This window comes from Allobosea sp. 05T433 (assembly GCF_056396065.1).
In genome coordinates this window covers 226,522-280,269 of record NZ_JBFTKS010000003.1, presented here as the reverse complement: position 1 = coordinate 280,269, position 53,748 = coordinate 226,522, and the positions used below count along the sequence as shown (strand labels likewise).

Here is a 53,748-nt window from a genome sequence, read left to right as displayed (position 1 = left end):
TCAAGGCAATCTCCCTCGCAGGTCAGGGATCAGAATCCGGTCGGCCGGGCCATCTTTGGTTCTATTGGGACAGGGATTTTCTGGTCAGGATAGAAAGAGGGCAGGTGGATCGCGTCATTTCAATGCAAACTCAATGAAATGGCGAGCAGCCTGGAGTGAGGATGTCCCGATCGAGGCAACAACACAAGATCTGCTTACTTCGTATTGTGACCTCTGACCAAGCCGGTGCTATGCGACAGATCGCGGGGGGACACAGACCGGGATCTGTCTGCGAGGGCGGGTATCGCTCCATGGGCGCGCGAGGTGGTGTCGGGCGTAGCGGCTGATCGCAGGTCACTCCGTTCGCGATTTCCAATCGCATTCGGAATACCGTGCCCGCATTCACGCGCTTTGCTGGGGCGCTGCCAGGGCGCATAGCGTAAACGGACCCGTGTTCGTCTCTGTTTCGGATTGCTTCAATGCCTCAGGACATCGCCAAAGTCGCTCTCGTCACCGGCGCCGCGCGCGGCATCGGGTTGGCGACCACGAAACGCTTTCTGGCCGAGGGCTGGCAGGTCGCCTTGCTGGATATCGATGGGGCGACGCTGACATTGGCGATGGCGGAACTCAATGCACCGGACACGACGCTGGCGCTGACCTGCGACGTTGCCGAGGCTGCCGCGGTCGAAGCCGCCTTCAAGGCGCTGATGCAGCGCTTTGGCCGGCTCGATGCTCTCGTGAACAATGCAGGCACCGCCGTGTTCAAGCCGATCCTCGAGACGACGCTCGCGGAATGGCAGCGTGTGCTCGCGGTCAACCTCACCGGACCCTTTCTTTGTACGCAGGTTGCGGCGCCGCTGATGGCCGATACGGGCGGCGGCGCGATCGTCAACATCACCTCGATCTCCGGCCTGCGCGCCTCGACCTTGCGCGTCGCCTACGGCACCAGCAAGGCGGCTCTCGCCCATCTCACCAAGCAGCAGGCGGCCGAACTCGCCAGCCTCGGAATCAGGGTCAATGCAGTCGCGCCGGGCCCGGTCGACACCGCAATGGCCAAGGCGGTGCATAGCCCGGAAATCCGGGCCGACTACCATGACGTCATCCCGCTCAACCGCTACGGGCGGGAAGACGAACTCGCCGAGGCGATCTTCTTCCTGTGCTGCGAGAAGGCCAGCTACATCACCGGACAGACGCTTGCGGTGGATGGCGGCTTTGATGCGGTCGGGATCGGTCTGACGACCTTGCGTGGCGAAAGGCGCAATCGCTGATGTCGTGACGGGGCGCGCCGAGGGCATGCTTGGGGACGCTCAGGAACACGGGGCCAGCGGGTGAGGGGGCGGGAAATATTCCCTCGTAGGCGGAGAGTTTCCCGCGCTTTCAATGAACGGACCGAGTCTTTGCGCTCCGGGCTCGATCCGTCGGTTCGCTCCTCAGCATCTAACCTCGCGCTGCAAATGGCTCCATCAGGATGTAGGTGCCATCTGCCCGTTGATGCTTGTCGATCAGGGGGACGAGCCGCACGAAATGCTCGGTGCGGCAATGTGCATCGAGGGCAGCGCGATCCGGCCACTCCTCGATGAAGATGAAGTGCCCAGGGTCCTTCTGATCGATGAAGAGATCATAGGAAATGCAACGCTCTTCAAGCCGGGTCTTTTCGACTAGCTCTTCATAGAGAGGCATGACGAGCCCGATGGCCTCGGTCTTGATGAAATCCTGGGCAATTACCTTCAGCACGAGCATTCCTCTTCGATTTTAGGCCCCGCGGAGCGGCTGCTGTTTGCAGACACCACCGGCGGACTTCCTCTCCTGCACCGCTCGCCCGTCTGAAAGGTGAGCCATTCGCAGGATGCCGGGGATATCGAGCGGCATCCGGCACCGTTCAAGACTGTCCGGCACGCTGGCCTGGGTGCGAACCGAGAGATCGGACCTGGAACATTCTTCTTGCGCTGCGCGGCCAACAGCGCGAACCTTTGCGTCGACATCCCTCTTCGACGGCCGCCCGACCCTGTCGGGCCTGAGCGACCGCCGCCTTTCCGGCGTGGGCGCTGTGACATCGTTCTCGTCGGTTCTTCGCCGCGTTGCGCCGGGCGTCTGCTCTGACGCTGTTGCGCGGCCAAAACCCGAAGGAGGACGCTATGGCTGCGACATCAGGCAATGGAGGTTCGGCCGCCGGCAAGAGAGCTTTGGGGCCGCGATGCATCGCCATCGTTGGTCCCTTTCAAAGCGGCAAGACGACCTTGCTCGAGAGCATTCTGGAGCGCTGCGGCGCGGTTTCACGGGCCGGCTCCGTCAAGGCGAAGAACAGTGCCGGCGATGCCTCCGCGGAGGCACGGGCTCACCAGATGAGCACCGAGCCGAATGTCGCGACCGTCGATTTCCTCGGGGAGAGCTACAGCTTCATCGATTGTCCCGGCTCGGTCGAGTTCCTGCACGAGATGCGTCACGTCCTGCCTGTCGTCGATGCCGCGGTGGTGGTATGCGAGGCTGACGACCGCAAGGCACCGGCGCTCGAACTCGTCCTGCGCGAGCTCGAGGAGGCGGATATTCCGCGTTTCCTGTTCCTCAACAAGATCGACACGGCAACGCGCCGGGTGCGCGAGACACTTGGCATCCTGCAGCGCGCCTCGCGTACGCCGCTGCTGCTGCGTCAGATCCCGATCTGGCAGAAGGGCATCGCCGTTGGTTTCATCGACCTCGCTCTCGAGCGGGCCTTCATCTACCGCGAGCATGCGCCGAGCGAGATCGTGCCCCTCGGGTCGGAGGAGGTTGGCCGCGAGAAGGAGGCGCGCTTCTCGATGCTGGAGAAGCTTGCGGACTATGATGATGAGCTGATGGAGGATCTGCTGGGCGACATGGAGCCCCCGCAGGATCGGATTTTCGACGATCTCGCGCGGGAGCTGCAGCACCGCCACGTCGTGCCGGTGCTGATTGGCGCGGCCGAGCGGGGCAATGGCGTCACGCGGCTGCTCAAGGCCCTGCGGCATGAAGCGCCTTCGCTTCCGGAAACCCGCGGGCGCATCGGCGTCGTCGAGGATGGCGCGCCGTTGGCGCAGGTGATGAAGACTTGGCATTCGAGCCAGGGCGGCAAGATCTCACTGGCCCGCGTATTGCGCGGGCGGCTCGCCGAGGGCGACGTCGTGACCTCGTCCAGCGGCGTCGAGACGCGCATCGGCGGTGTCATCGAGTTGAAGGGAGCCGAGCAGACGCGCAAGCCTGCCGCAGAAGAGGGACAGGTTGCCGCCTTTTCCCGGCTGGAAGGCGTGCGCACGGGGGATGCGCTGGCTGCCGGCAAGGTCCGTCCAGGCGTCGTGACGTCGGTTGCTCCGCCCGAGCCGGTCCATGCGCTCGGGATCAGCGTCAAGGATCGCAAGGATGACGTCCGGCTCACCGCTGCGCTCGGGCGCATCGCGGAGGAAGATCCCGCGCTGACCGTGTCGCACCTGCCGGAGTTCGGCGAGGTGCGGCTCTCGGGGCAGGGCGAGATGCATTTGCGCGTGACAATGGAGCGGTTGTCCGGGCGCTACGGCGTTTCGGCTCAGAATCATCCACCTGAGATCGGTTATCGCGAGACTATTCGCGGCAAGGCCAGCGCGCGTGGGCGGCATCGCAAGCAGAGCGGCGGGCATGGCCAGTATGGCGATGTGGTGCTCGAGGTGGCGCCGCTCGAGCGCGGCGAGGGCATTCGGTTCGTCGACCGCATCACGGGCGGCGTCGTGCCGAGACAGTACATCTCTTCCGTCGAGGCCGGTGTGCGGGATTTCTGCCAGCACGGGCCGCTTGGCTTCCCGCTCGTCGATATCGAGGTGACGTTGACCGACGGCTCCTACCATACCGTCGATTCCTCCGACATGGCGTTCAGGCAGGCAGCGCGGCTGGCCATGGCGGACGCAATCCCGCAGGCCAGATCCGTGCTGCTCGAGCCGATCCTCGCCGTCGAGGTCGTCATTCCATCGGACGCGATGTCGCGGGCCTCAGCCATCGTTTCTGCAAGGCGCGGCCAGATCCTGGGCTACGACGCCCGGCCGGGATGGCGTGGCTGGGATCAGATCAACGCCCTGATCCCGGAAGCGGAAATGGGCGGTCTGATCGTGGAGCTGCGCTCGGCGACCTCGGGCGTCGGTTCCTTCAGCGTCAGGTTCGACCATCTTGCAGAACTCGCCGGCAAATCGGCCGATGCCGTGGTGGCGGCGCAGGCCCTGGCGCACGGGCGCTGAAACCCAGGTGTGACCTAAAAGGTTCATATATGAACCTTGTGGCGACGGCAGAGCGGCGGGCGCTTGCGCCCGCCGCTTTCGTTCCGCACTGTATGGTTACAACAAGGCAGAAACGCTCGCGTGAGTGGGAAAATGCCTGCGAGACGGGAGGAGCGACGATGAAGGTGACGAGCGCCGCACAGGCAGCAGCGGATCCGCGGCCCTGGCTGGCGCATTATCCGCCGGCGGTTCCGCCGGTGATCGATCAGGCCAAGGTCGGAACGCTCGCCGATCTGATCAGTCATGCCGTCACGACCTATGCCGCGCGCCCGGCCTTCGAGAGCTTCGGCAAGGCGATCAGTTTCGCGGAGGTCGGGAAAGCCGCCCGCGCCTTCACTGCCTGGCTGCAGGCCCGCGGCTTCAAGAAGGGCGACCGCATCGCGTTGATGATGCCCAACATCCTGGCCAATCCGGCCGCGATCTTCGGAACGCTGCTCGGCGGCTACACGGTGGTGAACGTCAATCCGCTCTATACGGCCCGTGAGCTGACCCATCAGCTCAACGACTCGGGCGCCCGCGTGCTCGTGGTGATCGAGAATTTTGCCCATGTCGTCGAGGAGGCCCGACCGAATCTCAAGCTCGACCAGATTGTCCTGGCGACGGCCGGCGACCTGATGGGCTTCAAGGGGGCCATCGTCAATTTCGTGGCCCGCAGGATCAAGAAGGTCGTCAAGCCGTTCAACCTGCCGGGCGCGGTCCCGCTGAAGACTATTCTCGCCGGCCCATCGACGATGACACCGGTCGTCGTCCTGCCCGAGGATGTCGCCTTCCTGCAGTATACCGGCGGTACGACCGGCGTCGCCAAGGGCGCGACTCTGACCCATCACAACGTCGCGTCCAATGTCGAGCAATGCGCGCTCTGGCTGGGCTGGGGGCTCGAGCCACCGCTCGGCCGCAGCGACTACCAGCATGTCATGGTCACGGCGCTGCCGCTCTATCATATCTTCGCGCTGACCTGCTGCTGCATGTTCATGCTGCGGATCGGCGCAAAGGGGCTCCTGATCGCCAATCCACGCGATATCGCGGGCTTCATCAAGATCCTGAAAACGAGCCGCTTCACGCTCTTCTCCGGTGTCAACACGCTCTACAATGCGTTGGCCAACCATCCAGAGATCGAGAATGTCGATTTCTCGGAATTGCGTTTTGCGGTGGCGGGCGGCATGGCGACGCAAGCGGTGGTCGCCAAGCGCTGGCGGGAGGTCACCGGGCGGCCGATCGTCGAGGGCTACGGTTTGTCCGAGACCTCGCCAGTCGCCTCGGCCAACCGGCCCGACATTGCCGAGTTCACCGGCACGATCGGGTATCCGCTGCCCTCGACCGATTTCGCGATCCGGGATGTCGACGGCAATGACATGCCGATGGGCGAGCCGGGCGAGGTCTGCATCCGCGGCCCGCAGGTCATGCGCGGCTATTGGCAGCGACCGGACGAGACCGCGAAGGTGATGACCCCGGACGGCTATTTCCGCTCGGGCGATATTGGTGTTCTGTTGCCCGACGGGCAGATCAAGATCGTCGACCGGATGAAGGACATGGTGCTGGTCTCCGGCTTTAACGTCTATCCTAATGAGGTCGAGGACGTCCTCGCCACCCATCCGGGCGTGCTCGAATCTGCCGTCATCGGCCTGCCCGACGAGCATTCCGGTGAGGCGGTGACGGCTTTCGTGGTCAAGAGGGACGCCAGCCTGACAGCCGACGAGTTGCGCAGCTTCTGCAAGGACAATCTCACCGGCTACAAGGTGCCGAAGCAGATCATCTTCCGTGACAGCCTGCCGAAGACCAATGTCGGCAAGGTGCTGCGCCGCGCCCTGCGCGAGGAGGTCACGGCCAAGGGCTGAACGGCACGACTTGATCGAGCGGGTGGGTTTGACTAGCGTTTGCACGGAATCCGGTGGCCGTGATCGTGCAGCGCCGACCTTCCCGCCCGCTCGGAACAAGGCAGCTATTTGCCCCGTCGACTCATCGAACTGCCGCTGCTGCGCCGCCTCAAGCCCGGGCTCTATGTCCATGACGAGGAGGCGCTGAATGCCGAGCCGGCGATCGGGCTGCTCGATACTCCGATCACACCGGTCGATGCTTTCTTCATTCGCGACAATGGCGCCTTGCCTGAGATTGCTGCCCCTGAAGCATGGACGCTGACGCTCGACGGGGAGGTCGAGCGGCCGGCGACCTGGACGCTTCAGGAACTGCAGCGCGAGTTCGAGACCGTCACCGTCACCGCCGTGCTCGAATGCGCCGGCAACGGGCGCGTGCAGTTCTCGCCCAGGACCGACGGGTTGCAATGGCGGCTCGGCGCGGTGGGCTGCGCGCGCTGGACCGGGGTTCGGCTCAAGGACCTGCTGGCTCATGCGGGTTTGCTGCCCAGCGCTGTCTATACGGCGCATTACAGCCCCGACCGTGCGATCAAGGACGAAACCAAGGACGCGCTCTCGCGTGGCCTGCCGATCGCCAAGGCGATGAGCGATGAGACGCTTGTCGCCTTCGCGATGAATGACGAGCCGTTGCCGCGTCTGCATGGCGGACCGCTGCGCATTGTCGCGCCCGGCTTTCCGGGCTCTGCCTGGCAGAAATGGCTGGATCGGATCACCATCCGCCCTCGCGAGCATGACGGCGAGAAAATGCGGGGCACCGATTATCGCATGCCGGTCGTGCCGATGCGCCCGGGTGAAGCGATAGACGAAAGCCTGTTCGCCGTGCTCACCGACATGCCTGTGAAGTCGCTGGTCACGGCGCCCCTTGAGGGCTTCACGGCTGTGGCCGGAACGCCATTCGCGGTTCGCGGCTTTGCCTGGAGCGGAGCGGTCCCGATAGCGGCGATGGACCTATCGTCCGATGGCGGCAAAACCTGGTGCGACGTCGCACTCGAGCCGGCGGAAGGCGCATTCGCCTGGCGCCGTTTCCAGACGATGCTGACCATTGCCGTGGCGGGGCCGGTGACGATTATGGCTCGCGCGCGGGATGTCGAAGGCCGGGTTCAGCCACTCGAGACGCCCTGGAATCCGCGCGGGTACTGCAACAATCAGGTCCACCGCGTAGCCGGAATGGTGCACTGATCGCGCCGTTCTGCGCCTTCGCCGTCAGGCTGCCAGCAGGGCATTGCCATTGGCGCCGGTGGCGCAGGCTTCGACGATCTCTCCGGCCGCCACATCGCGCGCGAAACGGAGCAGCGTGAAATCCTCGGCGCGGCCCGTATTGCCGCGTTCCGTCAGCACACTGAGCGGCCGGCCGATACGGGCCTGCAGATGGCGCGCATGGGCGGCTTGTGCCGCGGCGCGCAGGCGTGCGGCCCGGTCGCTGACGATCTCGCCGGGCAGTTGCGGCATTCGGGCGGCCGGGGTGCCGGGCCGGGCCGAATAGGGGAAGGCGTGAACATAGCTCAGGCCGCATTCGTCGATCAGCGAGAGCGAGCGGGCGAACATCGCCTCATCCTCGGTCGGAAACCCGGCAATGAGATCGGCGCCGAAGACGATGTCGGGGCGCAGCGCCCGCATCTCCGCGCAAAACCGGACGGCGTCTTCGCGGCAATGGCGCCGCTTCATCCGCTTCAGGATGAGGTCGTCGCCGGCCTGGAGCGAGAGATGCAGATGCGGCATCAGCCGCGGTTCGGTCGCAATGGCCTGGCGCAACGCATCGTCGACCTCGACCGCGTCGATCGAGGAGAGGCGCAGGCGCGGCAGGGCGGGCAGGGCGCGCAGGATGGTCTGCACGAGTTCGCCGAGCGTCGGGAGCTCCGGCAGGTCCCGGCCATAGCTCGTCAGGTCGACGCCGGTCAGCACGATTTCGCGGGCGCCATTCTCAACCAGCTTGCGGCACTGGCCGAGGACCGCTGCGACGCCGAGCGAGCGTGAATTGCCCCGGCCATAAGGAATGACACAGAAGGTGCAGCGATGGTCGCAGCCGTTCTGGACCTGAACGAAGGCGCGGGTATGGGCTGCAAAGGCGTTGGGCGACAGCGTCTGCAGCGTGGTCTCGCGCATGATGTCGGAGACGGTCGTCTTGTCCTCGGGATTGACCTCGGCGTCCGAGGCCAGGCTGTTCGAACGGGCGAGCGATATCCAGGTCTCGGCCCGCATCTTTTCGGCGTTGCCGAGGACGCGCGCGGTCTCCGGCATTGCCGCGAAGACGCCGGATTCGACCTGCGCGCCGCATCCGGTCACGATGACGGGCCTGTCAGGCTGTTCGCGCTTGAGACGCCGGACGGCCTGGCGTGCTTGCCGCATGGCCTCCGTCGTCACGGCACAGGAGTTGACGATCGCGACGTTGCCAAGGCCGGCTGCCTCCGCCTGCGTCCTGATTGCCTCGCTCTCGACGATATTGAGGCGACAGCCGAAGGTGACGACTTCGAGCGTCATCAAGTCGCGCTTTCGAACAGCGCCGGCTCGAGCACGCCCTCCCACTCGAACGCGACTGGGCCGGTCATCAGGACATGGTCGTCGCTTGCGCGCCATTCGATGATGAGATCGCCGCCCGGCAAGCTGACCACCGCCTTGCGCGCCGACAATTCGCGCCGCACAGCGGCGACGAGCGCGGCACACGCGCCGGAGCCGCAAGCCTGGGTGATGCCCGCCCCGCGTTCCCAGACGCGCAGCACGATATGGTCGGGAGCCTTCACCGCGGCCAACTCGATATTGGCCCGATCAGGGAAAATCGGGTGGTTTTCGAGCAGCGGCCCGATCTGCTCCAGGTTGAAGGCGTAGGGATCGTCCACGAAGAAGACGGCGTGGGGGTTTCCCATATTGACCGCGCAAGGCGTGTGCAGGATCGGCTCGTCGATCGGCCCGATCTGCAGCTCGAAGCGGCTGGTATCGTGGAACGGATCTGCCAGCGGGATCTCGTCCCAGGCCAGCTTCGGTCGGCCCATGTCGACGGTGAAGACGAGATCGTCGATGCGCGAGGCGGGGAGCAGTCCCGACTTGGTTTCCAGCAGCAGCTCGCTCCGGTTACTGTCACCCATCCGGGGATCGGCCAGCATGGCCCAGGCGACGCAGCGCGTGCCATTGCCGCAAGCGCCGGCTTCCGAGCCGTCCGTGTTGTAGATGCGGATGAAGGCATCCGTGCCGGGCGTGCGCGCATCGTGCAGCACCATTAATTGGTCGAAATGCGCGCGCGGCTCCGCGGCGATGGCACGCGCCTCCGCTTCGCTGACTTTCAGCCTGGTGCCGCGCAGGTCGAGCACGGTGATCTGGTTGGCGAGCCCGTTCATTTTCAGGAACCGGCGATGCGCCAATGCGTTCATTTGGTCACAGGTCCAACAAAGAGCGGCTATATGAGGGAGCTGACGCGAAAAAGCCACCCTTCCAGCCGTTCCTGCGCGCTCACGGACATTCTATGCTGCGGCGCAAGGGCGCGAATCGCTCCTCTCTGTCAGGGCTAAGATGATGCGGCATTTCCGGGTTGGAATTCTGGCTGTCGCAGGCGTGTTCGCCGCCGGCTCCCTCGCCATCGCACAAACCCGGGTGGCTCCGCCCACGCCGGTGGAGGCTGCTCCCCTTGCGCCGCCGCCGGGCGCCGCATCGCCGAGCCCGGCTCCCGTCCAGGCCGTGCCCGTGCAGGTGCCGACACAGGCCCCGGCAGACAGCCTGACGCCCCCGCCCGTGCCGCTACCGGCGCCGCCTGTGACGCCGCCGCCATCGGCGGGCCAGCCGGTGCCAAGCGGGCCGATACCGCAGGGCGCTGCGCCGCCACCTCCCGCGCCGCCTCCGCCTCTGGTCCCTGCCCCGGCCACGCCGGAGGCTCCGCCTGCTCCGCCGCTTCCCGCTCCACCGGTCGCACCGCAGCAGCGGCAGTCGACCGTTGTGCCCGACCCGAACGCGACGCTCGCGGGCAAACCGGGCGACCCGAGCGATGTCGACGAGGTGCAACTGGTGCCTAAGCCGGTGCTCGCGATCTCTGGCCAGTCGAGCTGGGATCAGGGCTTCCAGCGTTTGGTCGAGAGTTTCCGTATCCTGCGCGAGCAGGCCTCACGATCGGCGCTTTCGGTCGCCGGCCGGCCGCTGACGCTCTTCATCGAGACGGACGATAGCGGCTTCCGCTTCGAGGCGATGCTGCCTGTGGACCGGGCGCCGGACGGTGCGGTGCCGCTCGCCAATGGCGTGCGGTCGAGCACGAGCCCGGCTGGGCTCTCGCTGCGTTTCGTGCATACGGCGCCCTATGACGACATCGATTCCACCTATGAGACGATCACGGCCTATCTCGAGGCCAAGAACATCAAGGTGAAGGACGCCTTCCTCGAGGAATATGTCACCGATCTCAAGGACCCGGGCGATCCGAACCTCGAGATCAACGTCTACGTGCAACCGCAATAGGCTTCGGCTTTAGCGAGCACCTTGCTTCGGCCGGCAGCTCTCAGCCGGTCGCGATGTGCCGCCAGCAGATCGTCCTCAGGCGTTCCAGCTCAGTCCGGGGCGCATCGGCCGAAAGCGCTCCTCGGGCAGGTTCGCTTGCGCAAGGGCGAGCTTCAGGGCTTCGGGCGGACGCTCGATGCCTTCGTCGGTCAGTTGGAATGTGCCCCAGTGGTGTCCGAGCGCCTGCTCGGCGCGTAGCGAGAGCATGACCCTGACGGCTTCTTCCGGATTCATGTGGTTGTCGCCCATGAACCAGCGCGGCTCGTAAGCGCCGATCGGCAGCACAGCCAGGCGGAACGGGCCATGCTCGGCACCGAGCCGCTCGTAGAGCGAGCCATCGTGATAGCCGGTATCGCCGATATGGAAGACCTTGCCCAGTGGGGTTTCGATGACGAAGGAGCACCAGAGCGCCATGCGGCGGTCGAGCGTGCCGCGCGCCGACCAGTGATAGGTCGGAACCAATGTCGCGGTGACGGCGTCGGACAGGGCGACCTTCGCTTTCCAGTCATAGGCCTCGGCGTGGATGGCGGGATTGCGGGCGCGGATGATCGTGTCGTTGCCGAGCGGCATGATCATGCGCGGCTTGTCGCGCCGGTGGAGCGCGTCGAGTGCCGCGAGGTCGAGATGGTCGTAATGATTATGCGTGATCAGCACGACATCGATCTTCGGCAGGTCGTCGAAGGCGACGCCCGGAGCGTTCACGCGTCGTGGGCCAGCGAAGGAGAAGGGGCTGGCGCGCTCGGAATAGACCGGGTCGACCAGCACATTGAGCCCGGCGATCTGGTAGAGGAACGAGGCGTGGCCGAGATGGACGATGCGCAGGCCCTCGACACGCGCAGGTGGCTTGTCCTGCGTCGGGGCCGGGTAATGCGCCGGAAAGGCCTCACGCTCGCGCTTCGAGGTCTGCCATCTCAGGACGTCGAGCAGGCCCTTGTTGACCGGCCGGCCATCGGTGAAGCGCAGTCCGTCGAAATTCTCGCTGACCGGCCCTTGGTAATAGGGGTTGCGCGAGCGTGAGAATGCGGCCCAGGCCATGCCAGTCGAGCTGAGCAAAGCGGAGACACCGAGAAGAGAGAGGAGTTTGCGGCGGTTCATGGCGGGAGAAGTGGGGCCTGTTGCGGCGGGATCAAGCCCTGCGATCCTGCCCCGGAAAGAGGGCCCCGCCCACAGGAAACCGCATCGTCACGGCATCTTGAACGCTGTGACATGCAGCCAATCGGTGGGCTCGCGGTCATAGCCGCTCCCGATTTCCTCGACGATGTCGAGCCTGGACCAGCGCCCAGTGCCGTACGCGCCGCGCAGCCATTCGGGCGACGGGTAGTTGAAATAGCGGCCGAAGCGGTCGCGGCCGTCCTGCTCTCCAGCCTTGAAGCTGGCATAGAAGACGCCGCCAGGTTTCAGCGCGGCATGCACGCGTGCGATCATGGCAGGCAGGGCCGCACGGGGGACGTGGAGCAGGCAGGCATTGGCCCAGATTCCGTCAAAGGCCTCATGCTCGGCGAGGTCCTCGAACAGGAGGACAGCCACCGGACGACCGAGGCGGCGCTCTGCCTGTGCCGCGAGTTCTGGAGAGCCATCGGTCGGCAAGACGTCGAAGCCCTGCGCCAGCAGCGCCTCGCTGTCCTGTCCGGCGCCGCATCCAAGTTCGAGCACGCGTCCGCCGGGCGGCAGCAACGACATGAAGCCCTGAAGCTTCGCGCGGCTCGCCGCCTGGCCGCGCGACGCATAGGCTTCGGCCTCGCTCGCGTAGAAATCGAGCGTGTGGCTGTCCTTGCCGTCGCGCATGCTGGCTCTGCCCATTATCAGTGGTTGCCCGAGCGTATCGCCACGGTCGCGATGCCGGCACCGATCAGGAGCGTTCCGCCAGCCTTGTTGAACAGGCCGATCGCACGCGGATTGCTGACCACCGAACGGGCACGCGAGGCGATCAGCGCGTAGCCCAATGCATTGGCGAAGGCGAGCGTGATGAAGGTTGCCTCGAAGATCAGCATCTGTGTCCAGAAATCGGCCTTGGCGTCGAGAAACTGCGGCAGGAAGGCGACGAAGAAGGTGATGCTCTTCGGGTTGAGAGCTGTCACCAGCCAGGCATGGCCGAGCATCTTCAAGGCCGAGGCAGCATCCTTGCGGGGTTCGGCATTCAGGCTGCCGCCGGCGCGGAAGAGTTTCACGCCGAGATAGACGAGATAGGCTGCGCCAACCCATTTCAGCGCGGTGAACACAGTCGCCGAGGCTGCCAGCAAAGCGCCGACCCCGAGCATCGAGAGCGTCATTGCGGTGAAATCGCCGAGCGCGACGCCGACTGCCATCGGGAAGGCGGTGCGCCAGCCCTGGCCCAGGGCATAGGACATCACGAGCAGGATCGTGGGGCCCGGGATAACGAGCAGGACGGCGGTTGCGGCCGCGAAGGCGGCCCAGGCTTCGAAGGTCATGGCGAGGCTCCCGAGGTTGCAGCCCGAGCAATCCCGAGGCGCGAGACTTTGTAAAGAGGCCGCCGCAGCCTCAGCCGCCGCGGCCGCTACGAGGCGCGTAATGCGGCCTCAGCGACGAGCGCTCGAGATGAATTTGCACATCGCCGCGCGGGTGCCGCCTTCCTCCGCGATCTGTCCCGGCTGCACGGTGAAGACGATGTCGACCCGCGTACCCTTGCCGCTCGGGCGCGCGGTCACGCGAAGCGTTTGCGGGCGGCCGGATCCGGTCACTTCCTGGAGGGCGGAAATCGTGCCGAGTGATTTGTCGACCTGGATGCCGTCGAAGCCGTCGGCCGCCACGGCCCTGGCAAGCGCGGGCAGCACCACGGCCGGCGCCCGGTTGGGGATGAGATCCCAGGTCCGGTAGGTGAGGGCGGTGAGCATCGGAACACCGGCCGATTTGAAGTTGCTGGCGCAGGGTTGGGCCTGAGCTTGAGCCTGGGACAGGCCGACAAACAGGGAGGCTGCCGCAAGGGCGATCAATTTCGGCGCAGCGTAAGGCATCTCGCAATCCGTATTCAAAAGGGGGGACGCGACAACTACCGCCCTGCAATCTGCCTGTCACCTTCAGCGCGAACCCTGCGTAAACTTTCCACCGGAACGAGCGGCCCGGCGTCTACCGTCCTACGGGGCTGCGGGTCAGCTGCGACAACCAGGGCCCAATAGGCGCGGTACTGAGTGCGTGGGTCCTTTGCCAGCGCAATGCCGAAGCGCGTCGCCTCGGGCATGCGCAAATTCGCGTCATGTCCCGACGATTGACGCCACCCCGCAAAAGCCTCCTCGGTTGAATAGTAGCCGCCTCCCAGATTCTCGGCTGCACGGCCCGTATTCAGCCCGGCCGCGTGCACGCGGGCCGTGAAGTTGCCGCCGACATCGTGCGAGAGCGCGTTGCCGGCGACCATCGCGTCGGCCTGGCGCTGGGCCATCGCCGTCAACGCGGGGTCGAGCCGCACGGGGCCGAGGCCGAGACTGGCGCGATAGTTGTTCAGGATTCGCGTTGCTGCGGCGCGGTCGACCTGTACCGCGGCCAGCTTCTCGGCGGATTTCGGATTGATGGGGCCCGTGCGCAGTGGTTCGGTGGCGCAGCCAGCGGTCAGGAGGGCGGTGGCGAGAAGGGCGGCAGCAGCGGTTCGGGTCATGCGATCAGGACGATTCTGTTGTTGATCGGGTCAGATCAGCTAGCGGTCAATCGCGGCGAGATTGCCACCATGCGTCCGCAATCTTGACTTTCGCCACATTCTGACGCTTTAACCCCAGCATTCGTTTCRCCGACATCGACGAGACCGCATCCGCCGACCGGGCCGCTCGCATGAGCCATGAGAGCCCGGAGGTCAACGCCCGACAGCGCGTCTGCGCCCTCGGGCGCGAAACCGCTTGGGGGTGATGTCCGTTCTGTTGGATGAAAGAGCCGTACAAAACCGACAAGGGGCCGCATGTTCGGCACATTGAGCGACAGACTCTCCGGCATCCTCTCGGGCCTGACCCGCAGGGGCTCGCTGACCGAGGACGACGTCAACGCAGCCCTGCGCGAGGTTCGCCGCGCGCTGCTGGAGGCGGATGTCGCGCTCGAGGTCGTGCGCAGTTTCACCGACAAGGTACGTGAGCGCGCGGTCGGCGCCGAGGTTCTGAAATCGGTCACGCCCGGCCAGCAGGTCATCAAGATCGTCAACGACGTCCTGATCGACACCCTTGGCGGCGAGGGCGAAGGCATCACGCTCGATTCGGTGCCGCCGGTGCCGATCCTGATGGTCGGCCTGCAGGGCTCGGGCAAGACGACCTCGACCGCCAAGATCGCCAAGCGCCTCAGCGACCGGCACAAGAAGCGGGTGCTGATGGCCTCGCTCGACACGCGCCGCCCCGCTGCCATGGAGCAGTTGGCTATCCTCGGCCAGCAGGTCGGTGTTGATACACTGCCCATCGTCGCCGGCCAGTCGGCCGTCCAGATCGCGCGCCGCGCGATCGAGGCCGGCAAGCTCGGCGGCTTCGATGTCGTCATGCTCGACACCGCCGGTCGCGTCACGCTCGACGAGGCGCTGATGGCGGAAGTCGCCGATGTGAAGGCTGCGACGAACCCGCATGAGGTGCTGCTCGTCGCCGACGCGCTGACCGGCCAGGACGCGGTCAATACGGCGCGTGCCTTCGACGCGCGCGTTGGGCTCACCGGCATCGTGCTGACCCGTATGGATGGCGATTCGCGCGGTGGCGCGGCGCTCTCGATGCGTGCCGTCACCGGTAAGCCGATCAAGCTGGTCGGCACGGGCGAAAAGACCGATGCCCTCGAGGATTTCCATCCCTCGCGGGTCGCCAATCGTATCCTCGGCATGGGCGACATCGTTTCGCTCGTCGAGAAGGCGGCCGAGACGATCGATGCCGAGCAGGCGCAGGCCGTCGCCCAGCGCATGGCAAAGGGCAATTTCGATCTCTCCGACATGCGCACGCAGTTGCAGCAGATGGAGAAGATGGGCGGGCTCGGCGGCATCATGGGTATGCTGCCCGGGATGAAGCAGGCTCAGAGCCAGCTCGCCAGTTCTGGCGTGGGCGACCAGATGTTCAAGCGCATGATCGCGGCGATCGACTCGATGACGCCGGCCGAACGCAAGAACCCCGACCTTCTCAAGAACAGCCGCAAGAAGCGCATCGCGGCAGGGTCAGGTACCTCGGCAGAGTCGATCAACAAGTTGCTCAAGATGCACCGCGGTATGGCCGACGCAATGAAGGCGATGTCGAAGCAGAAGGGCGGCATGCTCGGCAAGCTTGGCCAGATGTTCGGCATGGGCGGCGGCGGATTGCCGCCGGGCATGCCTGATCCGTCCAAGATGGACCCGGCCCAGCTCGCGGATCTGCAGAAGCAGCTCGGCGCTGGCGGCGGGCTGCCTTCGCTGCCGCCGGGCGGTTTCCCCGGCCTGCCCAAGGGCGTGACGCCGCCCGCCGGCATGATGCCGAAACTGCCCGGATTGGGCGGCCTGCCTGGTCTCGGCGGCAATCCGTTCGGCGGGAAGAAGAAGTGATCCCCGTCCTCGAGACCGAGCGCCTGGTGATGCGCGGCTGGGCCAAGGGCGATTTCGATCGCGTGGCCGCGTTCCTGGGCGACGAGCAGCTGACCCGTTTCGTCGGTGGCGCCAGCGGGCGCGAGGATTCGTGGCGTCGCTTTGCCAGCATGGCCGGCCATTGGTCCCTGCTGGGTTTCGGTCTCTGGGCCCTCGAGGCCAAGGAAGACAGCCGGCTCGTCGGCTGGTGTGGGCTGCTCTCGCCGGAAGGCTGGCCCGAGCCGGAGATCGGCTGGAGCCTTTTCGCCGGTGAGCATGGGCGCGGCTACGCGACCGAAGCTGCGCTGCGCGCTCGTGACTATGCCTATCGTGACTTGGGTTGGACGACGCTGATGAGCTTCATCCACCCCGACAATCGACCCTCGATCCAGGTTGCCGAGCGTCTCGGCGCCAGATTCGAGAAACCCTTCGTGATCCGTGGCTGGGAGGTCGGCATCTACCGGCATCCGGCTGCCGAGCCTGCGAAACAGAAGCCTGCAAACCTGAACTGACTGGAGATTATCATGTCCCTGAAGATCCGCCTCACCCGCGGCGGCGCCAAGAAGCGCCCCTATTACCGCATCGTCGTCGCTGACGCCCGTTCGCCGCGCGATGGCCGCTTCATCGAGAAGATCGGCGCCTATGATCCGATGAAGGCGAAGGATTCGCCGGAGCGCGTCGTGCTCGACCTCGAGAAGGCCAAGGCCTGGCTCGCCAAGGGCGCCCAGCCGACCGATCGCGTCCTGCGTTTCCTCGACGCTGCTGGCCTGCTGAAGCGTCCGGCCCGCAACAACCCGGCGAAGGCCGTTCCCGGCGAGAAGGCCAAGGAGCGCGCCGAGAAGAAGGCCGAGAAGGCCGCTGCTCCGGCTGAAGCTGCTGAGTGAACCTTTTGAGACGCGGCCGCCTTTCGGGGCGGCCGCGCCGATTTCTTCCTTTACTCCTTGGTGATTATGGGTTCCGGGCTGCTCGCTTCGCGGTGACCCGGAATGGCGTTTGATGGCTGATAACGAACTCGTCCTGCTCGGCATCGTCGGGGCGCCGCATGGCGTCAAAGGCGAGGTGCGGATCAAGGCCTTCACGGCCGATCCGCTCGATATCGCGGCCTATGGCGCGCTGATCGACGATCACGGCCGCCGTTTCGAAATCGCGGAGATCAGGCCCGCCAAGGAAGTGGTCATTGCCCGCCTGAAGGGCGTGACCAGCCGCGAGGCGGCCGAAACCCTGACTGGGCTCAAGCTCCATACCGAGCGAGCAAACCTGCCGCCGGCCGATGATGAGGACGAGTTCCTCCAGGCCGATCTGGTCGGCTGTTCCGTGGTCGGGCCGCAAGGCGAGCCTCTCGGCGAGGTCACGTCCGTCGACAATTATGGCGCCGGCGACCTGCTTGACATCCGCACTCCGGATGGCCGCTCCGTGCTGATGCCGTTCACCAAGGCCTTCACACCCCGAATCGACATTGCAGCGCGACGCATCGAAGCGGACCCTCCGGCCGGATTGTTTGAGGATGTCGATGACAAGTGAGACCTCGATCCGCGCCCTGATCTTCGACATGGATGGCACCATCGTCGACAACATGCGCTTCCACGATGATGCCTGGGAGGCGTGGCACAAGACCGAGAACCTCGCCTTCGACCGGGCAAGCTTCTTCAGCCGCACCGCCGGCAAGGCCAATCTCGAAATCCTTTCTGCCTATTTCCCAGAGGCTGAGGATGCTGAGCTCGAAGCGCGCGGCCTGCGCAAGGAAGAACTCTATCGCGCGGCCTATCGCCCCCATGTCGCGGCGTTGTCGGGGCTGCTCGATCTGATGGCGCGAGCCGAGACTGCCGGGATTCCGATGGCGGTCGCTTCCGCTGCGCCGCCGGCCAATATCGACCTCGTGCTCGATACGCTTGGTCTGCGCTCGCGCTTCGCCACGATCGTCTCCCCATCGCAGGGGTTTCGGGGCAAGCCGCATCCCGACATGTTCCTGGCGGCCGCCGAGCGCATGGGCGTGGTTCCCGAAAGCTGCCTCGTCTTCGAGGACGCGCCGCTGGGCGTCGAGGCCGCGAAGCGTGCCGGCATGCGGGCCGTCGCGATCCTGACGATGCTCGAGGCGGGGGCCTTCTCCGGCTTCGACAATGTCATCGGCAGTGCCAGGGATTTCGCAGCGCTGGACGGGCATCCGTCGCTGCGCTTTGCTTCGGCATGAGCTTTCGCGCCTCGATCCTGACCCTCTATCCCGAGATGTTTCCCGGCCCGCTCGGTGCTTCCCTGGCGGGGGAGGGATTGCGCAAGGGATTGTGGCAGCTCGATACCCACCAGATCCGCGACCACGGCATCGGCCGTCATCGCAATGTCGACGACAACCCGGCTGGCGGCGGTGCTGGCATGGTGCTGCGCTGCGACGTGCTGGCAGCTGCGATCGATGCGGCGGTTCCGGTCGACGATCCAAGACCGCGCCTGCTGATGTCCCCGCGCGGGCGCAGGCTGGATCAGCGCCAGGTCCGCGATTGGGTGGCCGGCGATGGCGTCGTCATCGTCTGCGGGCGCTTCGAGGGCGTGGATGAACGGGTGATCGAGGGGCGCGGCCTGACCGAGGTCTCGATCGGCGACTACATCCTCTCCGGCGGCGAGATGGCGGCGATGGTGCTGCTGGATGCTTGCGTGCGCCTGATTCCCGGCGTGATGGGCAAGGAAGCCTCCGGTTCGGAGGAGAGTTTCGAGAACGGCCTGCTCGAATATCCGCACTATACGCGCCCGCGCGAGTGGGAGGGCAGGGGGCTGCCCGAGGCGCTGCTGTCGGGAGACCACGCTCGCATCGCCCGCTGGCGGCGCGAGCAGGCTGAGGCGATCACGCGCGAAAGGCGGCCGGACCTGCTTTCGGGCCGCAGATCTCAGGGATAGGCCGTCACCGGCAACTGCTCGGCCAGCCAACCCTTGTCGCCGGGATTGCCGAGCAGGCCGCCGCGGACATCGACAATGTCACGCCAGCCGCGGCCGGCGAGCTTGCGCTGCAGCGAGCTGCTGCGGTTTCCAGTACGGCAGATCAGCGCGATGGTCTTGCCGGGATTCTCGAGCCGTAGCGCGGCAAGCCGCGCCTCGAAGGCGCTGGCCTCCATATCCAACCTGATGGCGCCGACCGGCACGCCGGTATCGGCCCATTCCTCTGGTGTCCGGATATCGACGAGAATCAGCGTGCCGGCCTTGGCTCCGTCATAGGCCTGCCGCACGGAGAGCGACGGAGGCCCAGATTGCGCCACGGCCGCCCCCGCGAGGAGCGGGGCGGCCGTCAGGATCAGAAAGGAGCGGCGGTTCATGCCGCAAGCGCTAGCCGAGTGGCGCGCCCGCGGCAATTCACGATCGCTGGCTCAGCGCAGCTCGGCGCAGAAGCGCTGGATGCGGCGGCAGGCTTCTTCCAGCTTCTCGTCCGAGGTGGCGTAGGAGATGCGGAAATTGGGCCCAAGGCCGAAGGAGGAGCCGTGGACGGCCGCGACGGCTTCCGTCTCGAGCAGGCCCATGACGAGGTCTTCGTCGGTCTCGATCACCTTGCCGTTCGGCAGCTTCTTGCCAATCAGCGCCGTGCAATCGGGATAGACGTAGAACGCGCCTTCCGGCGTCGGGCACTTGAGGCCGCGCGTCTGGTTCAGCATCGAGACCACGAGATCGCGGCGACGCTCGAAGGCCTTCCGGAAGACCGGAATGTGCTCCTGCGTACCGTCGAGCGCCTCGACCGCCGCCCATTGCGAAATCGCCGAGGTGCCGGAGGTCTGCTGGCCCTGGACGAGGTCCATGGCGTTCATCAGATGCTGCGGGCCGGCAGCGTAGCCGATGCGCCAGCCGGTCATGGCGTAGGATTTCGAGACGCCGTTCATGGTCAGCGTGCGCTCGTAGAGACCGGGTTCGACCTGAGCGGGCGTGACGAACTGGAAGTCGCCATAGACCAGGTGCTCGTACATGTCGTCGGTCAGCACCCAGACATGAGGATGGCGCATCAGGACATCCGTGAGCTTCTTCATCTCGGCATGGCTATAGGCGGCGCCCGACGGGTTCGAAGGCGAGTTCAGGATGACCCACTTGGTCCTGGGGGTGATCGCTTTCTCGAGATCCTCCGGCTGGAGCTTGAACTCGTTCTCGATGCGGGTCTCGGCGAAGGTCGGCGTGCCGCCGCAGAGCGCAACCATCTCGGGATAGCTGACCCAGTAGGGCGAGATGCAGACGACCTCGTCGCCGGGGTTCAGGGTGGCGAGGAGCGCGTTGTAGATGACATGCTTGCCGCCGGTGGAGACGATCGTCTGGCTCGGCTTGTAGTCGAGGCCGTTCTCGCGCTTCAGCTTGCGGGTAATCGCCTCGCGCAGCTGCGGAATGCCGGAGACCGGCGTGTACTTCGTCTCGCCGCGCCTGATCGCGGCGATGGCGGCTTCCTTGATATTATCGGGCGTGTCGAAGTCCGGCTCGCCGACCGAAAGCGAGATCACGTCCTTGCCCTGGGCTTTCAGATCGCGCGCCTTCTGCGTGATGGTGATGGTCGCGGACGGCTTCACGCGCTTCAGGGCATCGGCAAGAAAGGCCATGATCGATCTCCGGCGGAGCTTTCGGATAGCGCCACATGGCGCGCGCGTGGTTTAGGGCGCGCGAGCCGGCACCGCAAGCAAGAGTGCGTCATGGCTGGCAGCAGCAATGTGAATGATGCGCCTCGCACGGGCTGGCGAGGGAGGGCCACGCCCATCAGTGCCATCCCGGCCCGAAAGGTGCATGGTGCCGGACGCCCCTTTGGGGGCGCAACCAGTGACCAGCGCGGAGTGTCGCGCAGAAGGCATCACGTGAAACTCAGGATCGGCTACGAGCTCGATTACGACTTTCCGCAACCAACCCCCATGATCCTGATGCTGCATGTGCATTTCAGCCGGGTGTCCGAGCTGGACGAGCCTGACCACATGCGCCTGGATCCACCGGTCCGCGTCAGCGCTTATCGCGACGGTTTCGGCAATTGGTGCAGCCGGCTGGTGGCGCCGCAAGGGCGCGTGCGAATCTCGGCCGATGCCGTGATCAACGACAGCGGACTGCCTGAAACGCTCCGCCACGACGCAGGGCAGGTCCCGGTCGAGCTGTTGCCGGAGGAGTGCCTGGTCTTTCTGCTCGCCAGTCGCTTCTGCGACAGCGACCGCTTGCTCGATCTGGCCTGGCAGCTCTTCGGCCATGTGCTGCCGGGCGCGCCGCGTGTGCAGGCGATCTGCGACTTCGTGCACCAGCGCATCGCCTTCGACTACAATGATGCGAGCGTGACGCGGACGGCGTCGGAGGCCTATCGCGAGGGGCGTGGCGTTTGCCGCGACTATGCGCATCTCGCGATCGCGTTCTGCCGGGCGATGAACATCCCGGCGCGTTATTGCACGTGCTATCTCGGCGACGTCGGCACGCCTCCCCCGTTTCCGCCGGGCGATTTCGCAGCGTCCTTCGAGGCTTACCTGAGCAGTGGCTGGGAGATGTTCGACCCGCGCAATAACGTGCCGCGGATCGGCCGGGTGCTGATCGCGCGCGGCCGCGACGCGGCTGATGTCGCCATCACGACCACCTTCGGGCCGAACACGCTGGTCGGTTTCAGGGTCTGGACCGACGAAGTCATCGAGGCCTGACGAGCAGGTCCCCGGAGCTATTCGTCGAAGAGCCGGGCTGCGCCCTGCTTCTTCGCCCGGACGGGCTTCTGCTGAGGCAGCTCCTGTGCCGCTGCCTCAGCACTGCTGGAGCCAGCCGCCAGTGCCCCGGCCTTGGCTGATGCGGGCTGAGCGGAGGCTGCCGACGGCGCAGTGAGTTTCGCCGCCGCCTCCGGTTCGATCGTCCTGAAGCGTATCATCTGTGTCCTGTCGGCGGTGCGTTGCGGTCGGGAAAAGCCGGCCCTGCGAGGCAGGGCAGCGGCTGCCGGCGCCTCACTTCTTCTTTTGCGGAGCCGCGGCCTTTGCGACCACGGCAGCGAAGGTCGAAGGGGCCGCTGCCGAGACCTTCGGCTTGTCCTTCTTCGGCTTCTTGGCTTCGCGGTTGCCGCGTTGTTCACCCTTTGCCATCGTCTCATTCCTCGCTTCGAGGGGCGCGGGCTGCGCCCCTTCTCAGGTCAACGGGCAGATCGGCAGTCCTGGTCGGATACCGACATACTCGGAGTGGTTGCGCGAAAGCGGCGCTGTGCAGTGAAACTCGTGCTGTCTTCGGTCATTCTGCGGCCGGCTTTCGGCTGCCGCGGTCGGCCCGGGCGGTAGCCGGACTCTGTCACATCGAAGCAGAGTTCGAGCCTAGGCCAGCGCCGGCCGAAGTGCACGCGGTTTCTCGGGATATCTCGCGTCGCCCGGTTGATGCTTGGGCGACATCATCATGCGCCTCCGCCATGCGCCGGCGCCGCGTAATCGTTGCGACGCTTCCCGTGCTCCAGCGCGGACGGCCCCAGCAGGGAAAGCCGCGACGATTCAGCCGCCGGGCGATATCGCCGGGATCGTCGATGCCGACCTCGACGAGTTGATCGATCAGCGCCCCGGCTGCTGCGAGGAAGATGGCGTAGAGTTCCCTTTCAAGTCGCCGGTCCATCGGCCGTTGCAGGTTCTTTCGGTCGGCCGCTTCAACGGTCGAGATGTGGTCCCAAAGGGAATGGCCGGTGTCATGAAGCAAGCGGCCGGGCTTGCGCCCGGCCGAAGCAGATACGGCATCGTCAGACTGGATCAGGATCAGCGTACTCCCATGCCGAAGCTGGGCTCGACCGCGTTGGGCGAGAGCATCACCGCGTTGGGATGGCCGCCCTCGAACATGGCGAAGCGGACCGCATCCTTCTTCTCGCGAAAAATGCCTTCAGACTGGCCTTCGAGGTCGCGGGCGACCCAGAAACCGTGCTTCGACTGCCCGACAAGGAAGAGATGGCTCGCTCCTTCGAGCGGCTGGACCGGCGTGGATTGTCCCATGTCGCAGCGCTCAATTCGGCAGGAACAGCCAGGCGCGCAGGCCGATGAAGCCGGCGGCCGCGAGCGCAAAGCAGGCCAGTGCAGCAAGCTCTGCCGCGAGCAGGCCGGTCGCCGGCCGCTTCTTCGCCACAGTGCGATAGACCGCGCGGGCGCGGCGCTGGTGAGAGGTATGGGCGTAGGCGGTATCAGTCGTCATCTCGACCTCCATCGATGGTCGAGATGTAGGTCCGCTCCCGCTAAGCTTGCGATGTGGAAGACGCGCTGCCGCATAAGGCCGGCATAAAGCCGTCCTTGCATGCCCTGCCGTTCCCTGCGATGCGCTGACCCCCATGGAACCAAGCCCCAGCACCATCGCGATCTATGTCGATGCCGACGCCTGTCCGGTGAAGCCGGAGGTGTATCGCGTGGCCGAGCGGCATGGGCTCAAGGTCTTCGTTGTCGCCAACAGCTTCATGATGGTGCCGCGGGAGAGCTGGATCGAACGGGTGATCGTATCCGACGGGTTCGATGCTGCCGATAACTGGATTGCCGAGCGGGTGGCGCGCGGTGCGATCGTCATCACCTCCGACATCCCGCTTGCCGATCGCTGCATCAAGGCCGGAGCCGATGTCATCGGGCCGACAGGCAAACCCTTCACCGAAGCCTCGATCGGCATGGCGCTGGCGACGCGCGACATGATGGAGGATCTGCGTGCCGCCGGGGCGGTGACCGGCGGGCCGAAACCCTTCTCGCAGAAGGACCGGTCAGCCTTCCTGCAGGCACTCGACGTCGCGGTGCAGCGGCTGAAGCGGGCGGGGTTCGGCGAGTAGGGCCTGGCGACCGAGCTGAAACCGCGTGCCATTCCGGCCCGGCCGAGACAGAGGCAGCCTTCAAATATCCTCGAAGTCGCCGCCACGCCCCTTGCCGCCGGCGAAGCGTCCGGCTCCGGCCGCACCTTCCTTGACGATGGTCTCGACGGCTCCAGCCCATTCCCGCGCCAGCGCCTCGCGGACGCCGAGGCCGTGCCCGGCAATCGCGTTGCGGCGGTCGGCCAGCATGGCGCCCTGTGGGAAGCGGACGATCTGCTGCGCCATTGCCTCGGCGGCGGCGCGGGCTTCTCCGCGCGGGACCACTGTCTCGCAGAGCCCGATCCGCAGGGCTTCGTCGGCTGCGACCTTGCGCCCGGTCATGATGATCTCGAGCGCACGGCCCTGGCCGACAAGGCGGGGCAGGCGCACCGTGCCGCCGTCGATCAACGGGATACCCCAGCGCCGACAATAGACGCCGAAATAGGCGTCCTGGGCCATGATCCGGACATCGCACCAAAGTGCGAGTTCCATCCCGCCAGCGACGGCCGGGCCCTCGATGGCGGCAATCACGGGCTTGCCCATCTCCAGCCGCGAGGGGCCCATCGGGCCGCGTGGGGCCGGGCCACCGCCGTGGGGAAAAGCCAGTCCCTCGACGATCTCCGTGCGGAAGCGCTCTGCATCGGTGAAGGCCTGCGCATATTTCAGGTCCCAGCCGGCGCAGAAGGCGCCGCCTTCGCCCCAGAACACGATCGCGCCGGTTTCAGGATCGGCGTCGAGTTCGCGGAAGGCGGCCGTCAGCGCTTCGGCGCTGTCGGGATCCATCGCGTTGCGGGCCTCGATGCGGCTGTGGATGACGGTCGCGACCTTACCGTCGCGTTCGATGCGGATGGTCATGGGCGGCTCGTTCCCCGTTGCTCGCTGAGCGCAGGCTACAGCCTCCCGTGGCGCCGGCACCTGCCGCTGGACGCATGGCGCCTTTGCCCGTAATTCTCGCGGCAAGCCCAGTCTCCAAATCGGGCACCCCGGAGGACTTTCATGTCGCTGACCCGCCGCACCACGCTCGGCATCATTGCCGGTGCCGCCTTTGCTCCGGCCATCGTTCGGGCGCAGACGTTTCCGTCGAAGCCGATCACGCTGGTCGTTCCCTATCCGGCGGGTGGACCGACCGACGCCATTGCCCGCTTCGTCGCGCAGGATCTCTCGACCTCGATCGGCCAGAACGTGCTGGTCGACAACCGTGCCGGTGCATCGGGGGCGGTTGGCACGCGCGCCGTGGCCAAGGCGGAACCGGACGGCTACACCTTCATCTTCGGCAACAACCAGACGCATGGGAACAACATGTTCCTGCTGAAGGAGCCCGGCTACGATGCGGTGAAGGATTTTGCGCCGCTCTGCGGCGTGGGCGCCTTCGAGCACGCCTTCGTCGTCCGCAACGACCTGCCGGCCAAGACCATTGCCGAGCTGATCGCGCTGGCCAAGGCGGATCCCGACAAGCTGAACTACGGCTCCACCGGCGTCGGCTCCGGCTCGCATCTGGCGATGGAGCTGTTCATGCAGCGCACCGGCATCAAGATGACGCATGTGCCCTTCCGCGGCGCCGCGCCGCTGGTGCAGGAGATCATCGGCGGGCGCATCGACATCGCCAATTCGACGCTGCCGAGCGTGCTGGAGCAGATCAACGCCGGCAGCATGCGCGCGCTGGCTTTGGCGAGCCCGGAGCGGAATCCGCGCGCCAAGGATATCCCCACCCTGCGCGAGCAGGGGGTCAGCAATGCCGACGCCGATTCCTGGGCGGCATTCTTCGCACCTGCCGCGGTTCCGCAACCGATCCTGGACACGTTCTCGAAGGCAGTCATGGCCTCGATCGCCAAGCCTGCCATAACCGAGGCGATCCTCAAGCTCGGCTTCACACTGAAGGTGCGCGATCCCGCCGCGTTCAAGCCCTATCACCTCCAGGAGATCGCGACCTGGAAGCAGATCATCGCCGATGCCGGCGTGAAGCCGGAATAACCGGCGTTATCGTTCAGTCCGCCTCCGTCATTCCGGGCATGTGGCCTGGCCGCTCGAGCCCCGAATCCGTCGTGCATCCCATGACGGATCCGGGCTGGCGGCGTCGCTGTCGCCGGATCGACGCGCGTGACTCTGCCCGAGATCATTGAACACCGGAGCGTCGTCATGAATCTGATGCCACTTCTCGCCACCCGCCGCGATGCAGGAAAGCCCGTACGCGTCGCACTGATCGGGGCCGGAAAGTTCGGCTCGATGTTCCTGTCGCAGGTGCCCCATATTGCGGGGCTGGAGGTCGCTGTCATTGCCGATCTCGATCCCGAGCGGGCGAAGCGCGCGTGCCGGCAGGTCGGCTGGGACGAGGCCCGCATCGAGGCGACCCGCTATGTCGCGGACGGCGCCGAGGCGGCTGCGATGGACGGTATCGAGGTCGTCATCGAGGCAACCGGCCATCCGGCCGCCGGCGCACACCATGCACTGGCGGCGATCACCGCCGGCAAGCATGTGGTGATGGTCAATGTCGAGGCTGACGTGCTGGTCGGCCCGGTGCTCGCGACCCGTGCTCGGGCCGCGGGCGTGGTCTATTCCATGGCCTATGGCGACCAGCCGGCGCTTGTCTCGGAGATGGTCGACTGGGCGCGTGCGACCGGATTCACGGTTGCCGCGGCTGGCAAGGGCACGAAATATCTGCCGGCCTACCATCAGGTCACGCCGGACGATGTCTGGACCCATTACGGGCTGACGCCCGAGGCGGCCAAGGCGGCGGGCATGAACCCGCAAATGTTCAACTCCTTCCTCGATGGAACGAAGTCGGCGATAGAGATGGCGGCGATCGCCAATGCCTGCGGGCTCGACGTGCCGGAGGCCGGCCTCGCGTTCCCGCCCGTCGGCGTCGACGACCTTGCCCATGTGCTGCGGCCGAAGGCGGTCGGGGGGCAACTCGATCGCGACGGCATGGTCGAAGTGGTGTCTTCGCTCGAGCGTAACGGGCGGCCTGTGTTTCGCGACCTGCGCTGGGGCGTCTATGTCGTGCTGAAGGCGCCGAACGACTACGCCGCGGCCTGCTTCAAGCAATACGGCCTGCCGACCGATTCCACCGGCCAATATGCGGCGATGTACAAGCCGTTCCACCTGATCGGGTTGGAGCTTTCGATGTCGGTCCTCAACGCGGCCCTGCGCGGCGAGCCGACCGGCAGCACCCGCGAGTGGCGCGGAGACGCTGCTGCGGTGGCCAAGCGTGACCTCAAGGCCGGCGAGATGCTGGACGGGGAGGGCGGATACACGGTCTATGGCCGCTTGATGCCGGCGCGGGCGAGCCGCGAAGTCCGCGCCCTGCCGATCGGGCTCGCGCATGGCGTCAAGCTCGAACGGGATGTCGCGGCCGGCCAGGCCGTGACCAGCGACGACGTCGCGCTCGACGAGACCCAGGCGATCGTTTCACTTCGGCGTGAGCTCGAAGCAACCGAGTGGTGATTCCGCGCGTTTTGCCTCACTGACGTTCCGCTACGACAGGGAGAGTTCCATGCGCCACAGCGTTCTTGCCGCCTGCTTCAGCGCCACGCTTTCAGTCCTGGCACTGTCGGCGACGGCCGATGCCCAGCAGCGCTTCCCATCGAGCGCGGGCGAGCTGGTCGTCGAGACGGTGGCGAGCGGTCTGGAGCATCCCTGGGGCCTCGCCTTCCTGCCTGACGGGCGCATGCTCGTGACCGAAAGGCCGGGCCGGTTGCGGCTGGTTTCCGCCGCGGGCGAGATTTCGCGGCCGATCGCGGGTGTGCCGAGCGTCATGGCACGCGGGCAGGGCGGGCTGCTCGATGTCGCGCTCGATCCGCAATTTGCCCATAACCGGCAGATCTATCTCTCCTTCGCGGAGCCGCGCGCCAATGGAAACGGCACCAGCGTCGCGCGCGGGCGTCTCAATGCGGGCGGCACCGCGCTCGAAGGGATGAGCGTGATCTTCCGGCAGATGCCGACGATCAACAGCAACATGCATTTCGGCTCGCGATTGGTCTTCGACCGGACGGGCGCGCTGTTCGTCACGGTGGGCGACCGCTTCAGCCAGCGCGATCAGGCGCAGAACCCGGGCAATCACCTTGGCAAGGTCCTGCGGATCAGCCCGGAGGGAAAGGCGGCGGCGGGCAATCCAAAAAAGGAGGGCTGGCAACCGGAGATCTGGTCGATCGGCCACCGCAACGTGCAGGGCGCGACGCTGCATCCAGAGACCGGGCAACTCTGGACCGCAGAGCACGGCGCGCGCGGCGGCGACGAGATCAACACGCCGAAGGCCGGGCTCAACTATGGCTGGCCGGTGATCACCTACGGGATCGACTATTCCGGCGCGAAGATCGGTGAGGGCACATCGAAACCCGGTATGGAGCAGCCGCTGTTCTACTGGGACCCGTCGATCGCGCCGTCCGGCGCGACCTTCTATACCGGGCAAATCTGGCCGGCCTGGAAAAACTCTCTCTTCGTTGGCGCCCTTGCCGGGCAGATGCTGATCCGCCTCTCGACACAGGGCGAGACGGTCACCGGCGAGGAGAGGCTGTTGACCACGCTCAGCGAGCGCATTCGTGACGTCGGGCAAGGCCCCGACGGTTATCTCTACCTGCTGAGCGATGATGCCAACGGCAAGATCCTGCGGGTCAGGCCGGCGCGGTAAGCGCCGGAGCGGGCGCGTCAGGGACCGCAATCCCATTCGTTCTCGATGACGAAGGCATTGCGCGTCGAGAGCTGACCGCGCGTGTCATAGAGATCCCCGACATAATAGGACGTACCGGCGTCGTCGCGGGCGTTGCGCTTGACCTGCAGCGACCAGCCGTAACCGACATGTTTTCCGCCGCGCCAGGTTGGGTGGACGTCGCCTGTGCTGGCGGAGGCGAGGATCCTGGCGCGGTCGTCGCTCGGGCTGCAGGTCGGGCCGGCGAGCGCCGGCGTCGAGAGGCTCAAGATGGATAGGGCGACGAGGATAGCTTTCTTCACGGCAGTCTTCCTAGGTGGTCGGGGTGATACGGTCATCCCGGCCGCAGCGAAGCTGAAGGCCGGAAACCATTCTTGAGCCCGGCACCGACCCGACGTGCCGGACGGCAGCGCTATGGCGGCGTGTCCGGAATGACATACGGCAGGCAGCGCGCCGGCAGCTCAGGTGATGTCCGCCAGCCGGGTGTCGAGCGACAGCACCAGGCACCAATGCGGTTCGAAGTCGGCGCCCAGCGGCCAGATCTGCTCCTTGAAGATATCGAGCATCCGAGCCTGATAGCGCTCGAACCAGTGCTGCTCGCAGAGCACGAATTTGGTGGCGCCGACAATCGTCTCACGGTCGATGATGCAGAGCGGCACAATCTGAGGGTGTGCATCGAGATAGGCCTGCACCGCGACCATCAACGTCGGGTAGCCGGGATGCAGCATGTCATCGAGAACGATCAGCCCGCCATCGGCCAGGCAGGCGGTGGCGAGTGCGAGATCTCTGGCGAGCGCCACGCGGGAATGCTCGCCGTCGATGTGGATGAGACGCAGCTTCGCGTCGCCGGTGTGCTTCAGCAGGTCGACTGGCGCCATCGCTCCCGCATCGCCCTTGATCGTGACGCGCCGCTCGGGGCCGATGCCGTGCTTCAGGCAATTCGCCTCGAAGCGTTGCTCAACCTCCGGATTCGGCCACTCGAAGATATCGATGCCGAGAGCGACCTCGCCCGGCTCGAGCGCATGGGCGAGAGCGATGAAGAAGCGTCCCTCGAAGGCGCCGATCTCGGCAACCGGGCCATGCAGCCCTTCCTCGGTTTGCAGGCGCAGCAGCCGCGCGCAGATCGCCGCGGCAAAGCGGGACGACATGCCGACGACTCCGTCATAGCCATTGGCGAGATAGGCGGAGACCGCGGGATGTCCGGGCGAAGGGAGATTGGCCATCCTGCTTACGCCTTGCCCTGGAAGATGAAGAAGGCACCGGCCGCAATCAGCGCGAAACCGATCGCATGGTTCCGGCCGAGCGGCTCCTTGAGCCAGAGCACGGAAAAGCCGGCGAAGACGGTGAGGGGGATGACCTCCTGCATCGTCTTCAGCTCGGCGGCGGAATAGACCGCATTGCCGATGCGGTTGGCAGGGACGGCGAGCATGTATTCCGGCAGTGCAATCATCCAGCTGGCGAGGATGGCGAGCCAGATCGCGGTGCTCTTGTAGCTGAGATGGCCATACCAGGAGAAGGTCTTGAAGACATTCGAGCCGACAAGCATGGCGGTCGGCAGGAGATGGGCGGTGGAGAGAGTTGGCATGGGGATTGGCGGTCCGAGGCTGTGTCTACAGAAAGCCTAACCAGCGTGCGGGGTTCCCGATAGAGCCGGTTCAGCCGTAGCGCAGCTTCATGGTCAGGATGGTGAGGACCAGCACCAATGTCACGGCATTGGCGCCGATCAGCGGCCAGGACATCAGCAGGAGCCCGTAGACCAGCCAGAGAATAATGCCGAGCGCGAAGAATATCTGCGTCCAGAGCGAAATCGCGCGTGTGTCCCGGGTCCGGATCGTGTGCCAGGCCTGGGGCAGCCAGCACAGGGTCGTCAGCGCGGCTGCGGTGAAGCCGAGGAGCTCGGTTGTGGCGACAGGCATGGGCGGCATCGCCTCGAATCAGGTCAGGCCCCTGCCATAGCCGTCTTTTGCGACTTTTGCGCGCAGTTCGCGCATGGTTAATCTCCTTTAACCATTCGGCCCTAGTTTTGCGTCATTCCTTGGGTTTCGGTGGGTTCATGCGCGCATTCAAACTGGCTTTTCCGCTCATCCTCTTCGCGTCCGGCGCCCAGGCGGACTTCCAGTCCTGCATTGCCGGCCTGCGTTCGGAGGCTGCAGCGAAAGGCGTGTCCGGCGCCACCTTCGACCGGGCCATGGCGGGCGTCACGCCCGACATGAAGGTGATCGAGGCGATGAACAACCAGCCGGAGTTCAAGACTCCGATCTGGGATTATCTCGGCACGCTGGTCGATGAGGAGAAGGTGGCGGAGGGGCGCAACATGCTGCGTCAGCATGCCTCGACCCTCGCCGCGGCCGAGCAGCGTTTTGGCGTCGACCGCCATGCCATCGTCGCGGTCTGGGGCGTCGAGAGCGATTTCGGCAAGGCGCGCGGAAAGATGCCCCTCGTCCAGGCGCTCTCGACCGGCGCCTGTCTCGCACCGCGTCGCAACGCGTTCTTCAAGGGTGAGCTGATCGCGACGCTGCAGATCATCCAGCGCGGCGATGTCCGGGCCGACCGCCTGATGGGTTCCTGGGCCGGCGCCTTCGGCCACACCCAGTTCATCCCCTCGACCTATATGCGGCTCGCCGTCGATGGCGATGGCGATGGACGGCGCGATCTCGTCGACTCGATTCCCGACGCACTACATTCGACCGCCAACTTCATGGCCAAGGCCGGCTGGGTGACTGGCGCGACCTGGGGTTACGAGGTGCGCGTCCCCAACGGCTATTCCGGTCCGACCGGGCGCAATCCGAAGCAGCCGCTCTCATCCTGGGCTGCACGCGGGATCGTCAAATATGACGGCTCGGGACTGTCCGGCTCGGGCAATGCCGGGTTGCTGATGCCGGCCGGCCGCAATGGTCCGGCTTTCCTGGTCTTCAAGAACTATGACGCGGCCTACAGCTATAACGGTGCGGATTCCTACGCACTTGCCATATCGCTGCTCTCGGACCGCATCCGCGGCCGGCCGGGAATCCAGGCTGACTGGCCGACCGACGATCCGCCGCTCTCGCGCGAGCAGCGTCGCGAATTGCAGCGCCTGCTGAGCGCGCGGGGTTACAATGTCGGCGAGCCGGACGGCGCCGTCGGTTCGCTGACCAGGGCCGCCATCAAGGAAATCGAATCGCAGATCGGCATGCCGCAGACCGGCCGGCCGGGCGCCAAGGTGTTGCGCGCGCTCAAGGGTGGACGGGGATGACGATGTTGGATCCGAAGCGCCGGCTGATATCCACCGGTTCGCCGTTCGAGCTCGCCTTCGGCTATTCGCGGGCGGTGGTCGATGGCGACCTCGTCTTCGTCTCGGGCACGACTGGCTATGACTATGTCACCATGACGATGCCGGAGGATCCGGCGGAACAGGCGCGCAACATCTTCCGGACGCTGGACGCGGTCCTGACCGAAGCGGGCTCTGCACTCGCCAACGTCGTGCGCGCGCAGTATTTCGTCACGGATCGCAGCTATTGCGAACCGGTTCTCACCGTCTGCGGCGAAATCTTCGGGCAGATCCGGCCAGCGGCCGGCATCTATGTCGTATCCGGGCTACTGAAGCCCGAGATGAAGATCGAGATCGAAATTACGGCCCGGCTGCGCGGTTAGTCGGGACGGCGCGCTTCAGATGCCCAGGAAGCGCCTGACAGGCTCTGGTCCGTCCGACGCCGTCAGGCGCGTCCACGGGCCGGATGCTTCGACGCGGCCATTCCTAACGAAGGCAAAAAGGTCGGCATGGCCGGCCGCCTCTTCCGGCGTGTGCAGCGTCATCAGCACGGTGAGGCCGTGTTCGCGGCGCAGCGCATCGACGCGCTCGATCATCTCGCGGCGTAGCCCGGGGTCGAGTGCGCCGAACGGTTCGTCGAGCAACATCAGCGGTTTGCCGCGCAGGAGGGCGCGGGCGAGGGCGACGCGCTGACGCTGACCGCCCGAGAGCTCCGCCGGTCGGCGGGCTGCGAAGCCGGCGAGATCGACCGCGGCCAGCGCAGCTGCCACGCGCTCGCGCTCGGAGGCGTCGAGCCGCAGTGACGGCTTCAGTCCAAGCGCGACGTTTTCAGCTGCCGTGAGGTGCGGGAAGAGATTGTGATCCTGGAACAGGATCGAGACTGGTCGTCTGGCTGGTGCGAGCAGCAGCAGATCTGCGCCGGCAAAGCGGAGGGTTCCGGCCGCAGGCTGTTCGAAGCCGGCGATGGCATGGAGCAGCGTGGTCTTGCCGCCGCCTGACGGGCCGATGACGGCGCAGAGCGCGCCCGCTGGAATGACGAGGTCGTAGCGCGCCTCGAATCCGGGATAGTTGAGGGACAGGCCCGCCAGCTCAAGCATGACGCGCACTCCAGTGCTCGGTCAGGTAGGCGAGCCCCCCGGCGGAAAGCACCAGCACGAGCGCCAGCGCTCCCGCTTCATCCATGCGATAGGCGCCGAGGCGGTTCGCCAGCAGGTAGGGCAAGGTGGTGAGCTCGCCGCCACCGAACAGAGCAATGACGCCGAAATCGCCGAGCGAGAGCGCCGTGGCAAAGGCGAATGCGGCCGCCAGCGGTGCGCGCAGGGCTGGCCATTCGACGAGACGCAGCCGGGTCCAGCCGGCAATGCCGAGGCTCTCTGCCAGTCTTCCATGGCGCTCGGCGCTGGTCGCGAGTGGCGGTGCCAGCAGCCGATAGGCATAGGGCAGCGCCATCAGGGCGTTGACGAGCGGCACAAGCAGCAGACCGAGCATTGCGGGATCGGCGAGGTTGCGGGTCAGGACGTACAGCCCTGCCACGAAGGCGAAGGGCGGCAGGCCAAGCATGGTGAAGGCGGCAAGGTCGGGAAGTCCCGGGCGCGGCCGGCGTCCGCGCGCGGCGCTGGCGAGCAGTACGGCAAACAGGCAGGCGAGGAGGCCAGCGCCAAGCGCGATCGCCGCGCTCGTCGCGGCAGCCGATGCGAATTCGGCGGTCGCGAGCATCGGTACGGCTGTGAGGCCGCTTGCGATGCTGAGGAGAGGCGGTGCGATCCATGCCGTCGCCAGAATGAGAACAAGGCAGTCCAGCCGCCGCAGGGAAGGGGCGAGGATATCGGGGCGCACCGCATGGCGCTCGGCACTTGCCTCGTCGCGGGCCGCCGGCGCGAGTGCGGCGAGCGCAGTCGCAAGTCCGAGGCAGAGCACAAGCTGGAGGCTGGCGAGAGCGGCCGCGCGGGCGAAATCGGCCTCGAAACGGACCGCTTCGTAGATCGCGACTTCCAGCGTCGCATTGGCAGGCCCGCCACCGAGCGAGAGCACGACGGCAAAGCTCGTGAAGCAGAGCAGAAAGACGAAGGTGGCTAGCGCCGGGGCTTCGCGCCGGATCACGGGCCAGTCGAGATGCCGGAAACAATCGGCGGCGGAGAAGCCGAGTGCCGACGCCAGGCGCCTCCGCTCGCCCGGTTCGCGGCCGAAGGCCTGAAGCAGCGTGCGCGTCACCAGCGGCGTATTCATCAGCACATGCGCGATCAGGATACCCTGGAGCCCGTAGATCGCCGGCGGTTCAGCACCGACGGCACGCGCCAGGTCGCCGAGCAACCCGGAACGGCCATAGATCGCGATGACGCCGAAGACGATCACGATCGTCGGTGCGACGGCGGCGGCGGTCAGCACGGCGAGCAGGAGGTTGCGGCTTGGGAAGCGGCGGCGCAGCAAGGCAAGCGCCAGTGCCGTGCCCAGCAGAAGCGAGAGCAGCATCGACAGGCCCGCCTGGACGGTCGCTCCTGCGACGAGGCGAGCGAGATAGGGGCCGAGCGACGACAGGGCCGCGACGTCGCCGCCGGCTCGCGCCAGCCCGGCGAGCGAGGCGCCGGCGAGCGCAAGGATGGCAAGCGCAGTGAGCGTGGCCGGGCGGAGCAAGGCCTCAGCGGCTCGCTGCGGCGAGCCAGGCGTCGATGAAGGTTCGGCGCTGCGTGCGCACCTCGTCCGGCGTGAACAGCAAGGTTCGTTCCGGCTTGACGACATCGGCGAATGAAGCCGGCAGTCCACCTGTCGCCTGTTTCGCCGGCATCATCCAGTTGCCTTCCGGGATCAGCGATTGGAAGGCGTCCGAAAGCGTGAAGGCGAGGAAGCGTTTGGCGAGTTCCGGCTGCCGCGTCGTGCGCGTCATGCCGGCGAGTTCGACATGCAGATAGTGGCCTTCGCTGAAGGGGGCGGCCTTGTACTGCGTCTTCTTCTCGGCGCCGATGTGATAGGCCGGCGATGTCGCGTAGGAGAGCACCATGTCGGCCTCGCCCTTGAGGAAGAGTCCGTAGGCCTCGGACCAGCCCTTGGTGAAGGTGACGATGCGCGGCTTGAGCCTGGTCCAGGCGGCGTCAGCGCCGTCGCCATAGACGGATCGCATCCAGAGCAGGAAGCCAAGCCCGGGCGCGCTGGTGCGCGGGTCCTGCAGCACGAGCTTTGGCCCATTCGGATCGTCGACAAGCTGCTTCAGGCTGGTGGGCGGCGCGGCAAGTTTGGTTGAATCATAGACGAAGGCGAGATGCCCCCAATCGAAGGGCAGGAAGGTATCGTCAGTCCAGGCGATGGGCAAAGTGAGCGCGGCACGGTCCTGGCCATGGGGCTGGAACAGTCCCGTCGCCTTGGCTTCTGCAGCAAGGTTCATGTCGAGGCCGAGCACGGCATCGGCCTTGGTCGCCTCACCCTCCAGCTTCAGGCGCGCGACGAGGGAGCCGGCATCATCGCTTGCGACCCAGTTCAGCGTGCAACTGCATTGCGCCTCGAAGGCCGCCTTCACTTTCGCGCCGGGACCGTATTTCCCGGTGAAGGAGGAATAAGTGTAGACCGTCAGTGCCGGTTTCTCCTGGGCCATGGACGGCGTCGCGAGCAGGAGCGCCGAGAGCGCGGCGGCGATCCGGGTCAACCGGTTGTTCAGAAAGGTCATGGCGTCACCCCGCATGCATTCGACGGCAGGCCATGACGGTCGAGAGGGAAGGCGGTCTCCGGTTGCGAGACGCCAGTGCTCAATCCCTCCGCCGGCACGATCCGGATCAGGTTCGACGGGTTGAAAGCCCTGCGCTTCCCTCTCAGCCCGAAATCGCCGGGCACCCCGTTGAGACGGTCAAGGGAATAGCGAGCGGGCCGGGGCGAGTCCAGTTGATGCCGCCTGGCCATCGCAAGGGCCATTGCGTCTGGCCGCATGGTCATGCTGGTATATCTCTTGCTTAACAGAAGGCAGGCGCGCCAGGCGCGAAAGCTCAAGAGCAAGGGGATGCCGAATGCGACTCAATCGCCGTCAGATTCTGGCCGGAAGTTCCGCTTTAACCGCTTCCAGCCTCGTTGGATTTCCGTCGCGCGCGCAGTCGCGCGCCAATACGCTGCGCTTCATTCCGTCAACGCCGTTGCCCTCCCTCGATCCGATCGTCGCTACGAGCTATGTTATCCGCAATCACGGCTATCTGATATATGATACCCTCTTTGCGACGGACGCGCAGTTCCGCATCCAGCCGCAAATGGTCGAGAGCTGGGAGACTGCGCCGGACGGGCTGCGCTGGACCTTCCATCTGCGCGACGGACTGATGTTCCACGACGAGCAGCCGGTCAGGGCGCAGGACTGCATTGCCTCGATCAAGCGTTGGTCGGCGCGCGATGCCTTCGGGCAGACTTTCGCGACATTCGTCGAGGGTTACGATGTCGTCGATCAGCGCACCTTCGCCATCCGCCTGAAGAAGCCCTTCCCGATGCTGCCGGACGCGCTCGGCAAGCTCTCCTCGAACGTGCCCTTCATGATGCCCGAGCGCGTGGCCATGATGGAGCCAACCAAGAACATCACGGAGGCGATCGGTTCCGGACCCTGGCGCTTCATGGACAAGCAATGGGTGCCGGGCCAGAACGCGATCTATGAGCGCTTCGCCAAGTACAGGCCACGAGAGGAGGCTCCGTCCTGGGCCGCTGGCGGCAAGGTCGCCAAGATCGACCGTATCGAATGGTTGCCGCTGACCGAGGTTTCAGCCGCAGTCGGCGCGCTGATGCAGGGCGAGGTCGACTGGTACGAACAGCCGCCGGTCGATCTCCTGCCCCTGCTCAAGAGCAATCCCGAGATCGCGATCGAGAACGTGCCGCTGGGACTGATCTTGCTGATGCGTTTCAACCATCTGCAGCCGCCCTTCAACAATCCCGGCATCCGCCGGGCGGTGATGATGGCAATCGATCAGACCGACTACATGGAGGCGGTCGTCGGCAGCAAGGACTACTACAAGGAGTGCAAGACCTTCTTCACGCCGGGCTCGCCGATGTCGACCGGAGCGGGCGGACAGGCTGCACTCGGCAACAATCTGGAGCGGGCCAAGGCCATGCTGCAGGAGGCCGGCTACAAGAACGAGAAGGTGTTGCTACTGGCACCCGCCGACCAGCCGATCGCCTATAACCAGTGCCTGGTGACACAGGAACTGCTGAAGAAGCTCGGCATGACTGTCGATCTGGTCGCGACCGATTGGGCCAGCTTCATCGGCAGGCGTTCCAACCGCGGATTGCCGGACCAGGGCGGCTGGTCGGTGTTCCACACGCTCTGGTCGGGCGCCGACGTGCTCAATCCCGCGCTGCATCCGCTGTTGCGCAGCAATGGCCCTGCCGCCTGGTTCGGCTGGCCGGAGGATGCCACGCTGGAAGGTCTGCGCGATCAGTGGATTGCAACGCCTGAAGTGGCCAAGCAGAAGGAGCTGGCCGCCTCGATCGAGAAGCGCGCCTTCGAGACGGTGCCCTATGCGCCGGCGGGGCTGGTGCAGCAGCCAATGGCCTATCGCAAGAGCCTGACCGGCATGGTGCTCTCGCCCGTCCAGTTCTTCTGGAACATGGAGAAGAAGGCCTGAGGACGGAGCACCCGTTGCCGTCGGGATACTGGCTGATGCCAGAGGCACTGCGCTAGCGGCTCCGATCCGGAAACCATCGTCGCGCTCTGCGACGGCTTCCAGCTCTCCGCTTCACTCCGGCCGGAGTGAAGCGGTTCGATGCTGGTGCCGATCGTACAGCTTCTGCTTGCCGCGCAGGCGCGCTGCCCCGCGGCTGCGCTTGCGTCACTCCCGTTCCCCGCCTAATCAGCCCGGCAAGGCCGCTCTGGCCCCAGCAACATCCGACAAACGCGTGAGGCGACCATGGCGACCCACAAGCTCCTCCTCCTGCCGGGCGACGGCATCGGTCCCGAAGTGACCGGCCAGGTCGAGAAGATCGTCGGCTGGTTCGAGAGGCAGGGCCTCGCCTCCTTCGCCATCGAGCGCGGACTTGTCGGCGGCGCTGCCTATGACGCGCACAAGGCGGCGATCTCGGAAGGCGACATGAAGCTCGCCCAGGATGCCGATGCGGTGCTGTTCGGCGCTGTGGGCGGCCCGAAATGGGCGGATGTGCCCTATCAGCATCGCCCCGAAGCCGGCCTGCTGCGCTTGCGCAAGGATCTTGGCCTGTTTGCGAATCTGCGGCCTGCGATCTGCTATCCGGCGCTGGCTTCCGCCTCCTCGCTCAAGCCCGAGGTGGTCGAGGGGCTCGACATCCTGATCGTGCGTGAGCTCACCGGCGGCGTCTATTTCGGCGAGCCCAAGGAGATCGTCACGCTGGAGGACGGTTCCAAGCGCGGCGTCGATACCCAGCTCTACACCACGCCCGAAATCGAACGCATCGCGCGCGTCGCCTTCGAGCTGGCACGCACCCGCCGCAACAAGGTCTCCTCGGCCGAGAAGCACAACGTCATGAAGACCGGCGTGCTCTGGAAGCAGACGGTCACGGCCCTGCACGCCAAGGACTACCGGGATGTCGAACTCGAGCATGTGCTCGCCGACAATTGCGCCATGCAGCTCGTGCGCTGGCCGAAGCAGTACGACGTCATCGTCTGCGACAACCTGTTCGGCGATATTCTCTCCGACGTCGCGGCGATGCTGACCGGCTCGCTCGGCATGCTGCCCTCCGCTTCGCTTGGTGCTGAAGATCCGGCCACCGGCAAGCGCAAGGCGCTTTACGAGCCCGTCCACGGCTCGGCTCCCGACATTGCCGGCAAGGGCCTGGCGAATCCGATCGCGATGATCGGCTCCTTTGCGATGGCGCTGCGCTACTCCTTCGGCGCCATCGAGGCGGCCGACCGGCTCGAAGGCGCGATCGCCGATGTGCTTGGCGCCGGCACCCGCACCAAGGACATCGCCGCGCCGGGCGCCAATGCCGTCTCGACCGCCGAGATGGGCGATGCGATCGTCAAGGCGCTGGAAGCGCGCGGCTGACGCGTCCACTCCAAACACTCCGACGTCATCCCGGTCCTGCGCTTCGCTTGGGCCGGGATGCATGGAGCCATGCGGTGAGGGGCCCGATGCCTCTCCCCCTCGTGAATTGCACTTGAAGCTCATCTGTGGACTAAGCTTCGCTCTCTGAAACGGAGCATGTCCGTCGATGCTGATCAAACGCCGCCCTGGCTGGGAATTGCCCGAAAGCCAGGCCACTCCCGAACATATCGCCATGAACCGCCGGGCCTTTCTCGGCGGGAGCGCGGGGCTGATCGCCGGGATTACATTGCCCCAGATCGCAGCCGCGCAAGGCGCGGATCCGACGCTCGATCTCTATCCTGCCAAGCGCAATGCGAGCTACACGCTCGACCGGCCGGTGACCGACGAGGAGCTGGCGGCGAACTACAATAATTTCTACGAATTCGGCATGTCCAAGGATGTCGTCAGTGCGGCGAAGAAGCTGCCGACGCGGCCCTGGAACATCGCGATCGACGGCATGGTCGAGAAGCCATTCGAGATCGGGTTCGACGATCTCGTCCGCAAGATGCCGCTTGAGGAGCGGCTCTATCGCTTCCGCTGCGTCGAGAGCTGGGCAATGGCCGTGCCCTGGACCGGCTTTCCGCTGAAGGCCCTGGTGGCGCTGGCGAAACCGCTCTCGAGTGCCAAATACGTCAAGTTCGAAACCTTCCTTAACCCGCGCGTCGCCTCCGGGCAGACGCAACGCTGGTATCCCTGGCCCTATACCGAGGGGCTGACTATGGCGGAGGCGAATAACGACCTGACGCTGATGGTGACGGGGATCTACGGCAAGCCACTGCCGAATCAGCATGGTGCGCCGGTTCGCCTGATCGCGCCGTGGAAGTACGGCTTCAAATCGGTGAAGTCGATTGCGCGGATCAGCTTCGTCGCCGAGCGGCCCAAGACCTTCTGGGAGGCTCTGCAATCGTCGGAATACGGCTTCTGGGCCAATGTGAACCCGGAGGTGCCGCATCCACGCTGGAGCCAGGCCAGCGAGCAGGTTCTCGGTTCGCGCGAGCGTCGACCGACACTGCTCTTCAACGGCTATGGCGAGCAGGTCGCAGCGATGTACAAAGGGCTTGAAGGCGAGCGGCTCTACGTCTGAGGCCGCCGCTTCCGTCGGGAGGCGTGATGAGCCAGGGTTTCTGCCTGTTCGATACGGCAATCGGCGCCTGCGCGCTGGTCTGGAATGCCGAACGCCTGATCGGTGCGCAACTGCCGGAGCAGGATGAGGCGCGAGCCCGCCAGCGGTTGGCTCGGCGCTATCCGGAGGCTGTCGAAAGCGCGGCTCCGCCGTTCGTGCAGGATGCGATTGGCGCGATCATGGCATTGCTGCGGGGAGAGAAGCGGGATCTTGCTCACCTGCCTATCGAGATGGACGGTCTCTCGGCCTTCAACCGAAAGGTCTATGCCGTTGCCCTGAGCATCCCGCCAGGCGAAACTTTGACCTATGGCGAAGTCGCGGCGCGGATCGGAGAGCCGGGCGCAGCGCGCGCTGTTGGTGTCGCGTTGGGAGAGAATCCCTTTCCCACCATCGTGCCCTGTCACCGCGTCCTGGCGGCCAACGGCAAGACCGGCGGCTTCTCAGCCGATGGCGGGGTGGAGACCAAGCTGCGCATGCTGACGATCGAGAAGGCGCGCACCAGCGATGTGCCGAGCCTGTTCGATTCGCTGCCGCTGGAAGCGCGGCGGCGCTGAGTTTTTCTCTCAGGCGAGTTTGAGAAGCTTGCGCTTCGGCTCCTGCGCTTCGTCGAAGCGGCTCCGCGCGGCCGTGATGTCGCGCCGGTTCGCGACGACCCAATCGCTGAGCGCCTTGACGGGATAGCGCAGTGAGTGCCCGAGTTCGGTCAACTCATAATCGACGCGTGGCGGAATCGTCTGGAACTGTGTGCGCGTGACGAGGCCGTCGCGCTCCAGATTGCGCACCGTCAGCGTCAGCATGCGCTGCGAGATGCTGCCGAGCGCGCGCTTGATCTCGGTGAAGCGCTTCGGCCCTCCGCCGAGCAGATCTACGACCAGCATCGTCCACTTGTCGCCGACGCGGGACAGCATCTCGCCAACGGCGCGGCACTCGTGAGGCACATGCAGGTTCTCTGGTGACAAAATTGTGCCTCCTTGCGTGGCTTTGACACAGGCATTTATTGAGCCTCGGTCTCTTTTTGTAACCAAGGAAAACTCCCATGGCAAAGTTGAAGCTCGCCGTCATCATTGGCAGCGCACGCAAGGATTCCATCAACGGCAAGCTCGCCGTCGCGCTGTCGCGACTCGGCTCCGGCGCCTTCGAGGCGAGCGTCATCACGATCGACGATCTGCCACTCTACAATCAGGATCTCGAGGCGAACTGGCCGGCAAGCGCGACGCGCCTCAAGAACGAGATCGCGGCTGCCGACGCCGTTCTCGTCGTTACACCTGAGCATAACCGTTCGATTCCCGCGCTGCTGAAGAATGCGATCGACTGGGCGGCGCGGCCCTATGGCAAGAGTTCCTGGCGGGGCAAGGTTGTCGCCATCGCCGGCACGAGCCCGGGAGCGATCGGTGCCGCGATAGCGCAGCAGCATCTGCGGGTGATTCTTGGCAATCTTGGTGCGCTGGTTATGGGCGGCGAGGCCTATATCGGCCTGAAGCCCAATCTGGTCGACGAGGCCGGCGATGTCCCCGAGGAATCGACCCGCGCCTTCCTGCAGGCCTTCATCGACCAACTCGCCGAACTTGCGGGCCTGCTCGCGCGCCGGGCTGCATAACCACGCATGAAAAAAAGGCCAGCGTCCCGAGGGAGCTGGCCTTTGAAGTTTGAAACATCCGGCGTTACCGCCAAACATCTCAGAGGGGAACGGCTGGAACGAACTCAACGCCGGGAGGAGAATGCGGAGCCCGTTCCGAACAACCGTGATTGCTATATCGGGCAGCACGTGCCGTTTTGCAATGCAGCATAGCTTGGGGCCGCTATGCGGAAACTGCATGACCTATCATTATGTGCGACAAATTTTAGCCTAAATGGCTGAAAGCATGCGTTCGCCGCAGCGCGGGATACCCGCGCTGCGCGCATAGCCGGGGCATCCGGCCGTTTAGTAGGTCCAGCGCTGGGCCTTCTGGATCAGGAAGTCGCGGAATGCCTGCACCCTGGCCACCGACTTCATCTCTTCCGGATAGACCAGATAGCTTTCGAGTTGCGGCATCTCAGTCTCGCGCATGAGCTGGACGAGGGGTGAGCCGGTCTCGATCAGATAGTCCGGCAGCACCGCGATGCCCGCGCCGCTGTCGACTGCCCGCTTCATCGCCGTGATGTTGTTCACGGTGAGATGGATCGGGCGTGGGTTGCGCTGTTCGCGGCCCAGGGTTCCGAGCCAGTGCACGGCGGTCAGATAGGACGGCGAGGTGCTGCCGAAGGACAGGAGCCGGTGATTGTCGAGATCCTCGTAGCTCTTCGGCTCACCGAAGCGCTTGATATAGGCCGGTGAGCCATAGACGTGGAAATGCACGGTGAAGAGCTTGCGCTGGATCAGGTCCGGCTGCTGCGGCTGGCGCAGGCGAATCGCGATATCGGCCTCGCGCATCGAGAGGTCGAGTTCCTCATCGGTGAGGATGAGGTCAACCTTGATGTCGGGGTAGAGATCGAGGAACTCCGCCAGCCTTGGGGTTAGCCAATGGCCGCCGAGACCGCGTGTCGCGGTGACCTTCAGCTCGCCCGATGGATGCTCGCGCGTCTCCGAAAGCTGGGCGCGCGTACGCTCCAGGCGCTGCGTCATCTCGCGTGCCGCGCGCCAGAGCAATTCGCCCTGCTCGGTGAGAATGAGCCCGCGCGTATGGCGGTGAAACAGCGGTGCACGCAGCTCACGCTCAAGCGCGCCAATCTGCCGACTAACGGCGGATTGACTCAAACCAAGTACGTCGCCAGCCTTGGTAAAGCTGCCGGATTCTGCGACGGTATAAAAAATCCTGATGCGGTCCCAATCCACCGCGTTTCCCCCGTTATGCGTTTCGTGCATGTTGGGGGGTAAAACGCAGGAACGTCAACGATTGCTTTGCTGACGGGGCCTCTTTTCACACTGAATCTCGTGAGACAACCCATCAACAATCGTGATGGGTTGTCTTTTTCGGCCTATTCGGCCGCTTCACGCTGTTCCGTGACGTTGGCGGCAAGCCATCTTTCGGCATCGAGCGCGGCCATGCAGCCCAGTCCCGCGGCCGTCACCGCCTGGCGGTAATGCTCGTCGGTGACGTCACCCGCGGCAAAAACGCCGGGGATGTTGGTCTGCGTCGTGCCGGGCGTCACGTCGAGATACCCTGATTCACGCATGGCGAGCTGCCCGGTGAAGAGTTCGGTCGACGGCTTGTGGCCGATGGCGATGAAGACACCGTCGGTCTTCAGTTCGCTCTCTGCGCCCGTCTTCAGGTTGCGGAGCTGCAGATGCGTGACTGACGGCGGCTGCGTGCCGCCGCAGATCTCGGCGATCTCGCTGTCCCAGACGACCTCGACCTTGGGATGCTTGAACAGGCGATCCTGCAACACCTTCTCGGCCCGCAGCGAATCGCGCCGGTGCACCAGGGTGACCTTCGCAGCAAGGTTGGCGAGATAGAGCGCTTCCTCGACCGCGGTATTGCCGCCGCCGACGACGACCACTTCCTTGCCGCGGAAGAAAAAGCCGTCGCAGGTGGCGCAGGCCGAGACGCCAAAGCCCTGGAAGGTCTGCTCCGAGGGGATACCCAGCCACTTCGCCTGGGCGCCGGTGGCCACGATCAGGGCATCGCAGCTATAGGTGGCGCCGCCATCACCCCAGAGCCGGAACGGGCGCTGTGACAGATCGACCTTCGAGATATGGTCGGAAACCATCTTGGTGCCCATGTGCTCGGCCTGGGCGCGCATCTGCTCCATCAGCCACGGCCCCTGAACCACGTCGGCAAAACCCGGATAGTTCTCGACATCGGTGGTGATCATCAGCTGGCCGCCAGGCTGGAAGCCCGAGATCATCACCGGTTCAAGCAGCGCGCGGGCCGCATAGATCGCGGCGGTATAGCCGGCGGGGCCCGAGCCGATGATCATTACGCGGGCATGGGTATGAGCCATGGTTTCGGTCCTTTTCGCGCAGCGTGGCGCTGCGTCCTCGTTCCGTCAGATACGGTCTCGTGCGGCGGACGCAAGCCCAGGCCCGCTCATGCTCAGGCGAGGCCGAGTTCGGCGCGGTGCCGCAACCAAGCCTGTCGCACCGCTTCCGCGATGACGCCGGTGGAGTCTATGGGGTCATAGCGGGTGCCATCAAGCCGTCCCTCGAAATGATGCACAACGCCTTGCCGCTTCAGCGCCTCGAGGAAGCGAGCGAATTTGCTGTGGCCGCCATGCGGCTCGAAGACGAGGAGGGGGGCGCCGGTGGCTGCAGCCTCGCCGACGATATTGGTCGAGTCTGCGGTGACGACCACGGTATCGGCATTGGCGAGCAGCGGCACATAGGGATTGGCGCCCGTGCCATCCCACCACCAGCCGCCATGGCGCGCGAAGACCTCGGCAATGGCCTTGTCGAGCGCATCCGGCGTACGTCGCGAGCGCGAGCCCATCAGGGCAACGCCCGAGCCCGCGAGCGCATCGAGTGCGTTCGCGAAACGGACGATGTCATCGGGCTGGAAGCTATGATGCCGGCTGTCGCCGCCCACCATGACCGCAGCGCGCGGTCGGGGCAGGGCGGCGATGGCCGGCGGCGGGCTCTGCCTGGCCTGAGCGAGCTGGCCGGGGGAGAGCCGGTGCGGCGATGTCACGGTGACGAGCACGTTTGGGCCACGCAGGCGATCATGCTCGGAGACCCAGATCAGGTCGGCTGCTCCGGCTCCGATCCTCGGATCCTTGAGAAAGACGGTGAAGGTCCTGCCCTTCGAGGCCTTCTTGACCGCACGCAAATAGGCGGCGGCACGCCGGCCCGAAGCGACGACGATATCGGGGAAAGGCGGGCGGATCGGGCTTTGAGGTCTGTGGGAGGCCTCGCGAGGATCGATCGGCCCGCGCGGCATCAGCCAGCTCCAGGGGCGACCGGGGGCGATGTGCCGGATCTCTGGGGTGATGCCGAGCCGTTCGGCGACGCCAAGGCACTGTATCTCGTCGCCAGCCTTGCCGTCGGTGAGGACCCAGATCGTCGGGATCGGTTCAACTGGCAAGAGCAGGCTCCGCGGCAGTGGTTGGGACGCCTTGTATCGCGTGGGAGCTGCGTCTACACCAGCGCGACTTTGCTCTGGGGATCTGTGTGCGTTCCAAACTCGACGAAATCGATCTGCGTATCCTGCGCGAATTACAGGCCGACGGGCGCATGACCAATGTCGAGTTGGCGAGCCGGGTCGGCATCTCGCCGCCGCCCTGCCTCCGGCGTGTCCGGGCACTCGAGGAAGCGGGGCTGATCACCGGCTATCGGGCGCAACTCGATGAGCGCAAGCTCGGGATCGAGGTCGTCTGCTTTGCCTTCGTGCATCTCGCCAGCCAGGCCGAGGCCGATCTCGCGATATTCCAGGAGCGCATCCGCAAGTGGGGTGCCGTGCGCGAATGCTGGACGCTCTCGGGCGACATCGATTTCATCCTGAAATGCGTGGCGCCTGACCTGAAGGCGTTTCAGGACTTCGTCGGAGAGCTGACTGCGCTGCCGAATGTCCGCAATGTGCGCACGGCCCTGGCGCTTGACCGCGTCAAGGACGAGCCGATCGTACCGTTCGGCTAGAGCATGCTGCGAAAAAGTGGCAACGGCTTTTCGCATCACGCATGCTCTAAACTATGAGAATCGATCACGCTGCGTTTGGACGATTTCGTCCAAGCGCAGCGTGATCTAGCGGGGGCCGGATGCAGATCGCGATCCGCAAGGCGGGCATCGAGCATCTGCCGTCCATCCTGGCGCTCTATGCGCAATTGAATCGCGATGACCCGCGCCCGAATGCCGAAATGGCCGCCGAGACCTGGCACCGGATCCTGGGCAGCGACCTGATCACGGTTCACATCGCCGAATTGGGCGGAGCCGCCATCGCAAGTTGCGTGATCGTGGTCGTGCCGAATCTCACCCGGAACCTCAGCCCCTTTGCGCTGATCGAGAATGTCGTCGCGGACGCGCGGTTTCGGGGCCAGGGGCTTGGAAAGCGGGTCATCGGCGCCGCTGTCGAGCAGGCCTGTTCGGCAGGATGCTACAAGGTCATGCTGCAGACGGGGCGAAAGGACGAAGCGGTGCTCGGTTTCTACGAGGCCTGCGGGTTCTCGCGCAGCAAGACCGCCTTCGAGATCAGGCGGCCCGCGGCTCATTCGCCGACATAGCGTCTGATCCAGGCGGCGTTGGTCCGGACCAGGGCCGCGAGCCGGCGCTTGTCGAAGCCGGGCTCGAACCAGGCGCCTCCGGATGAGGCTGATGAAGACGAAACGATCGGGTAGCTTGCGATAACCCGTCCATCGGCAGCGATCAGCCGGGCTTCGGATTCCATTCCGTCCACAGTGCCGCCGGTTTCCTCCGCGTCGCCGCCCGAATAGCTCGGCATGTTGATGCGAAGCACCGAGACGACAAGCGTCGAGCCCGCGCGGCCGCTGCCGGCAAGTTCGCGTTCCAGCTCTGCCTTCACAAGGGCGGCGTTGGGACCCCAGCCCTGTTGAACAAGGTGGGAAACATCGACGCGCACGCCGCCTGCGGCCGCCTGGACCGAGACAGCGAACAAGGCAGAGGCAGTGCCGCCGAGTGCGGCGGCCAATACGGCGCGACGATTCAGCATGGCTCTCTCCTGTCGGACAGGGACATCGTACTGCATTCCGCAGGGGCGCAACTGAAGCAATGAACTACGCCGCCACCGAGTGCGGCGCCATACGCGGCAACGACAATCCCAGCCGTGTGAACGAGATCAGCCGGCCACGTAACGTTTGATCCAAGCGACGTTGTTCTGGATCAGGCTGACGATGCGGCGCTGATCGATATCCTGCAGATACCAGGGACCCGAATAGCTGGCGGAAATCGTCGAGAGCACCGGATAGGACGCAAGCACGCGATTGCCTGCGCCGACCAGGACCGCCTCACTGTCGAGATTGTCGTTGTTCTGGCCGCCGCCACCGCCCCAACGGCCGCCGCCATTGCCAGCGTAACTCGTCAGGTAAATGCCGCGGACCTTGACGACGAGAACCGGCCCTCCGCGCTGGATGGCGCCGGCAAAGGCGGTCCGAAGTTCCCGTTCCATGCCGGCTTTGATCGTGCCGGCATTGGCCCCCCAGCCTTGCTCGACGAGGCGGGAGACATCGACATGGATGCCGCCGATCGGACCTTGCGCCTGGGCAAGCGCCGATGCGGCTCCAAGCGGCGACGACGCGAGCGCCGTGGCCGCCAATGATGACATGAGAAACGCGCGACGGGTGGTCATGACTGTATCTCCCGATGCCAATGCATCACCGACGAGATAATCGTCCGGGGGCATCAATTCTATGCCCCCGGAGGCCTCAGCGGAAGCTGACGCTCACGACTTCGTAGGACTTGCCGCCGCCGGGGGTGTTGACCTGCACGGAATCGCCGACCTTCTTGCCGATCAGGGCGCGCGCGATCGGCGAGCCGATCGAGACCTTGCCGGAGCGGACGTCGGATTCCGGCTCGCCGACGATCTGATAGATCTTGGCTTCCTCGGTGTCGTCGTCGATCAGATGGACGGTCGCGCCGAATTTGATCGTGTCGCCGCCGAGCTTGGTGACATCGATGATGTCCGCCCGCCCAATCAGCGATTCCAGCTCCAGGATCCGACCCTCATTGAGGGACTGTGCCTCCTTGGCCGCATGATACTCGGCATTCTCGGAGAGATCGCCAAGTGCGCGCGCTTCCGAGATCGCAGCGATGATGCGTTGACGTTCGACCTGCTGGCGTTGCTTCAGCTCGACCTCGAGGGCGGCAAATCCGCCCACCGTCATAGGAACCTTATCCATCTTCTCGTCCCAATTCCGAAAGCCAGAACCCGCCGGCCGCGTCCCCCGCGGCCTGCGTTCAGCTTCCGATCGTTTTCAGAACTGCTTCGGCCGCGCGGCCGTTCAGGCGGCGCGGACGAAGTAGGATTGCAGCGATCGTACTTCGAGATCGCCGCTGCAATAGGCCTTGATGCCCTCGGCAGCCGCGATCGCTCCGGCCAAGGTGGTATAATAGGGCACCTTGTGCAAGAGGGCGGTGCGGCGCAACGAGCGTGAATCCGCGAGTGCCTGTGGGCCGTCCGTCGTGTTGAAGACGAGCTGGATCTCGCCGTTCTTGATTGCGTCGACGACGTGCGGCCGGCCTTCCAGAACCTTGTTGATCTTGGCGGCTGGAATGCCTTCCTCCTGCAACAGGCGCAGCGTTCCACCGGTGGCAAGGATGCGGAAGCCGAGATCGGACAGGATGCGCATGGAGGGCACGATGCGCGGCTTGTCCGCGTCGCGCACCGAGACGAACACAGTCCCCTTGATCGGTACCTTGGAACCTGCACCGAGCTGGCTCTTGGCGAAGGCGATGTCGAAGGAACGATCGAGGCCGATGACTTCGCCGGTCGAGCGCATCTCCGGACCGAGCAGCACGTCGACGCCGGGGAAGCGCGCGAAGGGGAAGACCGCTTCCTTGACGCCGACATGGGTCAGAGCAGCGGGCTTCAGCCCGAAGCTCGCGAGGCTCTCGCCGGCCATGATGCGCGCTGCGATCTTGGCGATCGGTTCGCCGATGACCTTGGCGACGAAGGGCACCGTGCGCGAGGCGCGCGGGTTGACCTCGAGGACATAGATGACGCCGTCCTTGATGGCGTATTGCACGTTCATCAGCCCACCGACATCGAGCGCCAGCGCCATGGCCTTGGTCTGGCGCTCGAGCTCAGCGATGGTCGCCAGCGAGAGTGAACGGGGCGGCAGCGAGCAGGCCGAATCGCCCGAGTGGATACCGGCCTCCTCGATATGCTCCATGATGCCGGCGATGAAGGCGTCCTTGCCGTCGCTGAGGCAGTCGACATCGACCTCGATCGCGTCCGAGAGGTAGCGGTCGAACAGCAGTGGGTTCTTGCCGAGCACCGTGTTGATCTGGCCGGTCTTGTCGTTCGGGTATTTCGCCTTCACCTCGGACGGGATCAGGCTCGGAAGCGTGCCGAGCAGATAGTCCTCGAACTGCGGCTCGTCGCGGATGATCGCCATGGCACGACCGCCGAGCACATAGGACGGACGCACGACGAAGGGCAGGCCGAGCTCGGCCGCGATCATGCGCGCCTGTTCGACTGAATAGGCGATGCCGTTCTTGGGCTGCTTCAGATGCAGCTTGTCGAGCAGGCGCTTGAAGCGGTCGCGGTCCTCGGCGAGGTCGATCATGTCGGGCGAGGTGCCCAGGATCGGGATGCCGGCCTCTTCGAGCGCATTCGCCAGTTTCAACGGGGTCTGGCCGCCGAACTGGACGATGACGCCATGCAGCGTGCCGCTGCGCTTCTCGGTCTCGAGGATCTCGAGCACGTCCTCGGCGGTCAACGGTTCGAAATAGAGTCGGTCGGAGGTGTCGTAGTCGGTCGAAACCGTCTCCGGGTTGCAGTTGACCATGATGGTCTCATAGCCGGCATCGCGCAGCGCGTAGCAGGCGTGGCAGCAGCAATAGTCGAACTCGATGCCCTGGCCGATGCGGTTCGGGCCGCCGCCGAGGATGACCACCTTCTTGCGGTCGGACGGGTTGGCCTCGTCAGCCGGCATGCCGGCGAAGGGCATGGCATAGGTCGAGTACATATAGGCGGTCGGTGAGGCGAACTCAGCGGCGCAGGTGTCGATCCGCTTGAAGACCGGCCGCACTTCGAGCGCATGTCGGCGCTGGGTCACCTCGGCCTCGGTCAGGTTCGCGAGCGCAGCGAGGCGCTTGTCCGAGAAGCCCATCGCCTTGATCTGGCGGAAGGCGCCGGGCGTCGTCGGCAGGCCGTACTTGCGCACCTTGTCCTCGGTCTCGACCAGCCCACGCATCTGCTCGAGGAACCAAGGATCGATCTTGCAGCTTTCGTGGATCTGCTCGTCGGTGAAGCCGAAGCGCATCGCTTGGGCCACCTGCAGCAGACGGTCTGGCGTCGGCGAGGAGAGGGCGGCCTTGATCGCGTTCTTGTCGTCGCCCTGGCCCAGACCTTCGATTTCGATCTCATCGAGGCCGTCGAGTCCGGTCTCCAGCGAGCGCAGCGCCTTCTGCAGCGATTCCTGGAAGGTGCGGCCGATCGCCATCGCTTCGCCGACCGACTTCATTGCGGTCGTCAGGGTCGGCTCGGCGCCGGGGAATTTCTCGAAGGCGAAACGCGGGATCTTGGTGACGACATAGTCGATCGTCGGCTCGAACGAGGCCGGCGTCGCGCCGCCGGTAATGTCGTTCTCGATTTCGTCGAGCGTGTAACCGACGGCAAGGCGCGCGGCGACCTTGGCGATCGGGAAGCCGGTCGCCTTGGAGGCCAGCGCCGAGGAGCGCGAGACGCGCGGGTTCATCTCGATGACGATCATCCGGCCGGTGGCAGGATCGACCGCGAACTGCACGTTCGAGCCACCGGTCTCGACGCCGATCTCGCGCAGCACCGCCAGCGAGGCGTCGCGCATGATCTGATATTCCTTGTCGGTCAGCGTGAGCGCCGGGGCGATGGTGATCGAATCACCGGTATGGACGCCCATCGGATCGATGTTCTCGATCGAGCAGACGATGATGCAGTTGTCCGCCTTGTCGCGGACGACCTCCATCTCGTACTCCTTCCAGCCGAGCACGCTCTCTTCGATCAGCACTTCGCTGGTCGGCGAAGCGTCCATGCCGCGCTCGCAGATCTCGATGAATTCGCCCTTGTTGTAGGCGATGCCGCCGCCTGTTCCACCCATGGTGAAGGAGGGGCGGATGATTGCCGGCAGACCGATGTCGTCAAGCGCCTCGAGGGCTTGGCCGAGCGTCCTGACATGGTGCGAGCGCGGCGTATCGAGACCGATCTTGGTCATCGCCTCGCGGAACAGCTCGCGGTCCTCGGCCTTGTCGATGGCTTCGGCGGTGGCGCCGATCATCTCGATATCGAATTTCTCGAGTACGCCCATCTTCTTGAGCGAAAGCGCGCAGTTCAGTGCCGTCTGGCCGCCCATGGTCGGCAGCAGCGCAAAACCGCCGGGCAGGACGTTGCGCTCCTTCTCGATGATCTTGGCGACGATCTCGGGCGTGATCGGCTCGACATAGGTGGCATCCGCGAGGTCCGGATCCGTCATGATCGTGGCCGGATTCGAATTGACCAGGACGATGCGGTAGCCCTCGGCCTTCAGTGTCTTGCAGGCCTGGGTTCCGGAATAGTCGAACTCGCAGGCCTGGCCGATGATGATCGGGCCGGCGCCGATGATGAGGATCGTCTTGATGTCTGTGCGCTTGGGCATGGGTCCGGCCAGTGCTTGTGCGGGCGCGCGCCGGACGGATCCCCGTCCGCGAGGAAAGGGGAGTCAGCGAGCGCCTGAATGAATGCTAGGCGCTCGCTATAGAGGGAGGTTGCCGCGGAAGGAAGGGAAAAGCGCGCTTACCTCTCTTCAACGCACAGACGTCGCCACAGGGACCCTGCCGATTTCCAGTTCGCGACGCGCGGTCCGGCGTCGCCGGATGGAGATCCAAAGCAGGGTAAGTGCACCGATCTCGCACATCGCGCCGACGAAACCGAGTTGCCATGAGGCGCCGTGGCGCAGGGTCTGCTGGCCCAATGCCGAGCCGGCGGCGATGCCGATATAGAGCGCGGATGCATTGAGCGAGAGCGCGACGACGGTCGCGTCGGGCGCCATCGCGGCGAGCCTCGACATCTGCGAGGGGTGCCCGGCCCAGCCGGCCATGCTCCAGACGAAGAGGATCGCCGGAGCGACGAAGACGGCCGCCGCGGGGGGCAGCGTGATCGCCATGAGCGAGGCGGAGGCGAGCGCCAATGCGAGCACCGTGAGGACGAGGGTGAGGGTGCGCTCCGGGCCGAAGCGGTCGCTCGCCATTCCACCAGCCTGGTTGCCGATGGCCGAACCGATGCCGGAGACGATCAGGGCGGCGCTGAGCCAGGGGCCGCTGATGCCGGCATGGGTCGCGAGGAAGGGCGCGACATAGGTGTAGAGCGTGAAGGCGCCGGTGGTCCAAAGCGCGGTGGTGCCGAGCGCCAGCAGCACATCGGCGCGGCGAGCGACCTGCAGGCGCTCGCCGAGCGAATTGGCGCCGCGCGGCAGGTCGTCAGGCAGGTTCAGGAGCAGCCCGGCGACGCCAAGGGCGCCAATGAACGCGACCAGGAGGAAGGCGAGATGCCAGCCGCCATAGGAGGTGATGGCGGTGCCGAGCGGGACGCCGAGAATCAGCGAAACCGTCATGCCGCCCGTGACCAGCGCGATAGCCCGGCCACGCCGCTCCGGTAAGACCAGCGCGACCGCGACCGCGTTGGCCGACGGCATGAAGACGCCGGCCGCGAGCGCCATGGCGATGCGCGCGACCATCAGCCAGGCGAAGCTCGCCGCGAAAGCGGCAAGCAGATTGGCAAGGGCGAAGACGCTGAGCGAGCCGGCGAGGACCATCCGGCGGTCGACGTCGCCCAGCAGGGTGGAAAGGACCGGGGAGCCTAATGCATAGGCGACGGCGAAGATCGAGATCAGCAAGCCGGCCGTATCGATCGAGGTGCCGAAGGCGGCCGCCAGATTCGGCAGGATGCCGGTGATCATCAGGCTTCCCGTGCCGATGACGAAGGCGCCGCCGGCGAGCCAGACGAGACGCGTGTCCATTGGACATTCCTTCAAAATTTCAATGATCGTTGAATTTAAGATCGTGTTCGATCTGCCGTCAATCTTAATTTCAATGAACGTTGAATATTGTCAGGAGTGCCGCAATCTCCTATGTCCGGGGCATGAAGCCGATCTTTCATCCCGACATGGACGGCATTGACGCAGCGACGGTCTTTGGCGCGCTTGCCGATCCGACGCGGCTCGCCATCGTCCTGGCGCTGGCCGACTCCGAGGAGTTCGAGGCGCGCTGCGGAAGTTTTACGGATTTCGCCTCCCCCTCGCTGCTGGCCTATCATTTCGCCAAGCTGCGCGAGGCGGGCATAACCCGGGCCCGGGCGGAGGGCACGTCCCGCTTCATCAGCCTGCGGCGCGGAGAACTCGACGGCCGCTTCCCCGGGCTGCTCGACAGCATCATTGCGACGGCGCGGCGCGATCCGTCGCTTCCCCGGTTTTCCGAAGACAAGCTGCTCGCTCCGTAGGGGGCATCAGCCCATCCCGGTCGAAACCGGCTTGCCAATGTTTCGCATCGCTGTTTATGTTATGTTGTAACATAACATAATGGATGCCGAATGGATTCCCGCCTTCCCGTCACCGTGCTCTCCGGCTTTCTCGGGGCCGGCAAGACCACGCTCCTCAATCACGTCCTCAACAATCGGGAAGGCCGCAAGGTTGCGGTCATCGTCAATGACATGAGCGAGGTGAATATCGACGCCGATCTGGTGCGGGAGGGCGGGGGCAAGCTCTCGCGCACCGACGAGAAGCTGGTCGAGATGAGCAATGGCTGCATCTGCTGCACCTTGCGTGATGACCTGCTCGCCGAAGTGCGTCGCCTCGCTGGGGAAGGACGCTTCGACTACCTGCTGATCGAAGGCACCGGCATTGCCGAGCCCTTGCCGATCGCCGCGACCTTCGAGTTTCGCGACGAGGATGGCGCCAGCCTCTCCGATCTCGCGCGGCTCGATACGATGGTGACCGTCGTCGATGCCATCAACCTGATGAAGGATTATGGCTCGCGCGACTTCCTGCGTGAGCGCGGCGAGACGGCGGGCGAGGACGACGAGCGCACCCTGGTCGATCTCCTGGTCGAGCAGATCGAGTTCGCCGATGTCGTCGTCCTGAACAAGGTGTCGGATGTCGCGCCGGAAGAGCGCGATCTGGTGCGCAAGATCATCCGGGCGCTCAATCCCGATGCAAAGCTGGTCGAAACCGATTTCGGGCGTGCTCCGCTCGCAGCGATCCTCGATACGGGCCTGTTCGACCATGAGAAGGCGGAGCAGCATCCGCTCTGGTACAAGGAGCTCCATGGCCGCCGGGATCATGTTCCGGAAACCGAGGAGTATGGCATCTCCTCCTTCGTCTA

The 53,748-nt window shown here is 65.3% G+C and carries 59 protein-coding genes and 1 riboswitch (2 of these 60 cut by a window edge); of the genes, 27 read left to right on the top strand and 32 right to left on the bottom strand.

What is annotated here, in order from left to right:
* Positions 1 to 4, bottom strand: the 5' portion of a protein-coding gene (locus AC1DGP_RS05590) for a hypothetical protein (protein WP_476775174.1). Its footprint begins 383 nt before the window's first position; the window shows 4 of its 387 coding nt (coding positions 1–4); its start codon is at positions 2 to 4; its stop codon lies beyond the left edge, outside the window.
* Positions 5 to 458: 454 nt separating this feature from the next.
* On the opposite strand from AC1DGP_RS05590, the gene AC1DGP_RS05585 reads away from it, so the two are divergent.
* Entirely contained in the window at positions 459 to 1,247 is a 789-nt protein-coding gene (locus tag AC1DGP_RS05585; RefSeq protein WP_441505230.1) for an SDR family NAD(P)-dependent oxidoreductase, read from the top strand.
* Between the two features lie 169 nt (positions 1,248 to 1,416).
* Here the strand turns inward: AC1DGP_RS05585 and AC1DGP_RS05580 are convergent, their stop codons facing one another.
* On the bottom strand, positions 1,417 to 1,719 hold the full coding sequence (locus AC1DGP_RS05580) for a putative quinol monooxygenase (protein WP_476769944.1): 303 nt from the start codon (positions 1,717 to 1,719) through the stop codon (positions 1,417 to 1,419).
* A 395-nt stretch (positions 1,720 to 2,114) separates the two neighbouring features.
* Between AC1DGP_RS05580 and AC1DGP_RS05575 the strand changes: the two genes are divergently transcribed.
* The 3 genes from AC1DGP_RS05575 (at position 2,115) to AC1DGP_RS05565 (ending at position 7,282) form a co-directional block, all read left to right on the top strand.
* Entirely contained in the window at positions 2,115 to 4,193 is a 2,079-nt protein-coding gene (locus AC1DGP_RS05575; protein WP_441505232.1) for an elongation factor G, read from the top strand.
* Positions 4,194 to 4,351: 158 nt separating this feature from the next.
* Positions 4,352 to 6,067, top strand: coding sequence for an AMP-binding protein (locus AC1DGP_RS05570; protein WP_476768528.1), 1,716 nt, complete (start codon positions 4,352 to 4,354; stop codon positions 6,065 to 6,067).
* Between the two features lie 108 nt (positions 6,068 to 6,175).
* Entirely contained in the window at positions 6,176 to 7,282 is a 1,107-nt protein-coding gene (locus AC1DGP_RS05565) for a sulfite oxidase (protein ID WP_476775173.1), read from the top strand.
* Between the two features lie 24 nt (positions 7,283 to 7,306).
* On the opposite strand, the gene mtaB is transcribed toward AC1DGP_RS05565, so the two are convergent.
* Both mtaB and dapF read right to left on the bottom strand, forming a co-directional pair.
* Positions 7,307 to 8,581 carry a tRNA (N(6)-L-threonylcarbamoyladenosine(37)-C(2))-methylthiotransferase MtaB gene (gene mtaB / locus AC1DGP_RS05560; protein ID WP_476775172.1) on the bottom strand — a complete coding sequence of 425 codons (1,275 nt, stop codon included), beginning with the start codon at positions 8,579 to 8,581 and terminating at the stop codon, positions 7,307 to 7,309.
* Positions 8,581 to 9,465 carry a diaminopimelate epimerase gene (gene dapF, locus AC1DGP_RS05555; protein WP_476831816.1) on the bottom strand — a complete coding sequence of 295 codons (885 nt, stop codon included), beginning with the start codon at positions 9,463 to 9,465 and terminating at the stop codon, positions 8,581 to 8,583. The genes mtaB and dapF overlap by 1 nt, the downstream gene beginning before the upstream one ends.
* A 139-nt stretch (positions 9,466 to 9,604) precedes the next feature.
* Between dapF and AC1DGP_RS05550 the strand changes: the two genes are divergently transcribed.
* Positions 9,605 to 10,534, top strand: coding sequence for a GyrI-like domain-containing protein (locus AC1DGP_RS05550; protein ID WP_476831815.1), 930 nt, complete (start codon positions 9,605 to 9,607; stop codon positions 10,532 to 10,534).
* A gap of 75 nt (positions 10,535 to 10,609) precedes the next feature.
* Here AC1DGP_RS05550 and AC1DGP_RS05545 read toward each other — a convergent pair whose 3' ends face one another.
* The 5 genes from AC1DGP_RS05545 to AC1DGP_RS05525 form a co-directional block, all read right to left on the bottom strand.
* On the bottom strand, positions 10,610 to 11,668 hold the full coding sequence (locus AC1DGP_RS05545) for an MBL fold metallo-hydrolase (RefSeq protein WP_476775169.1): 1,059 nt from the start codon (positions 11,666 to 11,668) through the stop codon (positions 10,610 to 10,612).
* Between the two features lie 87 nt (positions 11,669 to 11,755).
* On the bottom strand, positions 11,756 to 12,358 hold the full coding sequence (locus tag AC1DGP_RS05540) for a class I SAM-dependent methyltransferase (protein ID WP_441505237.1): 603 nt from the start codon (positions 12,356 to 12,358) through the stop codon (positions 11,756 to 11,758).
* Positions 12,359 to 12,375: 17 nt separating this feature from the next.
* A complete protein-coding gene (locus tag AC1DGP_RS05535) occupies positions 12,376 to 13,002 on the bottom strand; it encodes a LysE family translocator (RefSeq protein ID WP_441505238.1) in 627 nt (208 codons plus the stop codon).
* Between the two features lie 108 nt (positions 13,003 to 13,110).
* Positions 13,111 to 13,545 (bottom strand): hypothetical protein, encoded by a 435-nt coding sequence (locus AC1DGP_RS05530; RefSeq protein ID WP_441505239.1) that lies wholly within the window; start codon positions 13,543 to 13,545, stop codon positions 13,111 to 13,113.
* A 35-nt stretch (positions 13,546 to 13,580) separates the two neighbouring features.
* Entirely contained in the window at positions 13,581 to 14,180 is a 600-nt protein-coding gene (locus AC1DGP_RS05525) for a CAP domain-containing protein (protein WP_441505240.1), read from the bottom strand.
* A 294-nt stretch (positions 14,181 to 14,474) separates the two neighbouring features.
* On the opposite strand from AC1DGP_RS05525, the gene ffh reads away from it, so the two are divergent.
* The 6 genes from ffh to trmD all read left to right on the top strand — a co-directional run bounded on the left by ffh (position 14,475) and on the right by trmD (position 18,950).
* Positions 14,475 to 16,049, top strand: coding sequence for a signal recognition particle protein (gene ffh / locus AC1DGP_RS05520; protein WP_441489442.1), 1,575 nt, complete (start codon positions 14,475 to 14,477; stop codon positions 16,047 to 16,049).
* On the top strand, positions 16,046 to 16,579 hold the full coding sequence (locus tag AC1DGP_RS05515; RefSeq protein WP_441489441.1) for a GNAT family N-acetyltransferase: 534 nt from the start codon (positions 16,046 to 16,048) through the stop codon (positions 16,577 to 16,579). The genes ffh and AC1DGP_RS05515 overlap by 4 nt, the downstream gene beginning before the upstream one ends.
* Positions 16,580 to 16,591: 12 nt before the next feature.
* Entirely contained in the window at positions 16,592 to 16,951 is a 360-nt protein-coding gene (gene rpsP / locus AC1DGP_RS05510) for a 30S ribosomal protein S16 (RefSeq protein ID WP_043233545.1), read from the top strand.
* A 112-nt stretch (positions 16,952 to 17,063) separates the two neighbouring features.
* On the top strand, positions 17,064 to 17,588 hold the full coding sequence (gene rimM / locus AC1DGP_RS05505) for a ribosome maturation factor RimM (protein ID WP_441505241.1): 525 nt from the start codon (positions 17,064 to 17,066) through the stop codon (positions 17,586 to 17,588).
* Complete coding sequence (locus tag AC1DGP_RS05500; RefSeq protein WP_441489439.1) at positions 17,572 to 18,255, top strand: HAD family hydrolase; 684 nt, start codon at positions 17,572 to 17,574, stop codon at positions 18,253 to 18,255. Before rimM ends, AC1DGP_RS05500 begins: the two co-directional genes overlap by 17 nt.
* On the top strand, positions 18,252 to 18,950 hold the full coding sequence (gene trmD, locus AC1DGP_RS05495; RefSeq protein ID WP_441489438.1) for a tRNA (guanosine(37)-N1)-methyltransferase TrmD: 699 nt from the start codon (positions 18,252 to 18,254) through the stop codon (positions 18,948 to 18,950). Before AC1DGP_RS05500 ends, trmD begins: the two co-directional genes overlap by 4 nt.
* On the opposite strand, the gene AC1DGP_RS05490 is transcribed toward trmD, so the two are convergent.
* The gene (locus tag AC1DGP_RS05490) at positions 18,941 to 19,363 is read right to left on the bottom strand and encodes a rhodanese-like domain-containing protein (RefSeq protein WP_441489437.1); all 423 of its coding nucleotides are present in this window, start codon (positions 19,361 to 19,363) and stop codon (positions 18,941 to 18,943) included. The two genes, trmD and AC1DGP_RS05490, sit on opposite strands and share 10 nt — an antisense overlap.
* A 51-nt stretch (positions 19,364 to 19,414) precedes the next feature.
* Positions 19,415 to 20,617, bottom strand: a complete 1,203-nt coding sequence (locus AC1DGP_RS05485) for a pyridoxal phosphate-dependent aminotransferase (RefSeq protein ID WP_476831814.1) — start codon at positions 20,615 to 20,617, stop codon at positions 19,415 to 19,417.
* A 249-nt stretch (positions 20,618 to 20,866) separates the two neighbouring features.
* Here AC1DGP_RS05485 and AC1DGP_RS05480 point away from each other — a divergent pair, with 249 nt between their 5' ends.
* Entirely contained in the window at positions 20,867 to 21,679 is an 813-nt protein-coding gene (locus AC1DGP_RS05480) for a transglutaminase-like domain-containing protein (protein WP_441505244.1), read from the top strand.
* A 17-nt stretch (positions 21,680 to 21,696) separates the two neighbouring features.
* Here AC1DGP_RS05480 and AC1DGP_RS05475 read toward each other — a convergent pair whose 3' ends face one another.
* The 4 genes from AC1DGP_RS05475 to AC1DGP_RS05460 form a co-directional block, all read right to left on the bottom strand.
* Positions 21,697 to 21,897 carry a hypothetical protein gene (locus AC1DGP_RS05475; RefSeq protein WP_441505245.1) on the bottom strand — a complete coding sequence of 67 codons (201 nt, stop codon included), beginning with the start codon at positions 21,895 to 21,897 and terminating at the stop codon, positions 21,697 to 21,699.
* Positions 21,898 to 21,970: 73 nt separating this feature from the next.
* Complete coding sequence (locus tag AC1DGP_RS05470; RefSeq protein WP_280114129.1) at positions 21,971 to 22,105, bottom strand: hypothetical protein; 135 nt, start codon at positions 22,103 to 22,105, stop codon at positions 21,971 to 21,973.
* Positions 22,106 to 22,753: 648 nt separating this feature from the next.
* Complete coding sequence (locus AC1DGP_RS05465; RefSeq protein WP_441489434.1) at positions 22,754 to 22,984, bottom strand: hypothetical protein; 231 nt, start codon at positions 22,982 to 22,984, stop codon at positions 22,754 to 22,756.
* 10 nt (positions 22,985 to 22,994) lie between these two features.
* Positions 22,995 to 23,180, bottom strand: a complete 186-nt coding sequence (locus AC1DGP_RS05460) for a hypothetical protein (RefSeq protein WP_441489433.1) — start codon at positions 23,178 to 23,180, stop codon at positions 22,995 to 22,997.
* Between the two features lie 133 nt (positions 23,181 to 23,313).
* On the opposite strand from AC1DGP_RS05460, the gene AC1DGP_RS05455 reads away from it, so the two are divergent.
* Positions 23,314 to 23,793: a YaiI/YqxD family protein gene (locus AC1DGP_RS05455; protein WP_476775167.1), complete on the top strand. Its 480-nt coding sequence runs from the start codon at positions 23,314 to 23,316 to the stop codon at positions 23,791 to 23,793.
* Between the two features lie 60 nt (positions 23,794 to 23,853).
* Here the strand turns inward: AC1DGP_RS05455 and AC1DGP_RS05450 are convergent, their stop codons facing one another.
* Positions 23,854 to 24,666 carry a crotonase/enoyl-CoA hydratase family protein gene (locus AC1DGP_RS05450; protein WP_476831813.1) on the bottom strand — a complete coding sequence of 271 codons (813 nt, stop codon included), beginning with the start codon at positions 24,664 to 24,666 and terminating at the stop codon, positions 23,854 to 23,856.
* A 141-nt stretch (positions 24,667 to 24,807) separates the two neighbouring features.
* Here AC1DGP_RS05450 and AC1DGP_RS05445 point away from each other — a divergent pair, with 141 nt between their 5' ends.
* The 3 genes from AC1DGP_RS05445 (at position 24,808) to AC1DGP_RS05435 (ending at position 28,435) form a co-directional block, all read left to right on the top strand.
* Positions 24,808 to 25,782, top strand: a complete 975-nt coding sequence (locus AC1DGP_RS05445) for a Bug family tripartite tricarboxylate transporter substrate binding protein (RefSeq protein ID WP_476775165.1) — start codon at positions 24,808 to 24,810, stop codon at positions 25,780 to 25,782.
* Positions 25,783 to 25,947: 165 nt separating this feature from the next.
* Positions 25,948 to 27,252, top strand: a complete 1,305-nt coding sequence (locus tag AC1DGP_RS05440; RefSeq protein ID WP_476775164.1) for an NAD(P)H-dependent oxidoreductase — start codon at positions 25,948 to 25,950, stop codon at positions 27,250 to 27,252.
* Between the two features lie 49 nt (positions 27,253 to 27,301).
* Positions 27,302 to 28,435: a PQQ-dependent sugar dehydrogenase gene (locus tag AC1DGP_RS05435; RefSeq protein ID WP_476831812.1), complete on the top strand. Its 1,134-nt coding sequence runs from the start codon at positions 27,302 to 27,304 to the stop codon at positions 28,433 to 28,435.
* 17 nt (positions 28,436 to 28,452) lie between these two features.
* Here AC1DGP_RS05435 and AC1DGP_RS05430 read toward each other — a convergent pair whose 3' ends face one another.
* From AC1DGP_RS05430 to AC1DGP_RS05415, 4 genes are all read right to left on the bottom strand, one after another.
* On the bottom strand, positions 28,453 to 28,755 hold the full coding sequence (locus tag AC1DGP_RS05430; RefSeq protein ID WP_069879702.1) for a hypothetical protein: 303 nt from the start codon (positions 28,753 to 28,755) through the stop codon (positions 28,453 to 28,455).
* Between the two features lie 159 nt (positions 28,756 to 28,914).
* Positions 28,915 to 29,676, bottom strand: a complete 762-nt coding sequence (locus AC1DGP_RS05425) for a class I SAM-dependent methyltransferase (RefSeq protein WP_441489428.1) — start codon at positions 29,674 to 29,676, stop codon at positions 28,915 to 28,917.
* 5 nt (positions 29,677 to 29,681) lie between these two features.
* The gene (locus AC1DGP_RS05420) at positions 29,682 to 30,038 is read right to left on the bottom strand and encodes a DMT family protein (protein ID WP_476775162.1); all 357 of its coding nucleotides are present in this window, start codon (positions 30,036 to 30,038) and stop codon (positions 29,682 to 29,684) included.
* A gap of 70 nt (positions 30,039 to 30,108) precedes the next feature.
* The gene (locus AC1DGP_RS05415) at positions 30,109 to 30,369 is read right to left on the bottom strand and encodes a SemiSWEET family sugar transporter (RefSeq protein ID WP_476775161.1); all 261 of its coding nucleotides are present in this window, start codon (positions 30,367 to 30,369) and stop codon (positions 30,109 to 30,111) included.
* A gap of 137 nt (positions 30,370 to 30,506) precedes the next feature.
* Between AC1DGP_RS05415 and AC1DGP_RS05410 the strand changes: the two genes are divergently transcribed.
* Both AC1DGP_RS05410 and AC1DGP_RS05405 read left to right on the top strand, forming a co-directional pair.
* Positions 30,507 to 31,685, top strand: coding sequence for a lytic murein transglycosylase (locus tag AC1DGP_RS05410; protein WP_476775160.1), 1,179 nt, complete (start codon positions 30,507 to 30,509; stop codon positions 31,683 to 31,685).
* Positions 31,682 to 32,083 (top strand): RidA family protein, encoded by a 402-nt coding sequence (locus tag AC1DGP_RS05405; protein WP_441489424.1) that lies wholly within the window; start codon positions 31,682 to 31,684, stop codon positions 32,081 to 32,083. The genes AC1DGP_RS05410 and AC1DGP_RS05405 overlap by 4 nt, the downstream gene beginning before the upstream one ends.
* A gap of 15 nt (positions 32,084 to 32,098) precedes the next feature.
* Here AC1DGP_RS05405 and AC1DGP_RS05400 read toward each other — a convergent pair whose 3' ends face one another.
* From AC1DGP_RS05400 to thiB, 3 genes are read right to left on the bottom strand one after another with little or no spacing between them, the layout of a single operon-like run.
* Complete coding sequence (locus AC1DGP_RS05400) at positions 32,099 to 32,797, bottom strand: thiamine ABC transporter ATP-binding protein (protein WP_476831811.1); 699 nt, start codon at positions 32,795 to 32,797, stop codon at positions 32,099 to 32,101.
* A complete protein-coding gene (locus AC1DGP_RS05395; protein WP_441505258.1) occupies positions 32,790 to 34,331 on the bottom strand; it encodes an ABC transporter permease family protein in 1,542 nt (513 codons plus the stop codon). Before AC1DGP_RS05395 ends, AC1DGP_RS05400 begins: the two co-directional genes overlap by 8 nt.
* A gap of 4 nt (positions 34,332 to 34,335) precedes the next feature.
* The gene (thiB, locus tag AC1DGP_RS05390; protein WP_441505259.1) at positions 34,336 to 35,355 is read right to left on the bottom strand and encodes a thiamine ABC transporter substrate binding subunit; all 1,020 of its coding nucleotides are present in this window, start codon (positions 35,353 to 35,355) and stop codon (positions 34,336 to 34,338) included.
* 66 nt (positions 35,356 to 35,421) lie between these two features.
* A riboswitch (TPP riboswitch) is annotated at positions 35,422 to 35,533 on the bottom strand.
* A 156-nt stretch (positions 35,534 to 35,689) separates the two neighbouring features.
* On the opposite strand from thiB, the gene AC1DGP_RS05385 reads away from it, so the two are divergent.
* The 4 genes from AC1DGP_RS05385 (at position 35,690) to AC1DGP_RS05370 (ending at position 40,387) form a co-directional block, all read left to right on the top strand.
* A complete protein-coding gene (locus tag AC1DGP_RS05385; RefSeq protein WP_441505260.1) occupies positions 35,690 to 37,279 on the top strand; it encodes an ABC transporter substrate-binding protein in 1,590 nt (529 codons plus the stop codon).
* 282 nt (positions 37,280 to 37,561) lie between these two features.
* On the top strand, positions 37,562 to 38,671 hold the full coding sequence (gene leuB / locus AC1DGP_RS05380) for a 3-isopropylmalate dehydrogenase (protein ID WP_441489419.1): 1,110 nt from the start codon (positions 37,562 to 37,564) through the stop codon (positions 38,669 to 38,671).
* A 166-nt stretch (positions 38,672 to 38,837) separates the two neighbouring features.
* Complete coding sequence (msrP, locus tag AC1DGP_RS05375; protein WP_476831810.1) at positions 38,838 to 39,794, top strand: protein-methionine-sulfoxide reductase catalytic subunit MsrP; 957 nt, start codon at positions 38,838 to 38,840, stop codon at positions 39,792 to 39,794.
* A 26-nt stretch (positions 39,795 to 39,820) separates the two neighbouring features.
* Positions 39,821 to 40,387 carry a methylated-DNA--[protein]-cysteine S-methyltransferase gene (locus tag AC1DGP_RS05370; RefSeq protein WP_476831809.1) on the top strand — a complete coding sequence of 189 codons (567 nt, stop codon included), beginning with the start codon at positions 39,821 to 39,823 and terminating at the stop codon, positions 40,385 to 40,387.
* A gap of 9 nt (positions 40,388 to 40,396) precedes the next feature.
* Here AC1DGP_RS05370 and AC1DGP_RS05365 read toward each other — a convergent pair whose 3' ends face one another.
* Positions 40,397 to 40,741 (bottom strand): winged helix-turn-helix transcriptional regulator, encoded by a 345-nt coding sequence (locus tag AC1DGP_RS05365; RefSeq protein ID WP_441505367.1) that lies wholly within the window; start codon positions 40,739 to 40,741, stop codon positions 40,397 to 40,399.
* A gap of 128 nt (positions 40,742 to 40,869) precedes the next feature.
* On the opposite strand from AC1DGP_RS05365, the gene AC1DGP_RS05360 reads away from it, so the two are divergent.
* On the top strand, positions 40,870 to 41,430 hold the full coding sequence (locus AC1DGP_RS05360; RefSeq protein ID WP_476831808.1) for an NADPH-dependent FMN reductase: 561 nt from the start codon (positions 40,870 to 40,872) through the stop codon (positions 41,428 to 41,430).
* Between the two features lie 324 nt (positions 41,431 to 41,754).
* On the opposite strand, the gene AC1DGP_RS05355 is transcribed toward AC1DGP_RS05360, so the two are convergent.
* The 3 genes from AC1DGP_RS05355 to AC1DGP_RS05345 form a co-directional block, all read right to left on the bottom strand.
* Positions 41,755 to 42,645, bottom strand: coding sequence for a LysR family transcriptional regulator (locus AC1DGP_RS05355; RefSeq protein ID WP_043233503.1), 891 nt, complete (start codon positions 42,643 to 42,645; stop codon positions 41,755 to 41,757).
* 143 nt (positions 42,646 to 42,788) lie between these two features.
* Positions 42,789 to 43,754: a thioredoxin-disulfide reductase gene (gene trxB / locus AC1DGP_RS05350; protein ID WP_069879715.1), complete on the bottom strand. Its 966-nt coding sequence runs from the start codon at positions 43,752 to 43,754 to the stop codon at positions 42,789 to 42,791.
* A gap of 92 nt (positions 43,755 to 43,846) precedes the next feature.
* Entirely contained in the window at positions 43,847 to 44,830 is a 984-nt protein-coding gene (locus AC1DGP_RS05345; protein WP_441505263.1) for a mitochondrial fission ELM1 family protein, read from the bottom strand.
* Positions 44,831 to 44,916: 86 nt separating this feature from the next.
* Here AC1DGP_RS05345 and AC1DGP_RS05340 point away from each other — a divergent pair, with 86 nt between their 5' ends.
* A complete protein-coding gene (locus AC1DGP_RS05340) occupies positions 44,917 to 45,381 on the top strand; it encodes an Lrp/AsnC family transcriptional regulator (RefSeq protein ID WP_441489413.1) in 465 nt (154 codons plus the stop codon).
* Between the two features lie 119 nt (positions 45,382 to 45,500).
* Positions 45,501 to 45,962: a GNAT family N-acetyltransferase gene (locus AC1DGP_RS05335; protein ID WP_441505264.1), complete on the top strand. Its 462-nt coding sequence runs from the start codon at positions 45,501 to 45,503 to the stop codon at positions 45,960 to 45,962.
* Here AC1DGP_RS05335 and AC1DGP_RS05330 read toward each other — a convergent pair.
* The 5 genes from AC1DGP_RS05330 to AC1DGP_RS05310 all read right to left on the bottom strand — a co-directional run bounded on the left by AC1DGP_RS05330 (position 45,947) and on the right by AC1DGP_RS05310 (position 52,388).
* Positions 45,947 to 46,408, bottom strand: coding sequence for a hypothetical protein (locus AC1DGP_RS05330; protein WP_441489411.1), 462 nt, complete (start codon positions 46,406 to 46,408; stop codon positions 45,947 to 45,949). The two genes, AC1DGP_RS05335 and AC1DGP_RS05330, sit on opposite strands and share 16 nt — an antisense overlap.
* A gap of 126 nt (positions 46,409 to 46,534) precedes the next feature.
* Complete coding sequence (locus AC1DGP_RS05325) at positions 46,535 to 47,044, bottom strand: hypothetical protein (protein ID WP_441489410.1); 510 nt, start codon at positions 47,042 to 47,044, stop codon at positions 46,535 to 46,537.
* A gap of 76 nt (positions 47,045 to 47,120) precedes the next feature.
* Positions 47,121 to 47,594 carry a transcription elongation factor GreA gene (gene greA, locus AC1DGP_RS05320; RefSeq protein ID WP_113513985.1) on the bottom strand — a complete coding sequence of 158 codons (474 nt, stop codon included), beginning with the start codon at positions 47,592 to 47,594 and terminating at the stop codon, positions 47,121 to 47,123.
* A 102-nt stretch (positions 47,595 to 47,696) separates the two neighbouring features.
* Positions 47,697 to 51,029 (bottom strand): carbamoyl-phosphate synthase large subunit, encoded by a 3,333-nt coding sequence (carB, locus tag AC1DGP_RS05315; RefSeq protein WP_441489409.1) that lies wholly within the window; start codon positions 51,027 to 51,029, stop codon positions 47,697 to 47,699.
* Positions 51,030 to 51,176: 147 nt separating this feature from the next.
* On the bottom strand, positions 51,177 to 52,388 hold the full coding sequence (locus AC1DGP_RS05310) for an MFS transporter (protein WP_441505265.1): 1,212 nt from the start codon (positions 52,386 to 52,388) through the stop codon (positions 51,177 to 51,179).
* Positions 52,389 to 52,510: 122 nt separating this feature from the next.
* On the opposite strand from AC1DGP_RS05310, the gene AC1DGP_RS05305 reads away from it, so the two are divergent.
* Together AC1DGP_RS05305 and zigA are read left to right on the top strand one after the other, a co-directional pair.
* Complete coding sequence (locus AC1DGP_RS05305; protein WP_476768557.1) at positions 52,511 to 52,867, top strand: ArsR/SmtB family transcription factor; 357 nt, start codon at positions 52,511 to 52,513, stop codon at positions 52,865 to 52,867.
* Positions 52,868 to 52,957: 90 nt separating this feature from the next.
* Positions 52,958 to 53,748, top strand: partial view of a zinc metallochaperone GTPase ZigA gene (gene zigA / locus AC1DGP_RS05300; RefSeq protein ID WP_476831807.1) — the 5' portion only. 424 nt of this gene lie beyond the right edge of the window; the window shows 791 of its 1,215 coding nt (coding positions 1–791); its start codon is at positions 52,958 to 52,960; its stop codon lies beyond the right edge, outside the window.

Coding starts and splice junctions, on each gene's coding strand:
- AC1DGP_RS05585 (WP_441505230.1), top strand. CDS start 459: ATGCCTCAGGACATCGCCAAAGTCGCTCTCGTCACCGGCGCCGCGCGC.
- AC1DGP_RS05580 (WP_476769944.1), bottom strand. CDS start 1,719: ATGCTCGTGCTGAAGGTAATTGCCCAGGATTTCATCAAGACCGAGGCC.
- AC1DGP_RS05575 (WP_441505232.1), top strand. CDS start 2,115: ATGGCTGCGACATCAGGCAATGGAGGTTCGGCCGCCGGCAAGAGAGCT.
- AC1DGP_RS05570 (WP_476768528.1), top strand. CDS start 4,352: ATGAAGGTGACGAGCGCCGCACAGGCAGCAGCGGATCCGCGGCCCTGG.
- mtaB (WP_476775172.1), bottom strand. CDS start 8,581: ATGACGCTCGAAGTCGTCACCTTCGGCTGTCGCCTCAATATCGTCGAG.
- dapF (WP_476831816.1), bottom strand. CDS start 9,465: ATGAACGCATTGGCGCATCGCCGGTTCCTGAAAATGAACGGGCTCGCC.
- AC1DGP_RS05550 (WP_476831815.1), top strand. CDS start 9,605: ATGATGCGGCATTTCCGGGTTGGAATTCTGGCTGTCGCAGGCGTGTTC.
- AC1DGP_RS05545 (WP_476775169.1), bottom strand. CDS start 11,668: ATGAACCGCCGCAAACTCCTCTCTCTTCTCGGTGTCTCCGCTTTGCTC.
- AC1DGP_RS05540 (WP_441505237.1), bottom strand. CDS start 12,358: ATGCGCGACGGCAAGGACAGCCACACGCTCGATTTCTACGCGAGCGAG.
- AC1DGP_RS05535 (WP_441505238.1), bottom strand. CDS start 13,002: ATGACCTTCGAAGCCTGGGCCGCCTTCGCGGCCGCAACCGCCGTCCTG.
- AC1DGP_RS05530 (WP_441505239.1), bottom strand. CDS start 13,545: ATGCCTTACGCTGCGCCGAAATTGATCGCCCTTGCGGCAGCCTCCCTG.
- AC1DGP_RS05525 (WP_441505240.1), bottom strand. CDS start 14,180: ATGACCCGAACCGCTGCTGCCGCCCTTCTCGCCACCGCCCTCCTGACC.
- ffh (WP_441489442.1), top strand. CDS start 14,475: ATGTTCGGCACATTGAGCGACAGACTCTCCGGCATCCTCTCGGGCCTG.
- rpsP (WP_043233545.1), top strand. CDS start 16,592: ATGTCCCTGAAGATCCGCCTCACCCGCGGCGGCGCCAAGAAGCGCCCC.
- rimM (WP_441505241.1), top strand. CDS start 17,064: ATGGCTGATAACGAACTCGTCCTGCTCGGCATCGTCGGGGCGCCGCAT.
- AC1DGP_RS05500 (WP_441489439.1), top strand. CDS start 17,572: ATGTCGATGACAAGTGAGACCTCGATCCGCGCCCTGATCTTCGACATG.
- trmD (WP_441489438.1), top strand. CDS start 18,252: ATGAGCTTTCGCGCCTCGATCCTGACCCTCTATCCCGAGATGTTTCCC.
- AC1DGP_RS05490 (WP_441489437.1), bottom strand. CDS start 19,363: ATGAACCGCCGCTCCTTTCTGATCCTGACGGCCGCCCCGCTCCTCGCG.
- AC1DGP_RS05485 (WP_476831814.1), bottom strand. CDS start 20,617: ATGGCCTTTCTTGCCGATGCCCTGAAGCGCGTGAAGCCGTCCGCGACC.
- AC1DGP_RS05475 (WP_441505245.1), bottom strand. CDS start 21,897: ATGATACGCTTCAGGACGATCGAACCGGAGGCGGCGGCGAAACTCACT.
- AC1DGP_RS05470 (WP_280114129.1), bottom strand. CDS start 22,105: ATGGCAAAGGGTGAACAACGCGGCAACCGCGAAGCCAAGAAGCCGAAG.
- AC1DGP_RS05465 (WP_441489434.1), bottom strand. CDS start 22,984: ATGGGACAATCCACGCCGGTCCAGCCGCTCGAAGGAGCGAGCCATCTC.
- AC1DGP_RS05460 (WP_441489433.1), bottom strand. CDS start 23,180: ATGACGACTGATACCGCCTACGCCCATACCTCTCACCAGCGCCGCGCC.
- AC1DGP_RS05455 (WP_476775167.1), top strand. CDS start 23,314: ATGGAACCAAGCCCCAGCACCATCGCGATCTATGTCGATGCCGACGCC.
- AC1DGP_RS05450 (WP_476831813.1), bottom strand. CDS start 24,666: ATGACCATCCGCATCGAACGCGACGGTAAGGTCGCGACCGTCATCCAC.
- AC1DGP_RS05445 (WP_476775165.1), top strand. CDS start 24,808: ATGTCGCTGACCCGCCGCACCACGCTCGGCATCATTGCCGGTGCCGCC.
- AC1DGP_RS05440 (WP_476775164.1), top strand. CDS start 25,948: ATGAATCTGATGCCACTTCTCGCCACCCGCCGCGATGCAGGAAAGCCC.
- AC1DGP_RS05435 (WP_476831812.1), top strand. CDS start 27,302: ATGCGCCACAGCGTTCTTGCCGCCTGCTTCAGCGCCACGCTTTCAGTC.
- AC1DGP_RS05425 (WP_441489428.1), bottom strand. CDS start 29,676: ATGGCCAATCTCCCTTCGCCCGGACATCCCGCGGTCTCCGCCTATCTC.
- AC1DGP_RS05420 (WP_476775162.1), bottom strand. CDS start 30,038: ATGCCAACTCTCTCCACCGCCCATCTCCTGCCGACCGCCATGCTTGTC.
- AC1DGP_RS05415 (WP_476775161.1), bottom strand. CDS start 30,369: ATGCCTGTCGCCACAACCGAGCTCCTCGGCTTCACCGCAGCCGCGCTG.
- AC1DGP_RS05410 (WP_476775160.1), top strand. CDS start 30,507: ATGCGCGCATTCAAACTGGCTTTTCCGCTCATCCTCTTCGCGTCCGGC.
- AC1DGP_RS05405 (WP_441489424.1), top strand. CDS start 31,682: ATGACGATGTTGGATCCGAAGCGCCGGCTGATATCCACCGGTTCGCCG.
- AC1DGP_RS05400 (WP_476831811.1), bottom strand. CDS start 32,797: ATGCTTGAGCTGGCGGGCCTGTCCCTCAACTATCCCGGATTCGAGGCG.
- thiB (WP_441505259.1), bottom strand. CDS start 35,355: ATGACCTTTCTGAACAACCGGTTGACCCGGATCGCCGCCGCGCTCTCG.
- AC1DGP_RS05385 (WP_441505260.1), top strand. CDS start 35,690: ATGCGACTCAATCGCCGTCAGATTCTGGCCGGAAGTTCCGCTTTAACC.
- leuB (WP_441489419.1), top strand. CDS start 37,562: ATGGCGACCCACAAGCTCCTCCTCCTGCCGGGCGACGGCATCGGTCCC.
- msrP (WP_476831810.1), top strand. CDS start 38,838: ATGCTGATCAAACGCCGCCCTGGCTGGGAATTGCCCGAAAGCCAGGCC.
- AC1DGP_RS05370 (WP_476831809.1), top strand. CDS start 39,821: ATGAGCCAGGGTTTCTGCCTGTTCGATACGGCAATCGGCGCCTGCGCG.
- AC1DGP_RS05365 (WP_441505367.1), bottom strand. CDS start 40,741: ATGCTGTCCCGCGTCGGCGACAAGTGGACGATGCTGGTCGTAGATCTG.
- AC1DGP_RS05360 (WP_476831808.1), top strand. CDS start 40,870: ATGGCAAAGTTGAAGCTCGCCGTCATCATTGGCAGCGCACGCAAGGAT.
- trxB (WP_069879715.1), bottom strand. CDS start 43,754: ATGGCTCATACCCATGCCCGCGTAATGATCATCGGCTCGGGCCCCGCC.
- AC1DGP_RS05335 (WP_441505264.1), top strand. CDS start 45,501: ATGCAGATCGCGATCCGCAAGGCGGGCATCGAGCATCTGCCGTCCATC.
- AC1DGP_RS05330 (WP_441489411.1), bottom strand. CDS start 46,408: ATGCTGAATCGTCGCGCCGTATTGGCCGCCGCACTCGGCGGCACTGCC.
- AC1DGP_RS05325 (WP_441489410.1), bottom strand. CDS start 47,044: ATGACCACCCGTCGCGCGTTTCTCATGTCATCATTGGCGGCCACGGCG.
- greA (WP_113513985.1), bottom strand. CDS start 47,594: ATGGATAAGGTTCCTATGACGGTGGGCGGATTTGCCGCCCTCGAGGTC.
- carB (WP_441489409.1), bottom strand. CDS start 51,029: ATGCCCAAGCGCACAGACATCAAGACGATCCTCATCATCGGCGCCGGC.
- AC1DGP_RS05310 (WP_441505265.1), bottom strand. CDS start 52,388: ATGGACACGCGTCTCGTCTGGCTCGCCGGCGGCGCCTTCGTCATCGGC.
- AC1DGP_RS05305 (WP_476768557.1), top strand. CDS start 52,511: ATGAAGCCGATCTTTCATCCCGACATGGACGGCATTGACGCAGCGACG.